Annotated in this window: 52 protein-coding genes, 10 tRNA genes and 1 other RNA gene (1 of these 63 running past the window's edge); 51 read left to right on the forward strand and 12 right to left on the reverse strand. The window is 45.2% G+C overall.

Annotated features, from left to right (window positions below):
• Positions 1–103: 103 nt before the first annotated feature.
• The 3 genes from AB4517_RS06795 to mscS all read left to right on the forward strand — a co-directional run bounded on the left by AB4517_RS06795 (position 104) and on the right by mscS (position 3,743).
• A complete protein-coding gene (locus AB4517_RS06795; protein WP_017059064.1) occupies positions 104–1,267 on the forward strand; it encodes a phosphoglycerate kinase in 1,164 nt (387 codons plus the stop codon).
• A 155-nt stretch (positions 1,268–1,422) separates the two neighbouring features.
• Positions 1,423–2,499, forward strand: coding sequence for a class II fructose-bisphosphate aldolase (gene fbaA / locus AB4517_RS06800; protein WP_010435694.1), 1,077 nt, complete (start codon positions 1,423–1,425; stop codon positions 2,497–2,499).
• 377 nt (positions 2,500–2,876) lie between these two features.
• Complete coding sequence (gene mscS, locus AB4517_RS06805) at positions 2,877–3,743, forward strand: small-conductance mechanosensitive channel MscS (RefSeq protein ID WP_065675463.1); 867 nt, start codon at positions 2,877–2,879, stop codon at positions 3,741–3,743.
• A gap of 95 nt (positions 3,744–3,838) precedes the next feature.
• Here mscS and AB4517_RS06810 read toward each other — a convergent pair whose 3' ends face one another.
• Positions 3,839–4,468 (reverse strand): LysE/ArgO family amino acid transporter, encoded by a 630-nt coding sequence (locus AB4517_RS06810; protein WP_372148105.1) that lies wholly within the window; start codon positions 4,466–4,468, stop codon positions 3,839–3,841.
• Between the two features lie 142 nt (positions 4,469–4,610).
• Here AB4517_RS06810 and AB4517_RS06815 point away from each other — a divergent pair, with 142 nt between their 5' ends.
• Together AB4517_RS06815 and AB4517_RS06820 are read left to right on the forward strand one after the other, a co-directional pair.
• A complete protein-coding gene (locus AB4517_RS06815; RefSeq protein ID WP_017068706.1) occupies positions 4,611–5,507 on the forward strand; it encodes a LysR family transcriptional regulator ArgP in 897 nt (298 codons plus the stop codon).
• Positions 5,508–5,618: 111 nt separating this feature from the next.
• Positions 5,619–6,332 carry an oxidative stress defense protein gene (locus tag AB4517_RS06820; protein WP_017059059.1) on the forward strand — a complete coding sequence of 238 codons (714 nt, stop codon included), beginning with the start codon at positions 5,619–5,621 and terminating at the stop codon, positions 6,330–6,332.
• Positions 6,333–6,444: 112 nt separating this feature from the next.
• Here AB4517_RS06820 and serA read toward each other — a convergent pair whose 3' ends face one another.
• The 5 genes from serA to zapA form a co-directional block, all read right to left on the reverse strand.
• On the reverse strand, positions 6,445–7,674 hold the full coding sequence (serA, locus tag AB4517_RS06825; protein WP_017059058.1) for a phosphoglycerate dehydrogenase: 1,230 nt from the start codon (positions 7,672–7,674) through the stop codon (positions 6,445–6,447).
• 261 nt (positions 7,675–7,935) lie between these two features.
• Positions 7,936–8,592: a ribose-5-phosphate isomerase RpiA gene (gene rpiA, locus AB4517_RS06830; protein WP_372148106.1), complete on the reverse strand. Its 657-nt coding sequence runs from the start codon at positions 8,590–8,592 to the stop codon at positions 7,936–7,938.
• 124 nt (positions 8,593–8,716) lie between these two features.
• On the reverse strand, positions 8,717–9,316 hold the full coding sequence (locus AB4517_RS06835; RefSeq protein WP_372148107.1) for a 5-formyltetrahydrofolate cyclo-ligase: 600 nt from the start codon (positions 9,314–9,316) through the stop codon (positions 8,717–8,719).
• A 6-nt stretch (positions 9,317–9,322) separates the two neighbouring features.
• A non-coding RNA gene (gene ssrS, locus AB4517_RS06840) (6S RNA) lies at positions 9,323–9,505 on the reverse strand.
• Positions 9,506–9,516: 11 nt separating this feature from the next.
• Positions 9,517–9,825 carry a cell division protein ZapA gene (gene zapA, locus AB4517_RS06845; protein ID WP_004735366.1) on the reverse strand — a complete coding sequence of 103 codons (309 nt, stop codon included), beginning with the start codon at positions 9,823–9,825 and terminating at the stop codon, positions 9,517–9,519.
• Positions 9,826–10,133: 308 nt separating this feature from the next.
• On the opposite strand from zapA, the gene AB4517_RS06850 reads away from it, so the two are divergent.
• Genes AB4517_RS06850 through AB4517_RS06860 form a run of 3 tightly spaced genes read left to right on the forward strand, consistent with a single transcriptional unit; the run spans position 10,134 to position 13,147 of the window.
• Positions 10,134–10,709, forward strand: a complete 576-nt coding sequence (locus AB4517_RS06850; protein WP_017070457.1) for a YecA family protein — start codon at positions 10,134–10,136, stop codon at positions 10,707–10,709.
• 24 nt (positions 10,710–10,733) lie between these two features.
• Positions 10,734–11,912, forward strand: a complete 1,179-nt coding sequence (gene ubiH / locus AB4517_RS06855) for a 2-octaprenyl-6-methoxyphenyl hydroxylase (protein WP_372148122.1) — start codon at positions 10,734–10,736, stop codon at positions 11,910–11,912.
• A gap of 11 nt (positions 11,913–11,923) precedes the next feature.
• Entirely contained in the window at positions 11,924–13,147 is a 1,224-nt protein-coding gene (locus tag AB4517_RS06860) for an FAD-dependent 2-octaprenylphenol hydroxylase (RefSeq protein WP_372148108.1), read from the forward strand.
• A 120-nt stretch (positions 13,148–13,267) separates the two neighbouring features.
• On the opposite strand, the gene AB4517_RS06865 is transcribed toward AB4517_RS06860, so the two are convergent.
• The 3 genes from AB4517_RS06865 to ygfZ form a co-directional block, all read right to left on the reverse strand.
• Positions 13,268–13,474, reverse strand: a complete 207-nt coding sequence (locus AB4517_RS06865) for a DUF1107 domain-containing protein (RefSeq protein ID WP_010435728.1) — start codon at positions 13,472–13,474, stop codon at positions 13,268–13,270.
• A 557-nt stretch (positions 13,475–14,031) separates the two neighbouring features.
• Positions 14,032–14,493, reverse strand: a complete 462-nt coding sequence (locus AB4517_RS06870) for an aminoacyl-tRNA deacylase (RefSeq protein WP_372148109.1) — start codon at positions 14,491–14,493, stop codon at positions 14,032–14,034.
• A 4-nt stretch (positions 14,494–14,497) separates the two neighbouring features.
• Positions 14,498–15,469, reverse strand: coding sequence for a tRNA-modifying protein YgfZ (ygfZ, locus tag AB4517_RS06875; RefSeq protein WP_017059051.1), 972 nt, complete (start codon positions 15,467–15,469; stop codon positions 14,498–14,500).
• Between the two features lie 167 nt (positions 15,470–15,636).
• Between ygfZ and AB4517_RS06880 the strand changes: the two genes are divergently transcribed.
• Both AB4517_RS06880 and AB4517_RS06885 read left to right on the forward strand, forming a co-directional pair.
• Positions 15,637–15,897: a succinate dehydrogenase assembly factor 2 gene (locus AB4517_RS06880; RefSeq protein ID WP_004735374.1), complete on the forward strand. Its 261-nt coding sequence runs from the start codon at positions 15,637–15,639 to the stop codon at positions 15,895–15,897.
• Positions 15,845–16,264 (forward strand): protein YgfX, encoded by a 420-nt coding sequence (locus AB4517_RS06885; RefSeq protein WP_324295273.1) that lies wholly within the window; start codon positions 15,845–15,847, stop codon positions 16,262–16,264. Before AB4517_RS06880 ends, AB4517_RS06885 begins: the two co-directional genes overlap by 53 nt.
• A 135-nt stretch (positions 16,265–16,399) precedes the next feature.
• Here the strand turns inward: AB4517_RS06885 and nadB are convergent, their stop codons facing one another.
• The gene (gene nadB, locus AB4517_RS06890; protein WP_017059049.1) at positions 16,400–18,016 is read right to left on the reverse strand and encodes an L-aspartate oxidase; all 1,617 of its coding nucleotides are present in this window, start codon (positions 18,014–18,016) and stop codon (positions 16,400–16,402) included.
• Between the two features lie 389 nt (positions 18,017–18,405).
• On the opposite strand from nadB, the gene rpoE reads away from it, so the two are divergent.
• From rpoE to acpS, 11 genes are all read left to right on the forward strand, one after another.
• Positions 18,406–18,984, forward strand: coding sequence for an RNA polymerase sigma factor RpoE (rpoE, locus tag AB4517_RS06895; RefSeq protein ID WP_017068700.1), 579 nt, complete (start codon positions 18,406–18,408; stop codon positions 18,982–18,984).
• 26 nt (positions 18,985–19,010) lie between these two features.
• Positions 19,011–19,634: a sigma-E factor negative regulatory protein gene (locus tag AB4517_RS06900; RefSeq protein WP_017063205.1), complete on the forward strand. Its 624-nt coding sequence runs from the start codon at positions 19,011–19,013 to the stop codon at positions 19,632–19,634.
• A complete protein-coding gene (rseB, locus tag AB4517_RS06905; RefSeq protein ID WP_017059047.1) occupies positions 19,631–20,593 on the forward strand; it encodes a sigma-E factor regulatory protein RseB in 963 nt (320 codons plus the stop codon). Before AB4517_RS06900 ends, rseB begins: the two co-directional genes overlap by 4 nt.
• Positions 20,590–21,060, forward strand: coding sequence for a SoxR reducing system RseC family protein (locus tag AB4517_RS06910; RefSeq protein ID WP_017059046.1), 471 nt, complete (start codon positions 20,590–20,592; stop codon positions 21,058–21,060). The genes rseB and AB4517_RS06910 overlap by 4 nt, the downstream gene beginning before the upstream one ends.
• A gap of 137 nt (positions 21,061–21,197) precedes the next feature.
• On the forward strand, positions 21,198–22,991 hold the full coding sequence (gene lepA / locus AB4517_RS06915; protein ID WP_017059045.1) for a translation elongation factor 4: 1,794 nt from the start codon (positions 21,198–21,200) through the stop codon (positions 22,989–22,991).
• Positions 22,992–23,236: 245 nt separating this feature from the next.
• A complete protein-coding gene (gene lepB, locus AB4517_RS06920; RefSeq protein ID WP_017066013.1) occupies positions 23,237–24,133 on the forward strand; it encodes a signal peptidase I in 897 nt (298 codons plus the stop codon).
• Positions 24,134–24,159: 26 nt separating this feature from the next.
• Complete coding sequence (rnc, locus tag AB4517_RS06925; RefSeq protein WP_017066012.1) at positions 24,160–24,837, forward strand: ribonuclease III; 678 nt, start codon at positions 24,160–24,162, stop codon at positions 24,835–24,837.
• Positions 24,830–25,801: a GTPase Era gene (era, locus tag AB4517_RS06930; RefSeq protein WP_372148110.1), complete on the forward strand. Its 972-nt coding sequence runs from the start codon at positions 24,830–24,832 to the stop codon at positions 25,799–25,801. Before rnc ends, era begins: the two co-directional genes overlap by 8 nt.
• Positions 25,802–25,903: 102 nt before the next feature.
• Positions 25,904–26,632 carry a DNA repair protein RecO gene (recO, locus tag AB4517_RS06935; protein ID WP_372148111.1) on the forward strand — a complete coding sequence of 243 codons (729 nt, stop codon included), beginning with the start codon at positions 25,904–25,906 and terminating at the stop codon, positions 26,630–26,632.
• Positions 26,629–27,366 (forward strand): pyridoxine 5'-phosphate synthase, encoded by a 738-nt coding sequence (gene pdxJ / locus AB4517_RS06940; protein ID WP_017059040.1) that lies wholly within the window; start codon positions 26,629–26,631, stop codon positions 27,364–27,366. The genes recO and pdxJ overlap by 4 nt, the downstream gene beginning before the upstream one ends.
• A gap of 69 nt (positions 27,367–27,435) precedes the next feature.
• Complete coding sequence (gene acpS, locus AB4517_RS06945) at positions 27,436–27,816, forward strand: holo-ACP synthase (RefSeq protein ID WP_017059039.1); 381 nt, start codon at positions 27,436–27,438, stop codon at positions 27,814–27,816.
• 125 nt (positions 27,817–27,941) lie between these two features.
• Here the strand turns inward: acpS and barA are convergent, their stop codons facing one another.
• On the reverse strand, positions 27,942–30,755 hold the full coding sequence (barA, locus tag AB4517_RS06950) for a two-component sensor histidine kinase BarA (protein WP_372148112.1): 2,814 nt from the start codon (positions 30,753–30,755) through the stop codon (positions 27,942–27,944).
• A 165-nt stretch (positions 30,756–30,920) separates the two neighbouring features.
• Between barA and rlmD the strand changes: the two genes are divergently transcribed.
• The 13 genes from rlmD (at position 30,921) to rpoS (ending at position 45,190) form a co-directional block, all read left to right on the forward strand.
• Entirely contained in the window at positions 30,921–32,240 is a 1,320-nt protein-coding gene (gene rlmD / locus AB4517_RS06955) for a 23S rRNA (uracil(1939)-C(5))-methyltransferase RlmD (protein ID WP_017059037.1), read from the forward strand.
• Positions 32,241–32,375: 135 nt separating this feature from the next.
• The gene (gene relA, locus AB4517_RS06960) at positions 32,376–34,598 is read left to right on the forward strand and encodes a GTP diphosphokinase (RefSeq protein ID WP_017063212.1); all 2,223 of its coding nucleotides are present in this window, start codon (positions 32,376–32,378) and stop codon (positions 34,596–34,598) included.
• A 208-nt stretch (positions 34,599–34,806) separates the two neighbouring features.
• Positions 34,807–35,604, forward strand: coding sequence for a nucleoside triphosphate pyrophosphohydrolase (gene mazG / locus AB4517_RS06965; protein WP_372148113.1), 798 nt, complete (start codon positions 34,807–34,809; stop codon positions 35,602–35,604).
• 150 nt (positions 35,605–35,754) lie between these two features.
• Positions 35,755–37,395, forward strand: coding sequence for a CTP synthase (locus tag AB4517_RS06970; protein ID WP_017063214.1), 1,641 nt, complete (start codon positions 35,755–35,757; stop codon positions 37,393–37,395).
• Between the two features lie 81 nt (positions 37,396–37,476).
• Positions 37,477–38,775 (forward strand): phosphopyruvate hydratase, encoded by a 1,299-nt coding sequence (gene eno, locus AB4517_RS06975; protein WP_017059033.1) that lies wholly within the window; start codon positions 37,477–37,479, stop codon positions 38,773–38,775.
• 401 nt (positions 38,776–39,176) lie between these two features.
• The gene (ftsB, locus tag AB4517_RS06980) at positions 39,177–39,458 is read left to right on the forward strand and encodes a cell division protein FtsB (RefSeq protein WP_010435786.1); all 282 of its coding nucleotides are present in this window, start codon (positions 39,177–39,179) and stop codon (positions 39,456–39,458) included.
• Complete coding sequence (gene ispD, locus AB4517_RS06985; protein WP_017059032.1) at positions 39,458–40,159, forward strand: 2-C-methyl-D-erythritol 4-phosphate cytidylyltransferase; 702 nt, start codon at positions 39,458–39,460, stop codon at positions 40,157–40,159. Before ftsB ends, ispD begins: the two co-directional genes overlap by 1 nt.
• A 2-nt stretch (positions 40,160–40,161) precedes the next feature.
• The gene (gene ispF, locus AB4517_RS06990; protein ID WP_017067356.1) at positions 40,162–40,641 is read left to right on the forward strand and encodes a 2-C-methyl-D-erythritol 2,4-cyclodiphosphate synthase; all 480 of its coding nucleotides are present in this window, start codon (positions 40,162–40,164) and stop codon (positions 40,639–40,641) included.
• Positions 40,642–40,663: 22 nt separating this feature from the next.
• Positions 40,664–41,710, forward strand: coding sequence for a tRNA pseudouridine(13) synthase TruD (gene truD, locus AB4517_RS06995; RefSeq protein WP_017059031.1), 1,047 nt, complete (start codon positions 40,664–40,666; stop codon positions 41,708–41,710).
• A gap of 81 nt (positions 41,711–41,791) precedes the next feature.
• Entirely contained in the window at positions 41,792–42,535 is a 744-nt protein-coding gene (gene surE, locus AB4517_RS07000; protein ID WP_017059030.1) for a 5'/3'-nucleotidase SurE, read from the forward strand.
• The gene (locus AB4517_RS07005; protein ID WP_017059029.1) at positions 42,536–43,162 is read left to right on the forward strand and encodes a protein-L-isoaspartate(D-aspartate) O-methyltransferase; all 627 of its coding nucleotides are present in this window, start codon (positions 42,536–42,538) and stop codon (positions 43,160–43,162) included. It begins immediately after the preceding gene.
• 34 nt (positions 43,163–43,196) lie between these two features.
• On the forward strand, positions 43,197–44,111 hold the full coding sequence (nlpD, locus tag AB4517_RS07010) for a murein hydrolase activator NlpD (RefSeq protein WP_372148114.1): 915 nt from the start codon (positions 43,197–43,199) through the stop codon (positions 44,109–44,111).
• Positions 44,112–44,209: 98 nt separating this feature from the next.
• Positions 44,210–45,190: an RNA polymerase sigma factor RpoS gene (gene rpoS, locus AB4517_RS07015; RefSeq protein ID WP_372148115.1), complete on the forward strand. Its 981-nt coding sequence runs from the start codon at positions 44,210–44,212 to the stop codon at positions 45,188–45,190.
• Positions 45,191–45,330: 140 nt separating this feature from the next.
• Here the strand turns inward: rpoS and mutS are convergent, their stop codons facing one another.
• Positions 45,331–47,892, reverse strand: coding sequence for a DNA mismatch repair protein MutS (gene mutS / locus AB4517_RS07020; protein WP_017059026.1), 2,562 nt, complete (start codon positions 47,890–47,892; stop codon positions 45,331–45,333).
• Positions 47,893–48,016: 124 nt separating this feature from the next.
• Here mutS and pncC point away from each other — a divergent pair, with 124 nt between their 5' ends.
• The 17 genes from pncC to oadA all read left to right on the forward strand — a co-directional run.
• A complete protein-coding gene (gene pncC, locus AB4517_RS07025) occupies positions 48,017–48,511 on the forward strand; it encodes a nicotinamide-nucleotide amidase (protein WP_029235458.1) in 495 nt (164 codons plus the stop codon).
• Between the two features lie 139 nt (positions 48,512–48,650).
• Positions 48,651–49,691 carry a recombinase RecA gene (gene recA / locus AB4517_RS07030; RefSeq protein WP_372148116.1) on the forward strand — a complete coding sequence of 347 codons (1,041 nt, stop codon included), beginning with the start codon at positions 48,651–48,653 and terminating at the stop codon, positions 49,689–49,691.
• A gap of 332 nt (positions 49,692–50,023) precedes the next feature.
• A complete protein-coding gene (gene alaS / locus AB4517_RS07035) occupies positions 50,024–52,606 on the forward strand; it encodes an alanine--tRNA ligase (protein ID WP_017063223.1) in 2,583 nt (860 codons plus the stop codon).
• 220 nt (positions 52,607–52,826) lie between these two features.
• A complete protein-coding gene (locus AB4517_RS07040) occupies positions 52,827–54,008 on the forward strand; it encodes an aspartate kinase (protein ID WP_017063224.1) in 1,182 nt (393 codons plus the stop codon).
• 92 nt (positions 54,009–54,100) lie between these two features.
• Entirely contained in the window at positions 54,101–54,298 is a 198-nt protein-coding gene (gene csrA / locus AB4517_RS07045; RefSeq protein WP_004415691.1) for a carbon storage regulator CsrA, read from the forward strand.
• A gap of 474 nt (positions 54,299–54,772) precedes the next feature.
• A tRNA-Ser gene (locus tag AB4517_RS07050) sits at positions 54,773–54,865 on the forward strand.
• Positions 54,866–54,908: 43 nt separating this feature from the next.
• Positions 54,909–54,985: transfer RNA gene (locus tag AB4517_RS07055), tRNA-Arg, on the forward strand.
• 44 nt (positions 54,986–55,029) lie between these two features.
• Positions 55,030–55,122, forward strand: a tRNA-Ser gene (locus AB4517_RS07060).
• A gap of 89 nt (positions 55,123–55,211) precedes the next feature.
• Positions 55,212–55,288, forward strand: a tRNA-Arg gene (locus AB4517_RS07065).
• A 67-nt stretch (positions 55,289–55,355) separates the two neighbouring features.
• Positions 55,356–55,432: transfer RNA gene (locus tag AB4517_RS07070), tRNA-Arg, on the forward strand.
• A gap of 80 nt (positions 55,433–55,512) precedes the next feature.
• Positions 55,513–55,589, forward strand: a tRNA-Arg gene (locus AB4517_RS07075).
• Positions 55,590–55,671: 82 nt separating this feature from the next.
• A tRNA-Arg gene (locus tag AB4517_RS07080) sits at positions 55,672–55,748 on the forward strand.
• A gap of 58 nt (positions 55,749–55,806) precedes the next feature.
• A tRNA-Arg gene (locus AB4517_RS07085) sits at positions 55,807–55,883 on the forward strand.
• A 57-nt stretch (positions 55,884–55,940) separates the two neighbouring features.
• Positions 55,941–56,017 (forward strand) — tRNA-Arg (locus AB4517_RS07090).
• Positions 56,018–56,098: 81 nt separating this feature from the next.
• A tRNA-Arg gene (locus AB4517_RS07095) sits at positions 56,099–56,175 on the forward strand.
• Positions 56,176–56,550: 375 nt separating this feature from the next.
• Positions 56,551–56,808 carry an oxaloacetate decarboxylase subunit gamma gene (locus tag AB4517_RS07100; RefSeq protein ID WP_004741884.1) on the forward strand — a complete coding sequence of 86 codons (258 nt, stop codon included), beginning with the start codon at positions 56,551–56,553 and terminating at the stop codon, positions 56,806–56,808.
• 31 nt (positions 56,809–56,839) lie between these two features.
• Positions 56,840–57,671, forward strand: partial view of a sodium-extruding oxaloacetate decarboxylase subunit alpha gene (oadA, locus tag AB4517_RS07105; RefSeq protein ID WP_017059560.1) — the beginning only. 944 nt of this gene lie beyond the right edge of the window; 832 of the gene's 1,776 nt are visible here — the first part of the coding sequence; it begins with the start codon at positions 56,840–56,842; its stop codon lies beyond the right edge, outside the window.

Here is a 57,671-nt window from a genome sequence, read left to right on the forward strand (position 1 = left end):
TATTATTACTAGTGAAAGAATTACCAGTTGAATAATTTATAGGCTTAGCAGGGTTGCTGAGTTTCCAAAACTTTATATTTATTTAAATTTGAGAGGACAAATCATGTCTGTGATCAAGATGACTGACCTGGAACTTGCAGGTAAACGCGTATTTATCCGTGCTGACCTAAACGTACCAGTAAAAGACGGTAAAGTAACTTCAGATGCACGTATCCTTGCATCTCTACCAACTATCAAACTTTGCCTAGAAGCTGGCGCAAAGGTAATGGTTACTTCTCACCTTGGTCGTCCTACTGAAGGCGAATACAACGAAGAGTTCTCTCTAGCTCCTGTAGTTAACTACCTAAACGACGCACTAGACTGCGAAGTTAAACTAGCTAAAGATTACGTAAACGGCCTAGAGCTAAACGCTGGTGAACTTGTTGTTCTTGAAAACGTTCGTTTCAACAAAGGCGAGAAGAAGAACGAAGAAGCACTTTCTAAGCAATACGCTGCACTATGTGACATCTTTGTAATGGATGCATTCGGTACAGCTCACCGTGCTCAAGCTTCTACACACGGCGTTGGTACTTACGCTCCTGTAGCATGTGCTGGCCCTCTTCTAGCTGCTGAGCTTGAAGCGCTTGGTAAAGCAATGGACAACCCAGCTCGCCCACTAGTGGCTATCGTTGGTGGTTCTAAAGTTTCTACTAAACTAACCGTTCTAGAATCTCTTTCTAAAATTGCTGACCAGCTTGTTGTTGGTGGTGGTATCGCGAACACATTCATCGCTGCTGAAGGCCACAACGTAGGTAAGTCTCTATACGAAGCTGACCTAGTTGAAACGGCTCAAAAGCTAATGAAAGAGTGTGCTATCCCAGTAGCAACTGACGTTGCATGTGCTAAAGCATTCGACGAAAACGCAGAAGCTGAAATCAAGCACGTTTCTGAAGTTCAAGACGACGACATGATCTTCGACCTTGGTCCAGATTCAACTGCGGCACTAGCTGAAATCATCGGCAACGCGAAAACAATCCTTTGGAACGGCCCTGTAGGCGTATTCGAATTCAAGAACTTCGAAGCGGGTACAGCTGGTATCTCTAAAGCAATCGCTGAGTCTGCAGGTTTCTCTGTAGCAGGTGGTGGTGACACGCTAGCAGCTATCGATAAGTTCGGTATCAAAGCTGACGTTTCTTACATCTCTACTGGCGGTGGCGCTTTCCTTGAATTCGTTGAAGGTAAAGTACTTCCTGCAGTAGCAATGCTTGAAGAGCGTGCTAAAGCATAATTGATTTAGAAAGGCGAGATGTGAATCTCGCCTTTTAACGTTTGCTGCATATCACACTTTTTTGCTAGAATGGCATAAGTTGTGAGCAAACGATTGCAAGTTTTTAAACTTAAGTTTTTTAATCTTAAAACGATAGAATAAATAGGACTATTTCCATGTCTAAGATCTTCGATTTTGTAAAACCTGGTGTGATTTCTGGCGATGACGTACAGAAAGTATTTGAAGTAGCAAAAGAAAACAAATTTGCTCTTCCTGCTGTAAACGTTGTTGGTACTGACTCTGTAAACGCAGTACTAGAAGCAGCTGCTAAAGTTAAAGCTCCAGTAGTTGTTCAGTTCTCTAACGGCGGCGCTGCATTCTTCGCAGGTAAAGGCGTTAAACTTGAAGGTCAAGGCGCACAAGTTCTTGGCGCTGTAGCTGGTGCAAAATACGTACACGCTGTAGCTGAAGCTTACGGTGTTCCAGTTATCCTGCACACTGACCACGCTGCTAAGAAACTTCTTCCATGGATCGACGGTCTACTAGACGCTGGTGAAGAGTTCTTCGCACAAACTGGTAAGCCTCTATTCTCTTCTCACATGCTAGACCTTTCTGAAGAGTCTCTAGAAGAGAACATCGAAACATGTGCTAAGTACCTAGAGCGCATGGCTAAAATGAACATGACAATCGAGATCGAACTTGGTTGTACTGGTGGTGAAGAAGACGGCGTTGATAACTCTGATATGGACGCATCTGAGCTTTACACTTCTCCAGAAGACGTAGCATACGCTTACGAGAAACTAATGGCTGTTAGCCCACGTTTCACTATCGCTGCATCTTTCGGTAACGTACACGGTGTTTACCAAGCTGGTAACGTTGTACTTACTCCAACTATCCTACGTGACTCTCAAGCATACTGTGCAGAGAAGTTCGGTATCGCACCTAACGCTCTAAACTTCGTATTCCACGGTGGTTCTGGTTCTTCTGAAGCAGAAATCCAAGAGTCTATCGGCTACGGTGTTATCAAAATGAACATCGATACTGATACACAGTGGGCAACTTGGGACGGTATCCGTCAGTACTCTGCTGACAACTTCGATTTCCTACAAGGTCAAATCGGCAACCCAACTGGCGAAGCTGCTCCAAACAAGAAGTACTACGATCCACGCGTATGGCTACGTGCTGGTCAAGCTTCAATGGTTGCTCGTCTAGAGAAAGCATTTGCTGACCTTAACGCTGTAGACGTACTATAATTCTTTGAATTAAGTACTCTTTAAGTTTTAAAAACCCGCTCATTGAGCGGGTTTTTTTATATCTGATAAAAACTTGTACTAAATATGTGAAAAACCTAGCGTGCGGTGAATAAATTTCGTAGTCTTTTAGTTATCGGTATTTGTGTTTATCGGTAAGTTTTAATAATTCAAAAGCTTACATAAATATGACTTTGCAATCTGTCAAAGATAGGATATCGTGCCGAAAAACTGAACTTGGTTCAGTTTATAAAAAGGACTTGGCTTTAATTTACTTTTAACACAATGACTTAACGGTAATTACACTGTTTATTATATTGCAGAGTAAATGAGGCTTAAGGCAGTTTAGCCCATAGCATATTATATAGAGGATGCACATTATGGCTGATAGTTCGACAGCGATTGAGACTCCACTTGTGGATGGTTTGTCTCAAGCAGAGCAGTGGTTAACAAATAATTCAGATTTATTTATCCAATATGGCGTAAATATCATTTCAGCACTGATAATTCTATTTATTGGTAACCTTATTGTTAAAGCAGTAGCGAATAGCGTGTCTAAGGTTCTTCAGAAGAAGAAAATGGACCGAGCCGTTGTGGAGTTCGTCCATGGTTTAGTTCGTTACTTGTTGTTTGTGATTGTTTTAATTGCTGCACTTGGTCGTCTAGGCGTTCAAACTGCATCTGTGGTTGCTGTTATTGGTGCGGCTGGTTTAGCGGTAGGCTTAGCGTTACAAGGCTCACTATCTAACTTTGCAGCTGGTGTACTTATCGTTGCATTCCGTCCATTCAAGTCTGGTGACTACGTGGAAATTGGTGGTGTAGCAGGTTCGGTTGATTCAATTCAAATCTTCCAAACAGTTCTAACAACGCCAGACAACAAGATGGTTGTAGTACCTAACGGTAGCGTTATTGGCAGCCCAATTACTAACTACTCTCGTCATGATACGCGTCGTATTGATCTAATGATTGGGGTTTCTTACAACGCTGATCTTCAAAAGACAAAAGCGCTACTGACTAAGATTTGTGAATCTGATGAGCGTGTACTGAAAGAGCCTGGTGTTCAAGTTGGTGTTCACACACTAGCAGACTCTTCAGTAAACTTTGTTGTTCGCCCATGGGTTAGCACTGCAGAGTACTGGAATGTTTACTTCGACCTGATGCAAGCAATCAAAGAAGGCTTGGATAATGAAGGTATCGAAATCCCATTCCCGCAAATGGATGTACACATGAATAAAGTAGAAGCTTAATTTCTAGTTAGTTTTTATAACTATAAGCTTTTATAAGGAAAGGCGGATAACTTAGGTTATCCGCCTTTTTTGTTGGTTTTCTAAGAAAAACAGATTTACCAGTATTGTTCAATAAGTCCATTGGTAAGCACAGCTGCTATGGCGAACATCATGGTTGCTACCACGATATCGATGCCTTTCTTAACCTTAGGTTTAGATAGCGTCGGGCCTAGTTTTGCAGCGCCTAATGACAAAGAATAGAACCAGACGAACGAAGCCAATATAGTCCCCATAGCAAATGCAATTCTGTCGTTGCCTTCAAATTGCCCACCAATGGATCCAAGAATTACCACGGTATCCAAATAGAGATGTGGGTTTAATACTGTTACTGCCAATGCCCCTAAAATAACGGTGCGCTTGCCACGCGCTAATATCTCACCTTTCGACTCATCACTGGTGCGCACTTTGAATGCACTGCGTAGTGAGAGCAAACCATACACAGTCAGAAAAGCGATGCCACCTAGTGTCACTGAGGTAAGCAGTAATTCATTTTGCGACAAGATCGCTCCGCCGCCAAAAATGCCTAATGAGATAAACAGAGTATCGAGCAGGCTACAAATCGTTGCTGTCGTTAAATGATGATTGCGTTTTATCCCTTGATTTAGGACGTACGCATTCTGAGCGCCAATAGGGATAATCATACTTGCCCCTAGACCAATACCTTGTAATAAAACCCAAAAACTCATTTTAACCTCCACTTATTTAACGATATTTACGTGCTATATGGCGAAGATACTCTGACCCTTTAAATAAGTATAATTAATGATTTTAATCTATTATTAGAGTTGCTAATGTGGTGATGAGTTAGCTTAAAAAGGAAGCAAATTGATGCGCGGATTGGATTATAAATGGATTGAAGCACTGGATGCTGTAGTAAAACAACGTAGTTTCGAAAGGGCTGCTGAGCAGTTATATATCTCCCAGTCGGCGGTATCTCAACGCATCAAACAGCTGGAAAAGTGGTTGGCTCAGCCAGCCTTGGTGAGAGAAAGCCCGCCTAGACCAACGCCTGCGGGTAAAAAACTACTGGGCTTATATCGCCGTGTTCGTTTGTTAGAGCACGAGCTTGTGCCTGAGTTGATGAATGAAGAGGGTAATCAACCACTATCGATATCCATAGCCACCAACGCTGATAGTTTGGCGACATGGTTGCTACCAGCTTTGTCGGATGTGATTAAGTCTCGCCAAGTCGAGTTGAACCTCGCGATTCATGGTGAGTCGAGAACCATTGAAAAGATTAAAAGTGGCGAGGTGGCCGGTGCAATCAGTTTGGAGTCTCAAGCGATTCCTGGCTGCAGTGCTGACTATCTCGGTAGGATGGATTATGTGTGCGTGGCTAGCCCTGACTTTCATCAGCGTTACTTTGCAGAGGGCGTAAACTACGCCACCTTAAGCAAAGCACCTGCGGTTTCCTATGATCAATACGATGATCTGCATAAGAAGTTTCTGCATGATCATTTTAACGTCCCGAGAGACAGTGTGATCAATCATACAGTCGGCAGTTCAGAAGCATTTGTGCGCTTGGCATTATCGGGTGTAGCCTATTGCTTGATCCCCCGATTACAGATTATCGATGAGCTCGAGTCTGGTGCTCTGATTGATATTACCCCTGGCTTTCTGCTCTCTTATCGCATCTATTGGCACCATTGGCAGCTTGAGAGCGGAGTATTAAAAGAGGTATCCCAAGCAATATTGAGTTTTGCTCACAATCACTTACCTCAGTAAACTGTTGGTTTTTTCAGCGTCAAAGTTCTGTTAGAAGTGTGTGCTCTGGATTGGCTAAACGATAAATTGCTCTATGATGAAAGGACATTTGTTTAGCATAGGTCATACCTAATGAAGCTTGTACCAAAGATGTTAGCAACGTCTCTTACTCTTACTGCGGCGTTGAGTGCTGTGAGTTTTCCATCATTGGCTGACTCTCCATCCTTTCCTCATATTTCAACGACAGGCTATGGTGAAGTGATCGCTACACCTGATATGGCGACATTCTCTGTGAGAGTCGTGGAATCGACGATGACTGCTGAACAGGCTAAAAATACCGTTGATAAAGTCGTGACAGGCTTTCTAAACAAGCTGCATCAAGCTGGTGTTGATGAGGCGAGTGTACACAGCTCTAACCTGTATTTATCTCCTCAATATCATTACCCGAAAGATGGCAAACCGGAACTGGTTGGCTACCGCGCCTCACGTAATGTGACCGTTCAAGTGACTGAGCTAGCTAATCTTAATGAGTACATGGATATTGCGATTGGAGAAGGCATTAATCAGATCGACAACATCCAACTGCAAGTTCGCGACCAAGCTAAGTATCAAGAGCAAGCGCGCTTAGAAGCCATTAAAGATGCGACATCAAAAGCTAAATCATTGGCGAGTGGTTTTGAGCGCGAGTTAGGTGATGTATGGCGCGTGGATTACAACGCTCAATCTTCTCAGCCAGTACTCATGCGTTCAATGGCGATGGATGCAAGAACAGAATCGAACTCTTATGAAGACTCAACGATCACCATTCGTGATCGCGTGAATGTGATCTACCAGATCGAAGAGTAATGACAGTGCTATAGAAGGTTTTGGATCATGACGACCTAATTACCTACGATAGGCCAAATGCTAAAAAGGCTCTCATGATGAGAGCCTTTTTTATGCATTTTGAGTGCGATGATTAGTGAAGAAGACGAGCACGGATTGTGCCTTCGATCTCTTTCAGTTTAAGCAGTGCTTCTTCAGAGCGATCGGCTTCTACATCGATAACGACATAACCCATATCAGCCGCAGTCTGTAGGTATTGACCCGCGATGTTGATCCCTTCCTCAGCGAAGATGGTGTTGATCTGAGTTAGGATGCCTGGGCGGTTTTCGTGAATGTGTAATAAACGAGACGTTCCAGTATGCAGTGGTAGTGATACCTCAGGGAAGTTAACACTTGATAGCGTAGAGCCGTTATCAGAGTATTTCGCTAGCTTACCAGCAACTTCAACACCAATGTTCTCTTGTGCTTCTTGAGTTGAACCACCCACGTGAGGCGTTAGGATCACGTTATCGAACTGCATTAATGGAGACTCAAACGGGTCTGCATTGGTTTTTGGTTCTGTTGGGAAAACATCAATAGCCGCACCTGCAAGGTGTCCAGACTCCAGAGCGCCACACAGAGCAGGAATATCGACTACCGTGCCACGAGCTGCGTTGATAAAGATAGAACCAGGCTTCATGCGCTCGAACTCTTCTTTACCCATCATGTCTTTTGTTTCGTTGGTTTCAGGTACATGCAAAGAGATTACGTCACACTTGTTCAGTAATTCCGTCATGGTATGAACTTGCGTTGCGTTACCCAGAGACAGTTTGTTTTCAATGTCGTAGAAGTAAACACGCATGCCAAGGTTTTCAGCAATAATACCCAGTTGAGTACCGATGTGACCGTAGCCAATAATACCTAAACGCTTACCACGGGCTTCGTAAGAGTTGTCGGCACTCTTTTTCCAGATGCCACGGTGTGCAAGCGCGTTCTTTTCTGGAATGCCACGTAGTAGCAATAGAACCTGACCTAGAACGAGTTCGGCAACACTTCGAGTGTTGGAGAACGGTGCATTGAAAACAGGGATACCGCGCTTTGCTGCTGCTTGAAGGTTGACTTGGTTAGTACCAATACAGAAACAACCGACAGCAACCAGCTTTTCAGCCGCATCAATAACTTCTTGGGAGATGTTGGTGCGAGAACGGATACCAATGAAGTGAGCATCTTTAACTGCTTCAAGAAGTTCATCTTCAGGTAGTGAGCCTTTGTGGTACTCAATGTTTGTGTAACCAGCGGCTTGCAGTACTTCTACAGAAGAAGGGTGAAGACCTTCTAGAAGTAGAATTTTTATTTTTTCTTTTTCCAGTGAAACTTTGGCCATTGTTCTCGTCCTTAAAATGGAAAGGTTGGGCAAATGCGGCGCACGTGCTACAAAATGGCTGAAAGGGGAACAAATTCACCACTTTGTTAGGAGACAAACGTTTTCCCTGTGCGTCTTCTGAACAATAAAGTAACAAAAAAAAAATGTTTTGGGTAAGAAAATTACGGAATAAGACATAATTTTACAGCAATAAAGCAAAAAAAACGGCGCCCTAGGGCACCGTCTGTAATGAAGTAACAGAAAAACTCAATCTTCTATTATTTATTCTTCGATTTTTGCACCTTCAGGCGTGCCAGTGATAACTATATCAGCACCACGGTGAGCGAACAGACCAACCGTTACCACACCAGCGATACCATTGATGATATCTTCTAGCTGTTTTGGGTTTTCGATCGCCATGCCGTACACATCTAGGATCACGTTGCCGTTATCGGTTGTGCAGCCTTCGCGGTAAACTGGGTCACCACCAAGTTTTACTAATTCACGAGCAACGTATGAGCGTGCCATTGGGATAACTTCAACAGGCAGTGGGAATTTACCCAACACATCAACTGCTTTGGTACCATCAACGATACAAATAAACTTATCAGAGATAGCTGCTACGATTTTTTCACGAGTCAAAGCAGCGCCGCCGCCTTTGATCATATCGCGAGAACCGTTAATCTCGTCAGCGCCATCAACATAGATGTCTAGCTTGAATACGTCGTTGCATTCGAATACTTTGATTTCTAGCGCTTCTAGTTTTTCAGTAGAGGCTACAGAGCTTGAAACCGCACCCTTGATTTTGTCTTTCATTGTGCCAAGTGCGTCGATGAAGTGATTTACTGTTGAGCCAGTACCTACACCTACAATGCTGCCTTCTTCAACATATTGAAGTGCTGCCCAGCCCGCTGCTTTTTTCATTTCATCTTGAGTCATGCCATTCTCCTGAATAAGGTCTTGCGCTTTGAATTAATCGTTTGCGTAATGATGAAGTTAACGTTTAGATATTGGGGTAACTTTTGGATATCGAGGTTAACGTTTGCGGCGCGATTATAGCGCTTTAATGGTTGTTTTCCCATTGCCAAGTTTTACTCGGAGTCACGATTTTAGGTAACGGAATGTCCCATTCTTCAATCGGTAGCGTATCAACATGTTGGCAATCATGAGCCAAACCAATAGGAGCTGCACCTTCGCCCGTCTCGAACCACTTTGCCAAGGTGCGATCGTAATATCCGCCGCCCATACCTAAACGATGGCCATGGGAGTCAAAGCCGACAAGGGGCGTAAGAATAAGGTCGAGTTGCTGACAAGGTTTAACCAGCATTTGATTGAGCTGAGGTTCGACAATACCGTACTTATTCAAGACCGTCGGTGTGGTTGGCGAGTAGTGTAAAAACAGCAGATGTCCGGCCGAGAAGGGGTGCAATACTGGTAAATAAGTTTGCTTACCTTGCGCCCATAACCATTCAATTAAAGGCTGGGTATCGAGTTCGCCATCAATCGAAATATAGAGGGCTATATGTTGAGCCGACTGAATATCATCAAGCTGAGCACACTGCTTAACTAAGTCTATCCCGGATTGAGTTTGTTGTTCGCTAGATAGGGAGTTACGTTTGATGCGGATCTGTTTGCGAAATTCGCTGCGTGTGAGCGTCTTCATAAGAAGGGATACCCCAAAGTGCCGTTGAGAATAGATGGCCCTTGAACCAGCGAGTTCAAGGCGGATCAGCAATGATTACCGTAGGCTTCTCGGCGGACCGAGCATGCTCAATAGCACTCAAGTACTAACCCTTAGGGATTGCTTATCGGCTCGGGGACGTGAATCCTCTGACAAACACTCCAGGGTAAATTTTGTGTACGCTATTGCTGTCCGTGCTTAACTTTACTGAGGACATCTGAAAGTGATGTCGTGAGCTGTTCCATTCGCTCGGTCAGTGCGTTTTGTTCATCATTTGCTTCAAACTTCTTGGTTTGTAATTCGTAGCAAATATTCAGAGCTGCGATAGTCAGCAGCTTCACTTCATTGGTTACCTTAGTACGTTCAGCCATCTCTTTCAATCGATTATCAAGATCGGCCGCCGCTGCAATCAATGACTCTTCTTGCCCTGGTGGACAATTCACTCGAGTCAGTTTTCCTAATATTTCAACGTCTACCGCTTGATTACTCATGATGGATGAACTCTTTAACGCGCTATTTTAAGGCTGTTGCCCTTCGCCATTTTTTGAGAAAGAAAAAGTGCAAGTACCGATGAGGAAGCAATCTCCTCTGAGGGAGAAACTATAGGTAAACCGCTATTAAGATTCAAGCTTTTCAGAGTGACTGTTTGTAAATGAGAGCTTGAGCACACAGTAATTCAGCAAATTGAACAATTGGTAGTCAGTCATCCTTCAATTGCTGGGGATCGATGCTTACCAGAATTGGGGTGAAGTGGTACGATTATACTATCGATATAAAGAATAACTGAGCGAGCTATCTGATGAGCGAAACTACTTTACCTGACTACCTAACGGTTGCGACTGAACTTCAATCGGCAAGTCTAGCCGTAACCCCTGCTGAGATGCACGGTTTATTAACGGGTATGTTAAGCGGAGGCTTAAGCCTTGCAGATAAAAGCTGGCAACCACTGATCTTCGATTACACCAATGAAGGCATGGGTTGGCCAGATCGCGCATTAACGCTAGCGGAAGCGACACTGAAAGTAACGACCAGTGAAATCACAGGTTCGGGTATGGAATTGTCTATGTTGCTGCCTGACGAAGACGCAAGCGCAAGCCTATTTGACTTGGCTGATGGTGTGTCTGATTGGATTAACCATTTCATTTCTGGTCTAGGCTTGGTTGGCGCTCAATTGAACAAAGCGTCTGACAGTACAAAAGAAGCATTAGCTGATCTAGAAGAGATGGCCAAGCTAGGCATTGACGAAGAAGATGATCTGGAAGAGCAAGCGCAGCTTCTAGAGCACGTTATTGAGCACGTAAAAGCGTGTGCACTAACGATTCATGCTGAATTTGGTGCTCGCCCATCTGAAGATGCGGCGCCTACCATTCATTAATTCGTTGGCCGGTTTGAGGTTATGATGGCTCAGTATGATGTTGTAATTGCTGGTGGCGCAATGGCAGGGGCAACCTTAGCCCTTGCTTTGAATCACCTAAGCCAAGGTTCACTGTCGATTGCGGTAGTGGAGCCTTATCAGGTTGATCATCAAGCTCACCCTGGGTTTGATTCTCGTTCGATTGCTTTGTCCTATGGCACGGTGCAGATCCTGGATTCTTTGCGCTTATGGCAATCTATCGCTCCGGTCGCGACCCCGATTAAAGATATCCATGTTTCGGATCGCGGGCATGCCGGAATGACAGACATCTACAGTGAAGAGCTTGCTGTAGATGCGCTTGGCCACGTGGTCGAGTTAGCAGATGTGGGTCGAATCTATCAGCAGAAACTTGAATCAGAAGCGGCAATTACCATGCTTTGTCCTGAGTCTGTTAGTAAAGTTGAACGTGAAGAAGCGTTGACGACGATTGAACTGACAAGTGGGCAAACAGTAACCACTAAGTTACTGGTTGCTGCTGACGGTGCAATCTCAACCTGTTGCCAACAGCTCAATATCTCATTGAGTGAGCACGACTTTGAGCAAGTCGCTGTGATTGCCAATATTGTGGCGAGTGAACCTCACCAAGGTCGCGCATTTGAGCGTTTTACCCATCATGGGCCAGTTGCTCTATTACCGATGAGTGACAACCGTTTATCGCTGGTTTGGTGTTTAACACCAGAGCAAGCACAAAAAGTGATGACGCTAAACGACAATGAATTTCTTGAGCAATTGCAGAATGACTTTGGCTGGCGACTTGGCCGATTAGAGAAGGTCGGCAAGCGCGCGAGTTACCCTCTGATTCTTCGTCACCGACAGCAAAATATCTCTCATCGATTTGCCATTGTTGGTAATGCTGCTCAAACGCTTCACCCAATTGCGGGGCAAGGCTTTAACCTAGGCATCCGAGATGTGGCTTCCTTGGCAGAAGAGTTGTGTACCCAGTTAGATGATGTAGGTCGTTACCGTGGTCTTGTTAACTTTAGAAAGCGTAGAGAACAAGACCGAGACGCAACGATCACGTTGACTTCAAGCCTAGTTCACCTGTTCTCAAACGATTATATGACCGCTCGCATTGGGCGTAATCTTGGGTTAGCCGTAATAGATAACCTTCCACCACTTAAAGGTCCACTTTTGCGTCATACGCTTGGCCTAGTAGAAAGATAAGGTAATAAATAATGATGCAAAGTGTTGATATCGCGATTGTTGGTGGTGGCATGGTTGGCCTAGCGCTTGCTGCTGCCCTAAAAGACAGTGACCTAAGAATCGCTGTCATTGAAGGCAGAGCGCCTAGTGAAGGGCTGAGTGAGCTGCCTGATGTGCGTGTATCCGCGTTGAGTCGTTCTAGTGAAGTGATTCTTCGTAACCTAGGTGCATGGCAAGGTATCGAACAAAGACGCGCTGCACCGTATCAAGCGATGGAAGTGTGGGAACAAGACAGTTTCGCTCGTATTGAGTTTGACTCGACACGCTTGGCTCAGCCTAATCTTGGTCATATCGTTGAAAACCGTGTGATTCAATTAGCGCTGCTTGATCAGGTTAAGAAACAAGACAACGTCAGCCTGTATATGCCCGCAACGTGTAAAACGATGGCGATTGGTGAAAGTGAAGCTTGGTTAACATTGGACAATGGTCAAGCACTGACAGCTAAGTTAGTTGTTGGAGCTGACGGCGCAAACTCTTGGGTTCGTAAGCAGCAAGATATCCCATTAACACATTGGGATTACGGACACAGTGCGATTGTCGCGAACATCAAAACCACAGAGCCGCACCACAGCGTTGCTCGTCAAATCTTCACGCCTCAAGGCCCATTGGCATTCCTACCAATGCAACCAAGCAACATGAGCTCGATTGTTTGGTCTACGGAACCAAATCGTGCCGAGAACCTAGTATCAATGTCGGATGCTGAATTCAACAAGCAGTTAACAGCTGAGTTCGATGCAAAGCTGGGCTTATGTGAAGTGGTTGGTGACCGTTTTGCCTTCCCACTGCGCATGCGTTATGCGCGTGACTTTGCGGTAGAGCGTGTGGCTTTGGTTGGTGATGCTGCTCATACCATTCACCCATTAGCAGGGCAGGGCGTGAACCTTGGCCTATTAGACGCAGCAAGCCTAGCGCAAGAGCTATTAACGTTATGGGGTGCTGGTGAGGATATTGGTACCAAGCGCAATCTTCGTGGTTATGAGCGCTGGAGAAAAGCAGAGGCGGCGAAAATGATTGCTTCAATGCAGGGCTTTAAAGATCTGTTTGAAGGCGATAATCCAGCCAAGAAGTTGATTCGTGGCATCGGTATGAAGCTAGCGGGTCAACTGCCTGGCGCGAAAGATGAAATCATGAAGCGGGCACTTGGCTTATCAGGTAATCTTCCTGATTTAGCCAAACGTCCCGTATCGCAACGATAGTCGCGCACGACGAGTCATTGTTGATAGCAAATAGAAGATTTTAGTCATTGCATCACAAACACGAAAAAAGGGTTGGCATAATGCCAACCCTTTTTGTTTTTAATTCTTTAGGTAATCAGATCATGCGTATGCGCAGCGCAGTTTCATAATTTCACTATTTATCTCTTTCACAGTTTGAAAGTGACGTTTTTCTGCTCGATCTGGCAGCACTAGTTTACCGTTATCAAACTCAAATTTTCCTACGCCGTAAATGTAGATTCGTCCTTTGAAAAGTCGACTTACATGTTTAGCAATCATACCCGGTGTATAGCGCTTAAACAGTCTCATTCTAAATTATCCTTATATTTACCTAGCCTGCATATTATAGAAAAACTCCGAGATAATAATTGTGATAAGCATGGAGTTATATGCAGTAGCGTTGACGTTAATTAGATATTTGTGCTGTTCTAAGCACTTTCTTCAGTAAATATCTATTTTTACGTGAGCTCCTCCCCAAAATAATACTGAGTAGTGAACTGCCGTGAACTTTTCTGTTCAGTATTAAGCAGTGATAATGTTACAAGTATAAGAATAGGCGGGATTTTTTTGTTTGTGTAATCAAATTGTAAATTTCGGACAAAAAAAAGCCCGTCTAAAACGGGCGAATAGTCACAGATGCATTACACAAAAGTGGATACTGATGTTACTCAGTGGATTCACTTGCACTGATTTGCTTAATAGCTAGTCAGTAAATTTACAATAACGCAAATTTAACTTTGTGACTACTTATGCTTTTATTTTGAGTAACTATTTATTAATGGTGTGTTCTTCTTATGACGAGGTTCACACTAAAAATGTACTCAATGAAATATTAAAATGAAGTTTGCGAAGCATGATCTAAATGATCATCGACTGATGTCCGCGACGGTCGGTGCACATAGCGCCATAAGATCATTGAGATCCAGCGCAACGCCAGCCATTCGGTCGCCGGAGCTAATGGTTACGGTCGAGTTGTTTTGAATGGAAGGATCAAAAATGATCGGCATGTGTCTCTTGAGAGCGAGCGGACCAACACAACCCACTTTAAAACCGGTGATCGCTTCAACATCAGCGAGCGACACGCAGGTCATTCGACGGCAATTCAGTACCGAGCGTACTTTCTTGGGGGCGACAGAGCGATCGCCAGCAGTACAGGCTAACGCATACTGGTTGCCCATATCCTTGAGCAGGATGCACTTCACCATTTGAGAGGCGTCGATGCCTCGCTCTTGTGCAGTTTCTTCAATGCTGGTGGTTGGCTTGCTTTGCATCAGCAGGCGATAATTCACCTGCTGTTGATCCAGCCATTGTGTAATCTGCGTTTCCACGTGGTTACTCGTCGTCAAGGCTGTACGGCAGTGGCAGGATATTCCATGTTTGATCAGGCTGCGCGGTCAGTCGCAGCTGAACATCGTCATCAAGGTTGTTTGGCAGTACCATCAAACCAATCGCTCGGTTATCAGCAAATTGATAGACGTTTAATAGTCGGCCTGCGCCACGCCAGTTCTCACCCACACTACGTTCCAGTTCAATAGGGTTTTCTAACGACAGCACGTCCGCAGTTGTGCCCGACACAATGCGCATCTCACGCTTGTTCATGCCACGGTACTTAGCACGAGCAACCGTTTCTTGACCTGTGTAACAGCCTTTTGAAAAGCTGATACCGCCAATCGCTTGCAGGTTAAGCGCTTGAGGGATGTGCTCGTTTTGCTCTGCTTTCGATAGGTTAGGCTGAGCATCAAGAATTTCATGATATTGCCAAAGTGTTTCTGATACTTTCTCCGCAGCGCTGTTTGATACCAAGGCTTCAGCGGCTTCTTCTGTCACAAGTAGAGCCCAGCGATTGTCTGAGACTTTAACCGCTGTGCCACCAGAGATAGCACGCACGTTACCTTGGCCTTCTGAAATTGAATCAATATATTGATCCGCAGACGCGCCCATCACACCGATAACAACATCTGTCGTTTGCTCGATATCAACCTTAGAGAACACCGCGTACTTCTTGATTTCAACGAGCTCGACTTCAATCGCAGATTTAGGCTGCATGAGTGCGTAACCGCCATTGTGATGGAACAGGCGGAAGATGCTCCATACCTTTCCTTTTGCATCACAGTGCGCGCCTAACGTGGATTCATCATTAGGAAGAGTGACGACATCGCACGTTACTTGACCCTGTAGGTACGACTTTTTGTCATCGCCTATCATGGTGATTGCGCTCCAGTCTGACACGTGTGTCATCATCAGTTCTGGAAGCGATTCATTTTGCGTATGAGCGAGTGGCTGAAATGTGTTTTTCCAATCCATTTTATCTTTCCTAAGAATTTTATTTGGCTCTATGTTAATCCGGTTCTGTTTCTTTGTCAGCCTAGGTTTTTTTGTGAGCTTAGATAGGGACTGTGACTCACATAGTAGTTGCAGGGCGTATGACTTGTTACACTCCGAGAAAGAAAAATTATAGGTGAGGATAGCCAATGTACACTGCAGAGCAGAAAGCACGAATTAAATGGGGTTGCCGTCGCGGCATGTTAGAACTTGATGTAGTCATCATGCCATTTTTCGAAGAGTGTTTTGATTCATTGCAAGAGCAGGAACAGCGCGAGTTTGTTTCTCTATTAGAGTGTGATGATCCAGATTTGTTTACTTGGGTAATGGGCCACGGACGCAGTGAAAACCTAGGCCATGCATCAATGGTTGATAAAATTGTCGCACACAACCTCAGCAAGGTTCGTTAAGCTTCAGCTTAACCCTTCGTATTCCGCATTATTTGCAAAAGGCACTATTTTTGGGTGCCTTTTGTTTTTCATCGTCCTGTCTTCTATTCCACTTGCCGCCAGCCTTTATTGCTTAGCTTTAATGATCCGCTTGTTCAGAAACAATCATGTGATTCTAAATAGTGTCTATGGGCGTTTTGATTACAGAGAGGATGGTGATATTCGACTCAATGACCGAACTTACCGACTCAAGTCCGTTGATAAGATCTGGGCGCAGTTCTTCGTTAAATTGCAGTTTGAATGTGGGCACTCGGTACTGCTTTGGCGGGACAGCTGTTGCGAGCGAGAATATCGCCATTTTCTGGCGAACTTACAACGAGCGCGCTAGAGAAGCCAAACTATTCGATGAAAGAAAGTATTAGATAAAAGAAAGCGTTAGACAAAAGAAAAGGGAGCACTCGGCTCCCTTTCGTTTAATCATTTTCCGCTGACGGCTAATTCGCTAAGCACGTTTAACCAATTATTATGATTGGCGTTTCTCTGGCGTCAGAATCGTTGGGCCACTGTCTTCTGCAAGTTCAGGGTAATCCAACGTGTAGTGGAGGCCGCGGCTCTCTTTACGTTGCATTGCACAACGAACCATTAGTTCTGCCACTTGTAGCAAGTTACGCAGTTCTAATAGGTTATTCGAAACCTTGAAGTAGCTGTAGTACTCATGAGTTTCTTGTTGCAGCATCTGAATGCGACGCAATGCTCGCTCTAGTCGTTTATCCGTTCGAACAATGCCCATGTAATCCCACATGAATAGGCGCAGTTCGTGCCAGTTGTGTTGAATGATAACTTCTTCATCACTGTTGGTGACCTGGCTTTCATCCCATGCTGGCAGTTCAGCGCACAGTTGAGATTGGTCGATGTTCTCAACGATATCTTTTGCTGCTGCCCATGCGTAAACCACACACTCAAGCAGTGAGTTAGAAGCCATTCGGTTTGCACCGTGTAAGCCGGTGTAGCTCACTTCGCCAATCGCATACAAGTTCGTTAGGTCGGTTTGACCCTGCTTATTCACCATGACACCACCACACGTGTAGTGAGCGGCTGGTACGATAGGGATCGGCTCTTTGGTCATGTCGATGCCCAAGTCCATCAAGCGAGTATGGATCATCGGGAAGTGCGCTGTGATGAATTCTTCAGGCTTGTGGCTGATATCAACATACATACAGTCGGCACCTAAGCGCTTCATTTCGAAGTCAATTGCACGAGCAACCACATCACGTGGCGCCAGTTCACCGCGCTCATCGAAGTCCTTCATAAAGCGAGAACCATCTGGACGACGCAAGTAAGCACCTTCACCACGCAGTGCTTCCGTTAGTAGGAAGTTACGCGCTTCTGGGTGGAATAAACAAGTTGGGTGGAACTGGTTGAACTCAAGGTTTGCCACACGACAACCCGCACGCCAAGCGATAGCAATACCATCACCTGAAGAAACATCTGGGTTAGAGGTGTATTGGTAAACCTTTGAAGCGCCGCCTGTTGCTAATACAACAAACTTAGCGCGCACGGTTTCAACATGTTCTTGGTTACGGTTCCAAATGTAGGCACCGATCACCTTGTCTTTTGAACCACCAATCTTATCTTCCGTGATCAAATCCAGCGCATTGTGGCGCTCGAAGATCTCGATATTTGGGTGGTTGTTGACGTTATCTTGTAGTGAGGTTTGCATCGCCATGCCAGTTGCATCGGCAGCGTGCAGAATTCTGCGGTGACTGTGGCCACCCTCACGAGTGAGGTGATATTTTGGTTGGCCTTCTGTGCTGTTCTCATCTTTATCAAATGGAACACCACCATCAATCAGCCATTGCACACACTCTTTCGCATTTTCAGCAATGAATTGAACTGTATCTTCTTCGCATAACCCAGCCCCAGCGATTTGAGTATCCTCTACATGAGACTCAATACTGTCCGACTCATCGAACACCGCGGCGATACCACCTTGTGCGTAATACGTCGATCCTTCGCTGCGTGGTCCTTTGCTTAATACAATTACTTTTGCATGTTCTGCTACGCGTAAGGCTAATGACAAGCCTGCCGCACCACTTCCTACCACTAATACATCACACTGATGTTCACGGTTTGCGTTCATAAAACTTATTAAATCCCGGGCTATAGTCGAGTTGTCCACTCTCAATTGACTTTGTCTTGTTTTAGGAGTTTGGCTAAGACTGTTATAATCTCTCCAGAGTCATCCTTAAACGCTATGCAAAATCAATATATAGACAGCTATCTAGAAATATTTAATTGCTCAATACCATTGCTTTTGCTCAAGTTTCCCCAAATTGATAGGGATAGCTATTTTTATTACATCACATTGTGAAACAATAATGGCAAATAATTTTAAGAAAGTTGGAACTTTCGGTATTTGGCTTAGTCACAATAGTGCTCTTGTAGACGGTGGTGTCAATACTACATTTCGCATAATTAGTACCCATATCTGTGAAGGTGAGGGTTATAACAATAGGAGTACCCGCTCGAATGAACGAGCAGCTAACCGATCAAGTGTTGATTGAGCGAGTTCAGAGTGGAGATAAGCAGGCATTTAACTTACTAGTGGTTAAGTATCAAAACAAAGTTTGTAATCTTATCTCTCGATACGTGAATAATTCCGGTGATGTACCTGATGTAGCACAAGAAGCTTTTATTAAAGCTTACCGCGCGATACCTAACTTTCGTGGCGAGAGTGCCTTCTATACATGGTTATACCGAATTGCCGTGAACACCGCTAAAAATCATATCGTTGCCCAAAGCCGTAGGCCGCCAGTAACCGATGTAGATGCAGAAGATGCAGAATATTACGAAACAGGCAGCGCGTTAAAAGAAATATCGAACCCTGAGAACTTAACGCTGTCTAAAGAATTGAAACAAGTTGTTTTTGGAGCGATTGAAGCGCTACCAGAAGACTTAAAAACTGCAATGACGTTGCGAGAGCTCGAAGGTTTGAGCTACGAAGAGATTGCAGAAGTAATGGATTGCCCTGTAGGAACCGTACGTTCGCGTATTTTCCGAGCTCGTGAAGCGGTGGAAAAGAAAATCAAACCTCTTTTGCAACGCTAGAACTTGTAATAATTATGGTGAAAATAATGGCTGATAAAGAAAAGCTTTCGGCACTCATGGATGGTGAAACGATCGATAAAGCTCTCATTGTAGATCTAGAATCTGATCAAGAAAGCATGGATACTTGGCAGAGTTACCATTTAATTGGTGATGTTATGCGTGGGGATTCGCCAGAAACTCCAGAGTGGAACATTGCTAATAGTGTAGCGGCAGCGCTTGAGAACGAGCCTGCACATGGTTCAATGTCGAACCTGCACCAAGTGAATGTTGAACCTACTGTTGCTCCAATTGAAGAGCAACCTAAACCTCAGCAAGCGAAGCGTCAGCTTCCGGCGTGGTTACAACAGTTTGGACAAGTTGCCGTGGCAGCGTGTGTTTCATTAGCCGTTGTATTAGGTGTTCAACAATATGGTGGTAGCGACCCTGCAGCACCAGAGCAGTTGCCTGTACTCCAGACGATTCCATTTGCCGGTTCTGCGGAACCAGTAAGTTTAACGCGTGACTCTGTTGAGAAACCAGCATCTGAAGCTAACTTGCAAGAGCAGCGCAAACGCGTTCATGCATTGTTAGAAGATTATGAGCTGCAGCTAAGATTAAACAGTGATGCATCGCCAATGCAAGATGCACATCTAGAATCGGACATTGAATGAAGAAAATCCTGGTCAGTGCACTGACACTGTTCAGCTTGATGTCTCCAACAGCCTTTGCAGAGGAAACCACTGCAAAGGCCTTGTTGCATCAAATGAACGAGGCCAGTCAGCATCTAAATTACGAACTCTCCTACATTTTGATAAAGAAGAGCAGTATTGAGCCTCTTGTTTATCGCCATGCGGTTAACGACGACCAACAACTTGCACACCTTGTTTATCTAAGCGGCCCTGTTCGTGAAGTCATTCGACGTGGCAACGAAGTTAGCTACATCGAGCCGGGTACAGAGCCATTTACGATTCAGTCAGGCAGCATGGTTGCGCCTGTTATTCCGATGATTAATCGAGATATCGAATCTCTGAATCAGTACTACGACTTTGTGAAAGTTGGTCGCTCTCGTGAAGCAGGTAGCACCACTCAAGTGCTGCGTGTCGTGCCGAAAGATGGCCTTCGCTACTCTTACGTGGTTTGGGTAGACGAAAAAACGAATCTTCCTTTGCGTGCCGACCTTTTGGATCGTGATGGCGAAGTGCTTGAACAGTACCGCACTATCTCTTACGTGGTGAACGATAAGATTGCTGAGGCTATGGGTGGCTTGAGCCAAGCTCAATTGCCGAAAGTTTTATCATTACCGGAAGGCTTAGTGAGTGAAACTAACTGGCAAGCGTCGTGGATTCCTGAAGGGTTTAAATCAAAAGAGCTTAGCCGCTATCAAATGGCTGCGACCGATAAAATGGTTGAAAGTCAGCTTTTCAGTGATGGACTGTTTAACTTTTCGGTTTATATCGCGGAAAAAGATGAGCATTCATTGAAAGGGCAGCTGGTGCGTCAAGGGCGTAGAACCTTGCACAGCTTAGTGATTGGCGATAAAGAGATCTCTGTGGTTGGTGACATTCCGCCGGCAACTGCAAAACGTATTGCTCAGTCAGTTACATTTAATAAATCGGTACAAGCGCAATGATGACCGCGCTGGCGACCGTTAGCTCGGTTGAACAAAAAGGTAAGCAATACTTTGTTCAATTGAGCTGCGAACAACAAACCAGTTGTAGCAGCTGTTCTTCTCAAAAAAACTGCGGTACGGGTATTGTGACCAAGGCTGTTGGCAATAAATCTTTGTTTTGGCAGCTTAAAACCAAAAGCTTAGTCAAAGCTGGACAAATCGTAGAAATTGGCTTTCCAGAAAAAAGCCTACTTCAGTCGGCGGCGATTGTTTATCTCATCCCACTTTTCATGTTGATGATTGGTGCTGGTTTTGGGCAACTCTTGTTACAACCCTTACTCCAGGGGGGCGAGGGCATTGTTATCTTAAGTGCAGCACTGTTTACTGCTGGTGGGATTGCCTTAGCGAAGCGGTTAGCCAAACCCATGGAAGACAAATCCAAGCAAGAAGTCGTCTTGATTCGAATCCTAGGTGAGTCTCTCGTCTAATTTATGATGCTTCTTGCCCTTAAATTGGGTAGAATCTGCCAACTTGATTGAAATGCCGCCACCAATGCTGACTGTAGATTGGACGCGTCGCGGCTTTCTTATTATCCCTATTCAAAGAGTTTAGTCACACCAAGCCTATGAAGCACATTCGTAATTTTTCGATTATCGCCCACATCGACCACGGTAAGTCGACCCTTTCTGACCGCTTAATCCAAGTTTGTGGAGGATTAAGTGAACGTGAGATGGCAGCTCAAGTCCTCGATTCTATGGATATAGAACGCGAGCGTGGTATTACAATTAAAGCGCAGAGTGTGACTTTAGATTACAAAGCTAAAGATGGTGAAACTTACCAACTTAACTTTATCGACACTCCTGGACACGTAGACTTCTCTTACGAAGTATCTCGTTCTCTAGCGGCTTGTGAAGGCGCACTACTTGTAGTGGATGCTGGCCAAGGTGTTGAAGCACAAACTCTAGCAAACTGTTACACAGCAATCGAAATGGAACTGGAAGTAGTGCCAATCTTGAACAAGATTGACCTACCAGCTGCTGAACCAGAACGTGTTGCTGAAGAAATCGAAGAGATCGTTGGCATCGATGCGATGGAAGCGACTCGCTGTTCTGCGAAAACAGGTTTGGGTGTTGATGATGTTCTAGAAAACATCGTGACGGCAATCCCGCCACCGGAAGGTGATCCTGAAGCGCCTCTACAAGCGTTGATCATTGACTCTTGGTTCGATAACTACCTTGGCGTAGTTTCTTTGGTTCGTATCAAAAACGGTAAGCTGAAGAAGAACGATAAGATCAAAGTAATGTCGACAGACCAAGTATGGGGTGTTGACCGTCTAGGTATCTTCACGCCTAAGCAAATCGATACTACAGAGCTAAATACTGGCGAAGTAGGTTGGGTTGTTTGTGGTATTAAAGACATCCTAGGTGCACCAGTTGGTGATACGTTGACGCTTGCAAAGGGCGGCAGCACTGAACGTCTACCTGGTTTCCAAAAAGTGAAGCCTCAGGTATACGCTGGTCTATTCCCTGTATCATCTGATGACTACGAAAACTTCCGTGACGCGTTAGGCAAATTAAGCCTGAACGATGCATCACTGTTCTTTGAACCAGAAAGTTCAGCAGCACTTGGTTTTGGTTTCCGTTGTGGCTTCTTAGGAATGCTTCACATGGAGATTATCCAAGAGCGTCTAGAGCGTGAATACGACCTAGACCTAATCACAACTGCTCCAACAGTAGTGTATGAAGTTGTAAAAACAGATAAAACGGTTCTTTACGTTGATAGCCCGGCTAAACTGCCAGCGGTTAATGACCTAGAAGAAATTCGTGAGCCAATTGCACGCTGTAATATTCTGGTACCTTCGGATTACCTAGGTAACGTAATCACACTGTGTGTTGAGAAGCGTGGCGTACAAGTAGACATGGTCTACCACGGTAACCAAGTTGCTGTGACGTACGATCTTCCTATGGCAGAAGTAGTTCTAGACTTCTTCGACCGTCTGAAGTCAACGTCTCGCGGCTATGCATCATTGGATTACAACTTCCAACGTTACGAGCCATCAAACATGGTACGTGTAGACGTACTGCTGAATGGCGAAACAGTTGATGCACTAGCTATCATTACGCACAAAGATATTGCTCAGTCTCGTGGTCGTCTACTGGTAGAGAAGATGAAAGAATTCATCCCTCGTCAGATGTTCGATATCGCGATTCAAGCAGCGATTGGTAACCACATCATTGCTCGTTCTACAGTGAAACAACTGCGTAAGAACGTAATCGCAAAATGTTACGGTGGTGATATCAGTCGTAAGAAGAAACTTCTTAAGAAACAAAAAGAAGGTAAGAAGCGTATGAAGCAGATCGGTAACGTTGAACTGCCTCAAGAAGCTTTCCTTGCAATCCTTCATGTTGGCAAAGACTAGGTATCAATCGCACTAACTATCTGCTGAACATTACTGGTTAAAATCGTTTATTTCTTTGTTGCAAAGATTGCAATTAGGCCCACTAGTCACTGCACTTTGCGCCTCGAACTAAACGATTTTTCCTGCGTAATCTCCCCAGCATTTAGTCAGCATGATTGATACAAATTAGAAATATTAAGCAGAGTGAAAGGGTTATACTCTTTCACTTTCGTTATTTTTAAAGAAATGAAATTTAAGGGATATCAATGGCTAATACATTTTCGCTTATCTTAGTGATCGTAACTCTAGTGACCGGCATTGTATGGGCGTTGGAAAAGTTTGTGTGGGCGAAGAAGCGCCAGCAAAAGCTTGCTGACGTTGAAGCACAATCGAATGGCCTAGACGCTGAAACTAGCGCAAAAGTTACGGCTCAACCTTGGTGGGTTGAGAACAGTGTGTCCATTTTCCCGGTAATTGCATTTGTTTTGATCTTGCGTTCATTCATCTATGAACCGTTTCAAATCCCTTCTGGCTCGATGATGCCAACCCTTTTGGTTGGTGATTTCATCTTGGTAGAGAAGTACGCGTACGGTCTAAAAGACCCAGTATGGCGCACTCAATTGGTAGAAACAGGCAAGCCAGAACGCGGTGACTCAATCGTATTTAAGTACCCACCTCAGCCAAACATCGACTACATTAAGCGTGTTGTTGGTATGCCAGGTGACACGATTCGCTACAGCAGTCGTAAAGAGATCTGCATTCAGGCGAAGGGTACAAGTAGCTGTGAACCAGTGAAACTAAGTAATGTTGAAGAGAGCCAATTTATTCAAGATGGTGTGCCTCTGATTCAGCTGAACGAACAGCTTGGAGACGTAGAACACCAGATTTTAGTTAACCCATTGCGCCGCGATCGTGTGCAAGCATATCAGCCTCGCAATGGTGTTAACGAATGGGTCGTTCCAGAAGGCCAGTACTTTGTGATGGGTGATAACCGTGACAACAGTGCCGATAGCCGTTACTGGGGCTTTGTCCCTGAAGCAAACCTTGTTGGTAAGGCCGTTGCTATTTGGATCAGCTTCGAATTCGAACGCGGTTCAGACAGTGTACTTCCAACATGGATTCCTACTGGTGTGCGTTTTAATCGCATCGGTGGGATTCATTAATCGATCACATAACACATCGAGAGAGCATGAATTCTCCAATTGATAAACTAGAGAGAAAGATTGGCTATCAGTTTAATGATGCCGATCTTATCCACTTGGCGCTGACTCACCGCAGCGCCGCAGGTAAACATAACGAACGTCTTGAGTTTCTGGGCGATTCAATTTTAAGTTTTGTTATCGCTGATGATCTTTACCACCGTTTTCCTAAGGTAAACGAAGGTGATATGAGCCGCATGCGCGCAACATTAGTACGTGGTCATACATTGGCAGAACTAGGTCGTGAATTCGAACTAGGAGATTACTTAAAATTAGGTCCAGGTGAGTTGAAGAGTGGCGGTTTCCGTCGTGATTCTATTCTAGCGGATGCGGTTGAAGCGGTCATAGGCGCTGTCTATTTAGATAGTGATACCGAGACGGTTCGCGGCATTATTTTAAGCTGGTACCAATCTCGCCTAGATGCTATTCAGCCTGGAGTATCTCAAAAAGATCCGAAAACTCGCCTACAAGAGTTTTTGCAAGGTCGAAGAAATCCTCTACCTGTCTACACAGTGACTAATATTAAAGGTGAAGCACACAACCAAGAGTTTACGGTTGAGTGTGAAGTGGCAGGTGTGGATAAACCTGTTATCGGTAAAGGCACTAGCCGCCGCAAGGCAGAACAAGCGGCTGCTGAAACAGCATTAGAGCAACTAAGCAATGTCTGATAACAACCAAGATTTCGATATCGATGCATTCTTTTCATCTGATAGCAAAAAAACAGGCCTACCGGAAAACCAACACTGTGGCTTCATCGCTATTGTCGGTCGCCCAAATGTAGGTAAGTCGACGCTTCTGAACCATATTCTGGGTCAGAAGATTTCTATTACATCACGTAAACCACAGACGACACGTCACCGTATTATGGGCGTTGAAACTGAGGGTGATTACCAAGCGATCTTTGTTGATACTCCTGGACTTCATATTGAAGAAAAGCGTGCCATCAACCGCTTGATGAACCGTGCGGCGAACAGCTCATTGAGTGATGTAAACCTAGTATTCTTCCTTGTCGATGGTACTCACTGGACTGACGACGATGAGATGGTTCTGAACAAACTGAAGAAGACTGACTTCCCAGTTGTACTTTGCATCAACAAAGTAGATAACGTTCAAGACCGTACTAACGTGATGCAGCACATGATGGAAGTCTCTAAGAAGATGGACTTCATTGATGTAGTGCCAATCTCAGCGAAGCAAGGTAAAAATATTGATGTACTGCGTAAGCACGTACGTGAACATTTACCTAAAGCGACACACCACTTCCCTGAAGAATACGTGACTGATCGCTCGCAACGTTTTATGGCCTCTGAAATTATCCGTGAAAAGCTGATGCGCTTTACGGGTGACGAGCTACCTTACTCGGTAACGGTTGAAATCGAACGTTTCGATTACAACTCAGATAACGATGGCTTCCACATCAATGCACTGATTCTTGTTGAGCGTACAGGCCAGAAGAAAATGGTGATTGGTAAAGCGGGCGAGAAGATCAAAACGATTGGTCGTGAAGCGCGTATCGATATGGAAGAGCTATTCGGCCGTAAGGTTTACCTAGAGACTTGGGTCAAGGTTAAATCTGGCTGGGCTGATGATGAGCGTGCACTTCGCTCGTTAGGCTACATCGACGATCTATAATATATTGAACGTCACTTTCTGAGATTAAGAAAGTTGAACTGAAGATAAATCCAAGAGAGAGTGCGAACTCTCTCTTTTTGTATCTGTAATAAGGGTAAGTGATTGAGCGAAGGGTTACAGCGATGCTTTGTGTTGCACCGTCGACCATACAGTGAGTCGAGCCTGATCTTGGACGTCTTCAGCGAAGAGTTCGGTCGGGTGACGTTGATGTCTAAAGGCGCTCGCAGCAAGCGTTCCAATTTGAAAGGTGCATTACAACCTTTTACGCCGCTATTGCTTAAGTGGTCTGGTAATGGTTCGATGAAAACCTTACGCCAAGCTGAACCCATCAGCTTGGGGCTCCCTCTCGCCGGTATTAATCTGTATTCAGGCATGTACGTGAACGAGCTTATCGGTCGGGTATTGATGGCGGAAGTACCGATGCCTGCACTTTTTCACGACTATCTTCATGCTTTAACAGAGCTGGCGCATAATGATAATCCTGAGCCAGCACTGCGTCGCTTTGAGCTGGCTCTATTATCTGCTTTGGGTTACGGCGTCGACTTTTTACACTGCGCGGGCACTGGCGAAGCGATTGATCCGAGCATGACTTATCGCTATCGAGAGCAGAAAGGTTTCATCGCTTCAGTACGTCGAGATAACCTGACTTTTATGGGCGATGAACTTATTGCAATCAGCGAACGTAGGTTTATCACTAAAGAGCAGTTAAAAGCGGCAAAACGCTTTACACGCATAGCCTTAAAGCCGTATCTTGGCGGCAAACCATTAAAAAGTAGAGAGCTATTTATGCCAACAATAGCCCTCTCCAGAGCACGGAGTATTGGAAAATGAGCTCAATCCTTTTAGGCGTTAATATCGACCATATTGCAACACTACGTAATGCACGTGGTACTAAATACCCAGATCCAGTACACGCAGCTGAAATCGCTGAACGTGCTGGTGCAGATGGCATTACTATTCACCTGCGTGAAGACCGTCGTCACATCGTTGATCGCGATGTGCGTATTCTGGCTGAAACACTTCAAACTCGCATGAACTTGGAGATGGCCGTAACGGACGAGATGGTTCAAATTGCACTCGATACTAATCCTGAGTTTGTTTGTCTGGTTCCTGAAAAACGTGAAGAGCTAACCACTGAAGGTGGCTTGGACGTAGTTGGTCAACTAGAGAAGATCAAAGCGGCGACACAAAAACTGTCTGCAGCAGGTATCAAGGTATCTCTGTTTATCGATGCTGACCGTGAGCAAATCGATGCTGCAAAAGCGTGTGGCGCACCGTTCATTGAACTGCACACGGGTCACTATGCTGATGCTAAGACAGAAGAAGATCAACAAGACGAGCTTAAGAAGATCGCAGCAGGCGCAAGCTATGCAGATGACTTAGGTATCACAGTCAATGCGGGTCATGGTCTGACTTACCACAACGTAGCACCGATTGCGGCACTTCCAGAGATCTACGAGCTGAACATCGGTCACTCGATCATGGGACGTGCAGTGTTTGATGGCTTAAACAAAGCCGTTGCAGACATGAAAGCAATCATGGAAACAGCACGTAACAACGCTTAGTTCGGCAAGTCGTCGGCACTAAGCGATGTACAGTTAATCATTAGACAGAAGTTAAGTAGTAGAGGAAACATGGCAGTTGTTGGATTAGGTACAGATATCGCAGAAATCGAACGTGTCGAGAAGGCGCTGTCGCGAAGTGGCGACGCTTTTGCTCAGCGTATTTTGACGGATTCTGAGTTTGAAGTATTCCAACAGTTGAAGCAAAAAGGCCGTTACCTTGCAAAACGTTTTGCTGCTAAAGAAGCTGCATCTAAGGCGTTAGGTACGGGGATTGCGCTGGGTGTTACCTTCCACGACTTTGAGATTTCAAACGATGAGCATGGTAAGCCAGTATTGAGCTTACACAAGAAAGCGCGTGAAATCGCAGAGGCGAATGGCACAACATCGATTCATCTGACTATCTCGGATGAGCGTCACTACGCTGTGGCAACGGTGTTACTCGAATCGTAAACAGATTATCGCGACTTTATACCTAGTGCTCTTGGCTCTAGACAGAAAAAAGCAGAGCTCATGAGCTCTGCTTTTTTATTGGCGGGTAAACCCTCTAAAGAATACTAGTGAGTAACAAGTACCCGCTAGGCCTTCGCCTGTTTCAAGTAGTGAATCGCGGTTGCTTGAACCTTATCTAATTCATCCTGAAGCTCGAAAAGCTCAGGTTCAATGTCTTCAACAGAAGTACCTGAACGCAGCTCTTTCTCTATTGTCGCACATACCGATTTTAGCCTTGGTACGCCGCTGTACGAGCTGCTGCCATGCATCTTGTGAATGATGTGTATCAGCTCTTCAACTGGATAGTCACTGTCTTCTATCGCTTTGTCTGCTGCCTCATACACCTCTGGAATAAAGTCGACGAGCATTTGCAGCATATCGCGTGCGAGGTCTTCTTTATTGGCGGCTTGTTTCATCGCAGCTTGCCAATCAATGATGATGTTTGTGTGCACGCTGGCTTCAGTTTCTGACACCGGACCGTTGTCGACTTCAGCAGAGACCGCTGGGTGGTCTGGATCTATTTTTTCGATGAGCTCAACCTCAGAGGTCGAGCTCCAATGAATCAGAACCTGCTGTAAAACATGCTCTTCAATAGGTTTGGTTAGGTAGTCATCCATGCCCGCTTCAAGCAGTCGATCTCGTTCGCCAATCATTGCATGCGCGGTTACGGCTATCACAGGTGTGTTCGCATTGTTCGCCAGTTTTTTGATGTTCTGGCAAGCGGTCACACCGTCCATCTGTGGCATTTGAATATCCATGAAGATGATATCAAATGGCGTCTCTGTCGCTTTTTCTATAGCCTGCTGACCACTGGTACAACTGATGACGGTTTCTACACGCTCTTTAAGCAGCGCGGTAATCAACTTAAGGTTGGCTGGGTTATCGTCTACTGCCATCACAGTAAGCGGTAACTTCTCTTCAGAATGCGTTTCAATCGCTGGTGCAATCAAGGTAGGTGCCTGATTCGATACCAGAGTTTGCAGCAACTTCTTACGAGAAAGAGGCTTAGTGATGCACTGAACATCGACCTCTTTCATTAGTTGCTCACCCAACGCTAGCTCGGTACTTGGTGTACCAATAATCACGTTTTGAGCAATCTTCTTCGCACCGATCGCCCAACCACTCACAGTATCAAATTGATACTCTTGGTTGGCGGCTAGGTTAAGCAGAACGTAGTCATACGAGGTCGTCTCATCTGGCATCACCGAACGATACGTTACCACTAAGCCTTCTTGGGTTAGGATTTGCTGAGTAATCGATGCCGCTTGCATGTTTGGCTCGATAAGCAGCAGTTGTTTGTCTTGCAGACACTGCGTCTCAATCAGCTCTGTCATCGGCATATCAGTCGTTGATAGTCTCAAGGTGAACCAGAAGGTAGAGCCTTGGTGAAGACGACTGGTTAGGCTGATCTCTCCGCCCATTTGGCTGACCAGTTTTTGGGTGATAACCAGACCTAAGCCTGTACCGCCGTAACGACGAGAGATACTTGCATCGGCTTGGCTGAAAGCTTGGAAAAGCTGAGCTTGTTGACGCTCAGAAATACCAATACCCGTATCGCGAACCATGAATTGCAGCTCGATGTTGTCTTCACTTTGTGAGCGAAGCTCAACGCTGATATCAATGTTGCCGCGTTCGGTAAACTTGATTGAGTTACCAACAAGGTTGGTTAGGATCTGCTGAATACGCAGTGGATCGCCCACCACACCTGGCGGTACTTTAGGGTCGATCTTCAGTGTCAGTTCTAGGCCTTTCTCATGAGCGTTGGTTGCTTGAAGGTTTACTACCTCTTCAAGGCTGGCTTGGAATTCAAATGGGATGTTCTCTAGGGCTAATTTACCGGCTTCAAGTTTCGAGAAGTCCAAGATATCGTTGATGATGCTAAGCAGGTTGTTTGCCGAGCGTTCAATGGTTTGCAGGTAATCGGTTTGACTGTTCGATAGGTGAGTCTTGAGCATTTGACGAGTAAAGCCAATCACACCGTTCAGCGGCGTTCTCAATTCGTGAGACATATTCGCTAAGAACTCAGACTTAACACGAGCCGCTTCTTGAGCGCGTTTCTTCGCGATGTCTAACTCAACGTTTTGAATCTCTAGCTGTTCAAGAGTTTCACGCAAATCTGATGTGGCCTGGTCGATACTGTGCTGCATCTCGACGTGATACTCTGATAGCGATACCGCCATCGCATTGATACCGTTTTTCAGCGAGTCTAGCTCACCATGCATCTTACCTTCGATACGCACATCTAGGTGGCCTCGACGAATTCGGTCGACCATGTTTTTCATGTGTGTGATCGGTTGAGTGACATCGTGCATTAAGCGGAACGCAAACACGCCCGATAAACCAAGCCCGAGAATCAACACTAAGAATGCAGAGAACACTTCTTGATATTGCTGTAATCGAAGTGATGAAAGATCTAATTCAATCGCAATGTAGCCGATCGCTTGATTAGCTTGAGACTGACCGTTGGCTGAATTGATGTACTGGCCTTCGGCGATGATAGGTGTCCGCAGAATCAGCGTATTATCGAGAAGGTTCGATGAGCTTAAATGCGGGATCGGTTTATCTTTGGGGTAGGTCAGGCTTTCAAAATCGGGGTGGAAGTTTGAGGTTACAAACAACTCATGACGCTCATCAAACACCGCGATACTGCGCACTAGCTTAGAATTCTTTCGATGCGCATAGCTAATAAGCTGACGAACAGACTCTCGACTTTCGAGCTTCATGCCTGATTCACTCGTAATCGCAAGTGGCTCAATGATGCTAGTACCAGTGTTAACCACTTGACCTTCAAGGTCTTGATAGCGGTTAAATGAGAAAAATGCACTCAATAGCAACCCAATAATCAGGGTTGGAGCTAGAGTTAAGGTAATTACACGGGCTCTTAAGCCATATCTGGTCATGTTCTTTAATTACATCGAGGTCTGGATATGGGAAAATAACGCACACAATGGCGGTTAAGTGAACGGTAAGCTTAATCAAAGCCGTGACGTTCGACAATGATTCCAAGACATAATAGTGAGTCCTGGATACCAATTACTTATTAAAAGATACATTAGGCACAAGCAATGGCACGTTTTTTCCAACCAAAAAAGAAAACTCAACTCGAGACCAAGCATCAATCGGTTTTGGTTGAACGAATGGATCACAATGGCGCTGGCATCGCTTATCAAAAGAATAAACCGGTTTTCATTGATGGCGCATTGCCCGGTGAGCAGGTGGTTATTCAACTTACTGAGAGCAAAAGTAAGTTTTCGCGAGCTAAACTCATCAAGTTATTGAAGCCGAGCGAGCAGCGTTTAAAGCCGTTTTGTAAGCACTTTAATCAGTGTGGTGGCTGTCACCTTCAACACCTAGGTTACTCTTCTCAGGTTGAGCATAAATCGCAATCTCTGACGCACCTGATGAGCCAATACCAAACGGCGAACACTGAAGTTGCACAACCTATTGTCGGTGATGAAACCGGTTATCGACGTCGCGCACGTATCAGCCTATTTGTTGATAAGAAGACACAACAGCTTCAATTCGGTTTCCGTAAGAAGCAGAGTAAGCAGATTGAAAACATCACCGACTGTGCCGTGCTTGATCCTCGCCTTAATGTGTTGCTGCCAAAACTGAAAAATTTACTGAACACTTTCAACAGCCTTACGTCTTTAGGACACGTTGAATTGGTGTTGGGCGATACTGGCCCTGTTATGGTTCTACGTCACCTTAAGCCTTTGGTTGAAAAAGATGAGCAAGCGCTGATTGCGTTAGCAAAAGAAGAAGGCGCTACGCTGTACTCGATGCCTGAAACCGATAAGTTGGTCCGTCTGGTTGGTGATGCGCCTAGCTACAGCGAAACTGGCGTGACGTTACCGTTTGAGCCAAACCACTTTATCCAAGTAAACCAGAAAGTGAATCAGCAGATGGTGGCTCAAGCGATTGAGTGGCTAGAACCTCAAGCGGATGAGCGAGTGCTCGACCTGTTTTGCGGCTTAGGGAATTTCAGTTTGCCTATCGCGCAACAATCGGCGTTTGTGGTTGGCGTAGAAGGCGTTGATGAAATGGTTCAGCAAGCCACATCTAATGCAGCGTTAAACCAGTTAAGCAATACGGAATTTTACCAAGCTAACCTTGAAGAAGACTTATCTTCACAGCCTTGGGCAAAAGAGAAATTTGATAAAATCTTACTTGACCCAGCTCGTGCTGGAGCGAGTGGTGTTGTTGATCAAATTTCAGCGTTAGGAGCGAAGCGTGTGGTTTATGTTTCGTGTAATCCTGCTACTCTAGCTAGAGATTCAGAGAGCTTAGAAAAGCAAGGCTACCAATTAGCCAAACTTGGTATGTTGGATATGTTCCCACACACTAGCCATTTAGAATCGATGGCTCTCTTTATCAAGGCTTAAAGGCCCGTAAATAAGGCTTAAAAATGAATGACAAAGGCGCAGGGACACCTGCGCTGATATCAATATGGTCGAACTAACTTGGAACCAGTTAGTCATATTGAATTGGGTATAAAACAGAATAACTAGGAAGGCACGATGGTTGCGGTACGAAGCGCACATTTAAACCCAAGCGAACAGTTTGAGCTAGAAAGTTGGATTGCGTCATTAAAGCAAGACGCAAAAACCTCGAATAAACTGAACAAAGTTTATCGTCACTGTGAAGAGCTATTAAAAGATCACGAGCAAGCATCACTCTTGCTATGGCGTGGACGCGAGATGATTGAAATCTTGGTCACGCTGTCGATGGATCGTGCAACATTAGTCGCAGCACAACTCTTCCCAGTGGTATCAAGTGGCGTTTTTGAACGCGAAGCCTTCGAAGAAAGCTACGGCAAAGAAATCGTTAAGCTGATTGACGGCGTTGAAGAAATGGCGGCCTTGGGCCAGCTAAACGTGACCCTTGAAGGCAGTGCTGCCTCGGGTCAAGTTGATAACGTTCGCCGTATGCTACTGGCGATGGTCGATGATTTCCGCTGCGTAGTCATCAAACTCGCTGAACGAATCTGTAACCTTATCGAGGTAAAAAAAGCGCCTGATGCTGTGCGTCGCGCGGCCGCAAAAGAGTGTTCTAACATCTATGCCCCACTGGCAAACCGTTTAGGTATCGGCCAACTTAAGTGGGAAATCGAAGATTACGCATTCCGCTACCAACAACCAGATACCTACAAGCAGATTGCAAAACAGCTGTCTGAGCGTCGTATCGTTCGTGAACAATACATCACAGATTTCGTTGATGATTTAACCGCAGAAATGCAGCGTTCAAACATCAATGCTGAAGTGAGTGGCCGACCAAAACACATCTACAGTATCTGGCGCAAAATGCAGAAGAAAGGCTTAGCCTTCGATGAGCTTTTTGATGTACGAGCAGTACGTATTATCGCTGACCAGCTGCAAGACTGTTACGCCGGCCTTGGGGTGGTACACACTAAATACAAGCACCTCCCGAGCGAATTTGATGACTATGTGGCGAACCCTAAGCCAAATGGTTACCAGTCGATTCATACCGTAGTACTTGGCCCTGAAGGCAAGACCATTGAGATTCAGATCCGTACTAAGCAAATGCACGAAGACTCTGAGCTTGGTGTGGCGGCGCACTGGAAGTACAAAGAAGGAGCTTCAAGCGGCCGTAGTGGCTACGATGAGAAAATCACTTGGTTGCGTAAACTTATCGACTGGCAAGAAGAGATGTCGGACTCTGGCGAGATGCTGGATGAGGTACGTAGCCAAGTCTTCGATGACCGTGTATACGCATTTACTCCACGTGGTGACGTGGTCGACTTACCAATGGGCGCAACCCCGTTGGATTTCGCCTACCACATCCACTCGATGGTCGGACACCGCTGTATCGGTGCCAAAGTAGCGGGGCGTATCGTACCGTTCACTCATAAACTATCGATGGGCGATCAAGTTGAGATCATCACGCAGAAAGAGCCGAACCCATCTCGTGACTGGTTAAATCCAACCACAGGTTTTGTTCATTCTGGTCGAGCTCGAGCGAAAATCAACGCTTGGTTCCGCGCACAAAGCCGTGAGAAAAACCTAGAAGCGGGTCGTGATATCCTGGAAGTTGAGCTAGCGAAAGTAGGCGCAACCCTAAAAGATGCTGATCAATACGCGCTAAAACGCTTTAACGTGAATACGCCAGACGAACTCTATGCAGGTATTGGTAGTGGCGACTTGCGTATTAACCAAGTGGTTAATCACATCAATGCGCTAGTGAATAAGCCAACGGCGGAAGAAGAAGACAAGAAAGCGCTAGAGAAACTGCTTGAGTCGGAAAACAAGCCGGCACAACAGAGTCGTCCGAAGAAAGATGCGGTAGTGGTTGAGGGCGTTGATAACCTAATGACGCACCTAGCGCGTTGCTGTCAGCCAATCCCAGGTGATGTGATTAAAGGTTACATCACTCAAGGTCGTGGTATCTCAGTGCACCGCGCTGACTGTGAACAGCTAGGCGAGCTAAGCGTGCATGCGCCAGAACGTATCATTGATACCGTTTGGGGTAATGGCTTTGTCGGCTCATACATCCTAACGCTGCGTGTTGAAGCGCTAGAACGTAATGGCTTGTTGAAAGACATCACCTCACTGTTCTCGAACGAGAAGATCAGTGTGACCACGATGAAGAGCCGCATCGACTACAAGCGTCAGCTATCGGTAATGGATTTCGATTTGGAAGTGACCAATATTGAGATTCTGAGCCGAGTGACAAGTCGAGTAGAACAGATCAAAGATGTAATGAGCGTTAAGAGACTTGGATGATCCTTTTGTGTCATTTATGTCATTCCCTACAGTGAGGGACGAACGTGATAGGGAATCTCGCCAAGCGGTTTGAGATCCCCAACTCGCTCATACTTCACTCTTGGAGATGGCGAAAAATAGAAAGGTGAGTGGTTTTGGCTGCTCACCTTTTTTAGTTTTAAGAAAAGAATTAGATTAAAACAATCAAACAGAATAATAGGAAAGCACCATGAGCCACCCGATTGAACAACTAGAACAAATTATGACTAAGCTGCGCGATCCAGAAGGTGGCTGTCCTTGGGATTTAAAACAAAATTTTGAAACAATTGTCCCGCATACTATCGAAGAGACGTACGAAGTGGTGGATGCGATTGACAACAAAGATTGGCCGAACCTACAAGAAGAGTTGGGTGACTTGTTGTTTCAGGTGATCTTCTATAGCCAGTTAGCGAAAGAACAGGGGTTGTTTGAGTTCTCTGATGTGGTTGATGGCATTAACGAAAAGCTAACACGCCGTCACCCGCATGTGTTCTCTGATACTGAGTTTGCCAGTGATGAAGAAATCAATGCCAATTGGGAAGCGGAAAAAGCCAAAGAGAAAGCACAGGCAGGCAAAACTCAAGAAAGTATTCTAGACTCAATACCAAACTCTCTACCTGCACTTTCGCGTGCTACAAAAATTCAAAAGCAGGTCGCGAAATATGGCTTTGATTGGGACTCAATTGGCCCAGTCGCCAATAAGGTATTAGAGGAAGTGGACGAGGTGATAGAAGAAGCACTTCAAGTGACGCCAAACGAAGAATTGGTTGAAGAAGAGCTGGGGGATTTACTGTTCGCGACCGTTAACTTGGTACGACATTTAGGTAAAAACCCAGAATCGGCACTCAATAAAGCCAATCTCAAGTTTTCGCGTCGCTTTAAAGGGGTGGAACAAAAAGTTCGTCAGCAAGGTAAAAATTTGACCGATTTTTCACTACAACAGCTTGATTCCATGTGGGGTGAAGTCAAAGTGGCGGAGAAAAGATAACCAAAGCTTTTATCATGAATTGATTTGAAGCAAAAAATAAAAAATAGCAGTGTGATAGATTTCACGTTGTGGCGATAAGGGGCTTCTGGTATATTTTCATCCCGTCCAGAAGTAGTCCATTTCCCTCATTCAACCAATTTCAGGTTAAACATGACGACAAATTACATTTTTGTTACTGGCGGGGTTGTATCCTCTCTAGGTAAAGGTATTGCTGCAGCATCTCTTGCGGCTATTTTAGAAGCTCGTGGTCTTAAAGTGACTATGATGAAGCTTGACCCTTACATCAACGTTGATCCAGGCACTATGAGCCCGACTCAGCACGGTGAAGTGTTCGTTACGGAAGATGGCGCTGAAACAGACCTTGACCTTGGTCACTATGAGCGATTCATTCGCACCAAGATGACTAAGCGTAACAACTTCACTGCAGGTCGTGTTTACTCAGACGTACTCGCTAAAGAGCGTCGCGGTGATTACCTAGGTGCAACTATTCAGGTTATCCCACACATCACTAACTCTATCAAAGAGCGTGTAATTTCTGGCGCAGCTGGCCACGATATTGCGATCGTTGAAGTTGGTGGTACGGTTGGTGATATCGAATCTCTACCATTCATGGAAGCGATTCGTCAGCTAGCAGTAGAACTAGGCCGTGAACGCGCAATGTTCATGCACCTTACTCTAGTGCCATACCTAGCAGCTGCGGGCGAAGTGAAAACTAAGCCAACGCAACACTCTGTAAAAGAGCTACTGTCTATTGGTATTCAGCCAGACATCCTAGTTTGTCGTTCAGACCGCAACATTCCTTCGAACGAGCGTAAGAAAATTGCTCTGTTCTGTAATGTGCAAGAAAATGCAGTTATTTCTATGCGCGATGTTGACTCTATCTACAAGATCCCTCAGCTTATTAAAGCTCAAGGTACTGATGAACTTGTATGTAAGCGTTTCGGCATCACAGCTCCAGAAGCAGACCTGTCTGAATGGGAACAAGTAATTTACGAAGAAGCTAACCCAACGGGTGAAGTGACGATTGGTATGGTTGGTAAGTACATTGAACTACCAGACGCATACAAATCAGTAAATGAAGCGCTAAAACACGCGGGCTTGAAAAATCGCCTAAGCGTTAATATTAAATACGTAGATTCACAAGACGTTGAGTCTCGTGGCGTAGAGGTTTTAGAAGGCCTAGATGCAATCCTAGTTCCTGGTGGTTTTGGTGATCGTGGTGTTGAAGGTAAGATTCTTGCTGCTCAATACGCTCGTGAAAACAAAGTACCGTACTTAGGTATCTGTCTAGGTATGCAAGTAGCGCTTATCGAGTACGCTCGTAACGTTGCGAAAATGGAAGGGGCACACTCTTCTGAATTCTGTACTGAAACTAAGTACCCAGTTGTTGGTCTTATCACTGAGTGGACTGATGGCGAAGGTAAAGTTGAAGAGCGTACAGAAACATCTGACCTTGGCGGCACAATGCGTCTTGGTTCACAGCTTTGTCACCTAGCGAAAGGGACGAAAGCTTACGAATTATACGGTAGCGCGACGATCCATGAACGTCACCGTCACCGTTACGAAGTGAACAACAATCTTCGTCCACAAATCGAAAAAGCGGGCCTAAAAGTATCGGGTCTATCTGCGGACAAGAAACTGGTTGAAGTTATTGAGAACCCGAACCACCCATGGTTCGTTGCTGCTCAATTCCACCCAGAGTTCACTTCAACACCTCGCGATGGTCACCCATTGTTTGCAGGTTTCGTTAAAGCGGCTGGTGAGTTCCAGCGCGGCGAGTTAGAGAAGTAAAAAGGAATACAGGTAGCTGCGTAAGTTGTGCTGCTACCTTTAAATTTGACATTTATATATTCAACGAGAAGGAAACATTCAATGTCTAAGATCGTTAAAGTTCTAGGTCGTGAAATCATCGATTCACGTGGTAACCCAACTGTAGAAGCTGAAGTACACCTAGAAGGCGGTTTCGTAGGTATGGCTGCTGCTCCATCTGGCGCATCTACTGGTTCTCGCGAAGCTCTTGAGCTACGTGACGGCGACAAATCACGTTTCCTAGGTAAAGGTGTTCTTAAAGCTATTGAAGCTGTAAACGGCCCAATCGCTGAAGCTCTAGTTGGTACTGACGCTAAAGCACAAGCTGACGTTGACCAAATCATGCTTGACCTAGACGGTACTGATAACAAGTCTAAGTTCGGCGCGAACGCTATCCTAGCTGTATCTCTAGCTAACGCAAAAGCTGCTGCTGCTGCGAAAGGCATGCCTCTATACGAGCACATCGCTGAGCTAAACGGTACTGCTGGTCAGTTCTCTATGCCTCTACCAATGATGAACATCATCAACGGTGGTGAGCACGCAGATAACAACGTTGACATCCAAGAGTTCATGATCCAACCAGTTGGCGCTAAAACTCTTAAAGAAGGTCTACGTATCGGCGCTGAAGTATTCCACAACCTAGCTAAAGTTCTTAAGTCTAAAGGCTACAGCACTGCAGTTGGTGATGAAGGTGGTTTCGCTCCTAACCTTAAGTCTAACGCTGAAGCTCTAGAAGTTATCGCAGAAGCTGTTGCAGCTGCTGGTTACGAACTAGGTAAAGACGTTACTCTTGCTATGGACTGTGCAGCATCTGAGTTCTTCGACAAAGAAGCTGGCATCTACAACATGAAGGGCGAAGGTAAAACTTTCACTTCTGAAGAGTTCAACCACTACCTAGCTGAGCTAGCGAACAACTTCCCAATCGTTTCTATCGAAGACGGTCTTGACGAGTCAGATTGGGATGGCTTCAAGCACCAAACTGAACTTCTAGGCGACAAGCTTCAAATCGTTGGTGACGATCTGTTCGTTACAAACACTAAGATTCTTGCTGAAGGTATCGAGAAAGGCGTAGCTAACTCTATCCTTATCAAGTTCAACCAAATCGGTTCTCTAACAGAGACTCTAGCTGCTATCAAGATGGCTAAAGACGCTGGCTACACTGCAGTAATCTCTCACCGTTCTGGCGAAACTGAAGATGCAACTATCGCTGATCTAGCGGTAGGTACAGCTGCAGGTCAAATCAAAACTGGTTCTATGAGCCGTTCTGACCGTGTTGCTAAGTACAACCAACTTATCCGTATCGAAGAAGCTCTAGGTTCTAAAGCTCCTTACAACGGTCTTAAAGAAGTTAAAGGTCAATAATTCGTCCTATTTGGCACTGTAGCTGCGTTAACTGCAGAAGATTCACTAAATCACATAGGAAACTATGCTCCATAGCTGAATCTTCTTTGTTGCCTTGCTACAGCACCAACTAGTTAGAATTATGCACTAATACTTTTGAATGCCTCGCTTATGCGGGGCATTTTTTTGTCTGTAGAAAACTGAATGAAAGAAGCTCTAGGCTCTAAAGCTCCTCCTTGTCACATATAAAGTTCGTCATTCCCTAGACTGACGAAGGAAGGAGTAGGGAATCTCATTGTTTTCCTGACAATGACTCCCCGACTTATTGATTCCCTGACACCACATATCTCGCACCAATAAGCTCATTATGGTATATATGTGCCTTATTCTAGTTCCTTCTTTTTCAACCGGCGAAAGGTGTTATGCGAATTTTTGCTTTAGTACTGCTCATAGTGTTTGGCTGGCTACAACACACACTGTGGCTCGGTAAAAATGGTATCTCTGATTACTACGGTGTGAACAACGAAATCCAAGTTCAACAGCAAGTAAATGAAAAGCTGCATATTCGAAATGCAGAAATGTTTGCTGAAATTGACGATCTACGCCAAGGCTTAGACGCGATAGAAGAACGCGCACGTCATGAACTTGGAATGGTCAAAGAAGGTGAAACGTTTTATCGCATCATTGGTGAGGAATCCCATTAATGTCGACTCAACTTCAAAGCGTGATTGCCGTTGTACCTGCGGCGGGCGTCGGTAGCCGAATGAAGGCAGACCGCCCTAAGCAATATCTCAAGATTCACGACAAAACAATTTTAGAGCACACCATTGAGAAATTACTGTCTCACCCACAAGTCGCTCAAATTGTCGTTGCGATCAGCGATGATGACCCATACTACCCTGATCTAGCACTCAACCTGAACCCGCAAGTGATCAGAGTGTCAGGCGGAAGCGAGCGAGCGGACTCTGTACTCTCTGCGCTAAACTATATCGCTGAGCAGCAGCTTAGTGATTGGGTAATGGTTCACGATGCGGCAAGGCCGTGTGTTCAGCTAAGTGATATCGACAAGCTAATTTCCGGCGCGATGAGCCATGATGTGGGCGCTATTTTAGCGGCTCCAGTTCGTGACACGATGAAGCGCGGTGCCCAAGGGCAGATCGAGCATACCGTTGAGCGTGCCGATTTATGGCATGCACTTACGCCGCAAATGTTCAGAGCAAAGCCTCTGTGGAAGGCATTAAGTGAGGCGTTGCAACAAGGCGCTTCAATTACTGATGAAGCCTCAGCCTTTGAATGGAAAGGTTTATCGCCCGCTTTAGTGGCAGGGCGTTCAGATAATTTTAAGATTACTCAGCCTGAAGATTTAGCGCTTGCTGAGTTCTATTTAAGTCAGAATAAGGAATAATGATGATTCGTATTGGCCATGGCTTTGATGTACATAAGTTTGGTGGTGAAGGCCCGGTAATTATTGGTGGCGTGAGCGTCCCTTATGAACAAGGTCTTATTGCACACTCAGACGGTGATGTTGCCCTTCATGCGTTGTGTGACGCTCTATTGGGTGCGATTGCTGCGGGTGATATTGGTCGTCATTTCCCTGATACCGATGACGAATGGAAAGGTGCGGATAGCCGTGAGCTACTGAAAGATGTTTACCGTCGAGTAAAAGAACAAGGTTACGTGATTGGTAATGCCGATATTACTATCATGGCGCAAGCTCCAAAGATGGCGCCTCATATAGACTCTATGTGCCAAGCTATTGCTCAAGACCTAGAAACCAGCATTAGCAATGTGAATGTAAAAGCGACGACCACTGAGCGTTTAGGTTTTACAGGTCGCAAAGAGGGCATCGCATGTGAAGCGGTGGTCCTAATTACTAAAAGTGCGTAAGCACCAACACGAAAAGAACAGCATGTCAGATATTTTATCTTCATTGGCTTATCTAAACGGTAAACCAACTGCGAAAGCAAAACTAAAAGCAAAAGCCGAACACTTTGTCGTTAATGAAGACTTGGGTTTTGAGTTTGCTGGTGAAGGCGAGCACCTAATGGTTCGTATTCGTAAAACTGGTGAAAACACGAGCTTCGTAGCAAACGAGCTGGCTAAAGCTTGCGGTGTTAAGTCGAAAGACGTGAGCTGGGCGGGTTTGAAAGACCGCCACGCTGTGACAGAGCAGTGGTTGAGCGTTCACCTACCGAAAGGTGAGCCTGACTTTTCAGGGTTCTTAGCACAATACCCAAGCATTGAAATCTTAGCGACAGCGCGACACAACAAAAAGTTACGTCCAGGCGATTTAGTTGGCAACCAATTTGAGTTGACCTTGTCTGAAGTAACGGATTGCGATGATGTGGTCAAGCGTTTGGAAAAAGTCGCTCAAGTGGGCGTGCCAAACTACTTTGGTGCTCAGCGTTTTGGCAATGAAGGTAACAACCTATCTGAAGCTCGTCGTTGGGGCCGCGATAACGTTCGTACTCGTAACCAGAATAAGCGCAGCTTGTACCTTTCTGCTGCTCGTTCGTGGATTTACAACCTGATCCTTTCAGACCGTATTGAGCAAGATGCGTTTGCATCAGCATTGGTTGGCGATATCGTGGTGAAAGACGGTGCTCAACTGGCAGTAACAGCAGACAACATTGAAGCTGTAAACCAAGACATTGCGAACGGTTCTGCTTTGATAACTGTTGCTTTGGCTGGCGATAATGCCTTACCAACGATTGATGAGTCTCAAGCTCTAGAACAGAAACACCTTGATGCTGAACCGGATCTAATGGCTCTGATTCGTGGTAACCGTATGCGTCATGATCGCCGTGAAGCGTCACTGAAACCAACAGACTTAACTTGGGAAGTGAACGAAGATAATGTCACGCTTAAGTTCTCTCTTGATGCGGGTTGTTTCGCAACAGCGATCGTTCGCGAATTGGTTGAAGAAGTACACGTAGAGAGAACCTACGAGCAATAACGATTTTGCTTGGAGCTGAGTCACTTGATATTGGAATTTAAGTGACTTGGCTTAGCATGGGAACAAAAGAAAGGATACAAGATGAAGATTTTACTCAGCAATGATGATGGTGTGCACGCTCAAGGTATTCATGAGCTGGCAAATGAGCTACGTGATCTTGCTGACGTTATCATTGTTGCCCCTGACCGTAATCGCTCGGGTGCGTCAAATTCATTAACTTTAGAACAGCCTCTGCGTGTTCAAGAGATTACTGAAAATACCTATTCGGTACAAGGAACACCGACCGACTGTGTGCATTTTGCGTTAAACGAACTGCTAAAGAATGACATGCCTGATCTGGTATTAACGGGCATTAATCACGGTGCTAACCTGGGTGATGACGTGCTTTATTCCGGCACGGTGGCTGCAGCAATGGAAGGGCATTTTCTAGGCGTTCAATCGGTAGCGTTTTCTCTGGTGGGAAAAAAACATTTTAAGACAGCGGCAGCGATTGCTCGTCGTATTGTCGAACAACATTTAGCAAACCCAATCCCGACCAACCGCTTGTTGAACGTAAACGTTCCTGATTTAGCCTTAGAACAATTGTCTGGTACTCAGGTGACGCGCTTAGGTGCTCGTCATCACGCTGAAGATATGATCAAGCAAAAAGACCCGCGTGGTCACGATATCTATTGGCTTGGCCCTCCGGGTAAAGAGCAAGATGCCGGTGAAGGTACCGATTTTTACGCGATTGAGCATGGCTTTGTGTCGGTAACACCGTTGCAGGTTGATCTGACGGCGCATGAGTCGTTGGGTGCGATGGCAACATGGTTAGGGGAGAAGTAAGTGAGTAATCCGCAAGCTGAGCGTTTAATTACTTTCCTGATTGAAAATGGTATTCAGGATCAAAAGGTTCTTGATGCGATTTACCAACTGCCGAGAGAGAGCTTTTTATCACAGGCGATGTATCACCAAGCCTATGATAATAATGCGCTGCCTATCGGTCAGGGTCAGACAATCTCACAGCCATACATTGTTGCTAAAATGACAGAGCTACTTGAATTACAACAAGATAGCCGTGTCTTGGAGATCGGAACGGGTTCTGGTTACCAAACTGCGGTATTGGCTCAACTTGTTGATCATGTGTATTCGGTTGAAAGAATAAAGTCGCTACAATGGGATGCCAAGCGTAGGTTGAAGCAACTCGATTTCTACAATATCTCAACTAAGCACGGTGATGGTTGGCAAGGTTGGTCTTCAAAAGCCCCTTTTGATGCGATTATTGTCACCGCCGCTGCAGAGTCGATTCCTCAAGCGCTTCTGCAACAGCTGAAAGATGGCGGTCGTTTACTGATTCCTGTCGGTGATGACGAACAGCAACTATTGAAGATCGTTCGACACGGCGATGAGTTTTTATCGAGTGTTATCGAGATGGTGAGATTTGTACCTCTTGTTCCTGGTGAGCTAGCTTAATAAAAGACTAATGGTGTAGGTGGATAGAGAGTCGATGCGTTCGAAGTTGTTAAAAGGAAGTACTTTACTGCTTAGCTGTGCCCTTGTTGGGTGTGCAGCGAATTCGCCTGCGCCCGTTTCAAACCTAAACAAGAATTACTCATCGATTGATCGTGGTAGTTATCGTGGCAGTTACTATGAAGTTAAAAAAGGCGATACCCTTTACTTCATTGCTTATGTCACCAATAAAGACGTTAAAGACCTCATCGGTTATAACAAGTTGTCTGCTCCTTACACTATCCACCCAGGGCAGAAGCTTAAGTTATGGCGTCCTAGCTACAACGCGCCAGCGTATGGTAAGTCAACGGTAGCGGCAGCAGCAGTTGCTGCGCCTGTCGCCGCATCCACAACGTCATCTACGGCAAGTAAACCGAAAACCACACCACAAAAGAGCAAAAACTCTAAACCGGCTCCAGCTCAAACTACCACCAAAGTGGTGAAAAAAGATCCACCAAAGAAGGTTGAACAATCCAAATCAAAGGAGTATGTTGGTTCTAAAGGTAAACAGAATGTTACACCGCCCACCAAACCAACAAGTGATAAAGTATCCAAATGGTTATGGCCAACTAAAGGGAGAGTAATCGAGAATTTCTCTGTAGGCGAACAAGGAAATAAAGGCATAGACATAGCAGGACAGCGAGGTCAGCCAATAGTATCTACTGCAGGGGGAACGGTTGTTTATTCGGGTAATGCACTACGAGGCTACGGCAATCTAGTGATTGTGAAGCACAATGATAATTACTTAAGTGCATACGCGCATAACGACCGACTATTAGTATCTGAAGGGCAAAGTGTGAAACCAGGGCAGAAGATTGCAACAATGGGAAGCTCTGGAGCCAGCAGTGTTAGGTTGCACTTTGAGATTCGTTACCAAGGTAAATCCGTTAATCCAAAACGATATTTACCTTAAATACAATATGCAAAAATTACGTATTGTATGGAGTGACATAGTCATTTAGCGACATATGAAGTTGTAATGTCATGCTAATTTCGCCAGGGGGAGGCGTTATGAGTATAAGCAATGCAGTAACCAAAGAAGAGTTCGATTTTGACCAAGCAACCACGGAACCGGAAGCTCTTGGAAAAGCAAAACGAACAGTCACTAAGAAAACCGAAGCAAAAGAAGAAGTTGAAGTTACGTCTAAAAGTTTAGATGCCACTCAACTCTACTTAGGCGAAATCGGTTTCTCACCACTACTAACCGCTGAAGAAGAAGTGCTATACGCACGTCGAGCTCTACGCGGTGATGAAGCAGCACGTAAACGCATGATCGAAAGTAACCTGCGTTTAGTGGTAAAAATTTCACGTCGTTATAGCAACCGCGGCCTTGCACTTCTCGATCTAATCGAAGAAGGCAACCTAGGTTTAATTCGCGCCGTAGAGAAGTTTGATCCAGAGCGTGGCTTCCGCTTCTCAACTTACGCGACATGGTGGATTCGTCAAACCATTGAACGTGCGTTAATGAATCAGACTCGCACTATCCGTTTGCCAATCCATGTTGTGAAAGAGCTGAATATCTATCTGCGTACCGCAAGAGAGCTATCACAAAAACTTGATCATGAACCAACGGCGGAAGAAATTGCTTCTAAGCTAGACAAGCCAGTTGGTGATGTGAGTAAGATGCTTCGTCTAAACGAAAGAGTGAGCTCTGTAGATACGCCAATTGGTGGTGACGGTGAGAAAGCACTGTTGGATATTATTCCAGACATCAACAATTCAGACCCTGAGGTTTCAACTCAAGATAGCGATATCAAGAACTCGTTGATTTTCTGGCTTGATGAACTGAATCCTAAGCAGAAAGAAGTGCTTGCACGTCGCTTTGGACTACTGGGTTACGAACCGTCAACACTAGAAGAAGTAGGCCGTGAAATTAGCCTGACTCGTGAACGTGTTCGTCAAATCCAAGTTGAAGGTCTTCGCCGTCTGCGTGAGATTCTTATCAAGCAAGGTCTGAATATGGAAAACCTGTTCAACGTAGAAAACGACTAATTGAACGGATGATGCTTCTCTAAATAGAAGACAAATAAAAACGCTGACTTTAAGTCAGCGTTTTTTTGTTTGTGGCTTTGGTATTTCATGCCGTCTAATGAAAATAGCAGTACGGCCATAACAAGCTATTTGGTAAGAAACTAAAGCAGCTTCTTCAAGCGGTAAAGTTCTTCTAATGCTTGGCGAGGAGTTAGATCATCAGGATCAACATTCGCTAGCGCTTGCTCTACTTCACTCGGTTCTGGGATCAGGCTCAGTTGGTTTGCGATATCGACACCGCTTGGCTTCGATGTTGGCGACTCCATACTTAACGCTTCTAACTGAGTCAGCTTCGCACGAGCATTCTTGATCACTGCTTTCGGTACGCCAGCTAAACCTGCAACCGCTAGACCATAAGATTTACTTGCAGCACCTTCTTGAACTGCGTGCATAAAGGCAATGCTATCACCATGTTCAACCGCATCTAAGTGTACGTTTGCTAAAGTTGGAAGTTGGTTAGGTAGTTCAGTTAGCTCAAAGTAGTGCGTTGCAAACAGTGTCATCGCATTGATTTGATTGGCTAGCCACTCTGCACTTGCCCAAGCCAGAGACAGGCCATCGTAAGTACTGGTACCACGACCGATTTCATCCATTAGCACAAGGCTGTTTGGTGTTGCATTGTGCAGGATATTTGCGGTTTCTGTCATCTCAACCATGAAGGTTGAACGGCCAGAAGCCAAATCATCGGATGCGCCAATACGCGTAAAGATACGGTCGATAGAGCCGATGGTTGCGCTTTCTGCAGGAACATAACAACCGATATGAGCCATCAATGCGATGAGTGCCGTTTGGCGCATGTAGGTCGATTTACCACCCATGTTGGGACCCGTGATGATCAGCATCTTACGTTGATCATTCAGGTCGATAGGGTTAGCAATGAAAGGTTCGTCCATCACTTGTTCAACAACAGGGTGACGACCGGCCTGAATTTGTACGCCAGCAGACTCTGTCATGGTTGGACGACAGTAATCAAGGGTATCTGCACGCTCAGCCAAGTTCTGTAGAACATCAAGCTGAGATACTGAAGAGGCGATATTTTGTAGGCGCTCTAGATACGGCAGTAGTAAGTCAAACAACTCTTCCCACAGCTGTTTCTCGATAGCGAGTGCTTTCGACTTAGAGTTAAGTACTTTGTCTTCGTGCTCTTTTAGCTCAGGAATGATGTAACGCTCAGCATTTTTCAGCGTTTGACGACGAACATAGTGTGGCGGCACAAGATGGCTTTGCCCACGGCTTACTTGAATGAAGAAACCATGTACGTTGTTGTAGCCAACTTTTAGCGTGTCGATGCCATGACGTTCACGCTCTTCTTGCTCAAGCTTATCAAGAAATTCAGTTGCGCCTGCTGCAAGGTCGCGCCATTCGTCTAACTCGGCATTGTAGCCTTCTGCAATCACACCACCGTCACGGATAACCACCGGTGGGTTCTCTTTGATTGCACGTTCAAGCAGCTCAGAAACCTCATCCACAGGAGAAGCATATTGAGCAAGTTGAGTTAGGTATGGGTGCTTCAGTTGCGTCAGTGTTTCAGCAAGCTCTGGCAAATATTCCATTGCTTGGCGAAGACGCGCCATATCGCGAGGGCGAGCAGAGCGAAGTGCTAATCGAGCGAGAATACGTTCGATATCACCAATCTGTTTTAAGGTTGGCTGTAGTTCTGTGAATAGAGCCAAATCTTTCATTTCACCAATTGCATCTAAGCGCTGATCGAGTGCAGATATATTGCGCATTGGTTGATGTAACCAACGCTTAAGCATACGGCTACCCATTGCTGTCGCAGTGTGATCAAGTACTTCGGCAAGGGTGTTATCAGTACCACCCCCAAGATTTTGCGTGATCTCCAAATTACGACGAGTTGCAGCATCAAGGATCACCGAGTGATCTTGTTTATCCATCGTGAGTGAACGGATATGAGGGAGGGCAGTACGTTGGGTATCTTTCACGTATTGGATCAAACAACCAGCCGCACATAGACCCAGTTTCGCGCTTTCTACGCCAAAGCCAACCAGATCGCGAGTACCAAACTGCTTATTCAATTGCTGCTTAGCGGTGTCTAATTCAAATTCCCATACAGGGCGGCGGCGGTTGCCATTACGGCTTGCCATTAAATCGACGGGTTCGAAATCTTCAGGGAACAGCAGCTCACGCGGAGAGGTTCTTTGTAGCTCAGCGGCCATCGCTTCTTCTGTTTCTGGCTCGCAAAGTTGGAATCGGCCAGAGGTAATATCAAGTGTCGCATAACCGAATTTACCGTTGTGGTGATAAATGGCTGCAATTAGGTTATCAACGCGTTCAGAAAGCAAGGCTTCGTCGGTTACGGTACCCGGTGTCACGATACGCACTACTGCGCGCTCAACAGGGCCTTTTGAAAGTGCTGGATTACCAATCTGTTCACAAATTGCTACGGACTCACCAAGTTGCACTAACTTTGCAAGGTATCCTTCAACCGCATGGTATGGAACACCTGCCATCGGAATCGGTTCACCATTTGATGAGCCACGCTTAGTCAGTGAAATATCGAGGAGTTGAGAGGCTTTTTTAGCGTCATCGTAGAAAAGCTCGTAGAAATCGCCCATGCGGTAGAACAGCAGAATTTCTGGGTTTTCTGCTTTCAGTTTTAGATACTGCTGCATCATGGGAGTATGTTTTTGATCGGCTTTCACAGTTAACTTCTTTCGTTTATTTCTATTGCGGCTTAGGATACGTGAAAGCGTTTCGTGCGAAAAGCGGCTGATGCGAAAAGATGCGAATCCAAATGATATGACAGTAAATAAAGGGAAGCAGATGATGCAGATGACTCAAGACCTTAGTGAGCAGCTTGGACATTTACTCGCTAAACACAAACACGTGTTAGTGACGGCTGAATCTTGCACTGGCGGAGGTGTCGCGAGTGCAGTCACCGATATTGCGGGCAGCTCTGGATGGTTTGATCGCGCTTTTGTTACGTACAGCAATGAAGCCAAACAAGAGATGATCGGTGTACAGCTTAAAACATTAATGGAGTTCGGCGCCGTGAGTGAGCCTGTCGTAATAGAAATGGCGAGCGGGGCATTGCAACATTCAAACGGGACGATCTCTGTATCAATCAGTGGCATCGCTGGCCCAGGTGGCGCGACCGAAGATAAGCCTGTTGGTACAGTATGCTTCGCGTGGAAAGCGCTAAATGGCTGGGATAAAGTAGAAACGCATGTATTTACAGGCGACAGATCACAAGTACGCCAACAAGCCACGCACCATGCCCTGCAAGTTATTTATGATTACCTATCAATGGAAGGTAAGTAACATTTGTACAAATTATTTTCATACAGGTATAGACACTGTATGAATCAACAGTATAATGAAAGCCAATTAGTCACCCCTATGTGGGTTAGAAATAGATTCTAGATCGCTTGTTGAGACAACCGATTATGTGGAGATAGAAATGGACGAGAATAAACAAAAAGCGTTAGCCGCAGCCCTTGGTCAGATTGAAAAGCAATTTGGTAAAGGTTCTATCATGCGTCTTGGTGATAACCGCACAATGGACGTAGAAACTATTTCTACAGGTTCTCTATCTCTAGATATCGCACTAGGTGCTGGTGGCCTACCGATGGGACGTATCGTAGAAGTTTACGGTCCAGAATCATCAGGTAAAACAACGCTAACGCTTGAGCTTATTGCTGCAGCACAGAAAGTGGGAAAGACGTGTGCATTCGTTGATGCGGAGCACGCACTTGACCCTATCTACGCTCAAAAGCTTGGTGTTGATATCGATGCACTTCTTGTTTCTCAACCAGATACTGGTGAGCAAGCGCTGGAAATCTGTGATGCACTGGCTCGTTCAGGTGCAATCGACGTTCTTGTTATTGACTCAGTAGCAGCCCTAACACCAAAAGCAGAAATCGAAGGCGAAATGGGCGACAGCCACATGGGTCTTCAGGCTCGTATGCTTTCTCAAGCAATGCGTAAGCTGACGGGTAACCTTAAGCAGTCTAACTGTATGGCTATCTTCATTAACCAAATTCGTATGAAAATTGGTGTGATGTTCGGTAACCCAGAAACAACAACAGGTGGTAACGCACTTAAGTTCTACGCATCTGTTCGTCTTGATATTCGCCGTACTGGTGCGATTAAAGATGGTGATGAAGTTGTTGGTAACGAAACTCGTATCAAGGTCGTTAAGAACAAGATTGCTGCACCATTCAAACAAGCTGAGACTCAAATCCTTTACGGTAAAGGCTTCAACCGCGAAGGTGAGCTTATCGACTTAGGTGTTAAGAATAAGCTAGTAGAAAAAGCAGGCGCTTGGTACAGCTACAAAGGCGATAAGATCGGCCAAGGTAAAGCTAACGCTGGTAAATACCTACGTGAAAACCCAGTAGTTGCTCTAGAGATCGATACTAAACTTCGTGAGTTACTACTGACTCCTGCTGTTCTTGAAGAGAAAGACGTAGAGAAAGAAGAAGAAAACGAAGAGCTATAAGCTCACGTTTTATAGAGTGGATGTTTGAAAGAAGCATCCGCTTTGAAAGAATTTAAAGCCTCGCATATTTTATGCGGGGCTTTTTTATTGGATCTGCTCCGTCGAGCATGTCTTTGGTCAAATCTCTTTCGTTGACTGAGTTTCTTCGGTACTAGGTCGTCAATTTAGTTCTGCTTTTCCACGGCAAGATATAGTGGAATATTCTTCATTTTATCGAATTCCCACTAAAATCCTGCCCAAGGGTGTCTTTTCTACAAGAAAACTAGTCGAAGCCTTAACCATGATCTACAATACGGCAAAATTCTAACTCGACTATTTTCAGGAAGAGCTGCATGTACATGAGCACTGATGAGGTTCGCAACGCGTTCCTTAAGTTCTTTGAGAGCAAAGAACACCAAATCGTAGACAGTTCATCGTTAGTTCCACATAACGATCCAACCCTGCTATTTACTAACGCAGGTATGAACCAATTCAAAGATTGCTTCTTAGGCGCCGAAAAGCGTGCCTACACTCGAGCAACTACGGCTCAGCGTTGTGTACGTGCGGGTGGTAAACACAATGACCTTGAAAACGTAGGTTTCACGGCTCGTCACCACACGTTCTTCGAAATGCTAGGCAACTTCAGCTTTGGCGACTACTTCAAAGAAGAAGCGATTGGATTTGCTTGGGAATTCCTGACTGAAACTCTTCAACTGCCAAAAGACCGCCTGCTGGTAACGGTATACGAGACAGATGATGAAGCATTCGATATCTGGAACAAGAAAGTAGGTGTTCCTGCTGACCGTATCGTTCGCATTGGCGACAAAGAAGGCGGTAAACAGTTCGAGTCTGATAACTTCTGGACGATGGGTGACACAGGTCCTTGTGGTCCATGTACTGAAATCTTCTACGATCACGGTGAGCACATCTGGGGCGGCCGTCCTGGTACACCTGAAGAAGATGGTGACCGTTTCATCGAGATCTGGAACAACGTATTCATGCAGTTCAACCGTCACGCTGACGGCACAATGGAACCGCTACCTAAGCCTGCTGTAGATACAGGTATGGGTATTGAGCGTATTTCTGCAATCATGCAGGGCGTTCACTCTAACTACGAAATTGATGTATTCCAAAAGCTAATCAAAGCGACTGCGGAAGTTGTTGGTCATGACGATCTATCTAACCAATCGCTACGCGTTATTGCTGACCACATCCGTTCTTGTTCATTCCTAATTGCTGACGGTGTTATGCCTTCAAACGAAGGTCGTGGCTACGTTCTACGTCGTATTATTCGTCGTGCAGTTCGTCACGGTAACAAGCTTGGCGCACAAGGCGTGTTCTTCCACAAACTTGTGGGTGTGCTGGCTGAAGTGATGGGCTCTGCGGCAGATGAACTTAAGAAACAGCAAGAGCTTGTTGAAAAAGTACTTCGCATTGAGGAAGAGAACTTTGGTCGTACTCTAGAGCGCGGCATGGTTATTCTTAATGACGCACTAGATGCACTTGAAGGCAAAGAGCTTGACGGCGAAACAGTTTTCAAACTTTACGATACATACGGCTTCCCAGCTGACCTTACTAACGATGTAGCTCGCGAACGCGATTTTACTATCGATGAAGAAGGCTTTGAGAAGGCGATGGAAGCACAGCGTAAGCGTGCACGTGAAGCAGGCCAATTCGGCACGGATTACAACGCGACAATCAAAGTAGACACCAACACTGAGTTCTGTGGTTACACAGCAACTGAAGGTGCTGGTGAAATCTCTGCGCTATTCGTTGACGGCGAAGAGGTTGCTTCACTATCGGCTGGCGACAAAGCAATCATCATCCTTGAAGAGACACCATTCTACGCTGAGTCAGGCGGTCAATGTGGTGATGCTGGTACACTAAAAACAGCGTCGGGTCTTTTCAAAGTACAAGACACTCAGAAGCTAGGTAACGCATTTGCGCACCACGGTGAGCTAGTTGAAGGTGTATTTGCTAAGGGCGATAAAGTAGAAGCAACGGTTGACGCTGAGCGTCGAGCTGCTATCTCACTAAACCACTCTGCCACTCACTTACTTCACTCTGCATTGCGCGAAGTGCTAGGTGAGCACGTTGCTCAGAAAGGTTCTTTAGTTAAGCCAGACAACCTACGTTTTGACTTCTCTAACCTTGAAGCGGTAACACCAGCACAGATTAAAGAAGTAGAGCGTCTAGTTAACGCACAAGTTCGTAAGAACCATGTGATTGAAACGAACATCATGGACATCGAGTCAGCGAAAGAAAAAGGTGCAATGGCACTGTTTGGCGAGAAGTACGATGATGAAGTTCGCGTTCTATCTATGGGCGACTTCTCTACTGAACTTTGTGGTGGTATCCACGCTTCAAACACAGGTGATATCGGCCTATTCAAGATCACTTCTGAAGGTGGTATTGCTGCGGGTATTCGTCGTATTGAAGCGGTAACAGGTGAAGCTGCACTAGATGCAGTAGAAGCTCAAGCTAACGCTTACGAAGAGAAACTGGCTGAGTCAGCTAAGAAAGCGAAATCGCTAGAGAAAGAAATCCAACTGCTTAAAGAAAAGATGGCTGCTGCAGAAAGCGCAAACATCATGGGCAAAGTAGAAGACATCTCTGGTACTAAAGTTTTGGTTGCTGCAATTGAAGGCGCAGACAACAAGAACCTACGTACTATGGTTGATAACGCTAAAAACCAAGTAGGTAGCGGCATCATCCTGATCGCGAACGTAGCAGACGGTAAAGTTGGCTTGATTGCTGGTGTAACCAAAGACCTAATCGGCAAAGTAAAAGCGGGTGATCTCGTCAAGATGGTTGCTGAGCAAGTTGGCGGTAAAGGCGGCGGTCGTCCAGATATGGCTCAAGCGGGCGGTACAGACGTTGCAGCACTGCCAGAAGCGCTTAAATCTGTGCGTACTTGGCTAGAAGAGCGTCTTTAAGCTTAAGTAATTGATACAAAGATGCCCAATCAGTTGATTGGGCATCTTTTATTTTGCCTATTGGAAGTGTGTTTAAACAAGGTTTGATTGAGATTAACCAAGAAGTCTAATGGTGGCGTTAGACTCCTTGGTTAATTTTTTATTGCTTCGCCCTGACGCGGAGTATGTGTTTTTTTGTCATATATAGACATTGGTCTTGGGAAGGTGAGGACGGGTGAAAATGCCTCTTATCGTGCAGAAATTTGGTGGAACGTCGGTGGGTTCAATTGAACGAATCCATCATGTAGCAGAAAAAATCATTGAAGCGAAAAATGAAGGGAACCAGATCGTGGTTGTCGTTTCTGCTATGTCTGGTGAAACAAATCGGTTAGTTAATTTAGCCACGCAAGTTGATAGCGTACCAAACGCTAGAGAACTGGATGTGTTGTTAACGGCTGGCGAGCAAGTTTCCATGGCCTTGTTAGCAATGACGTTACACAAGTTAGGTTATGAAGCGACATCGATGACTGGCTATCAAGCCAAGATACACACGGATTCTAATCATAATAATGCGGCGATTGAGCGTATTGATACTGCTCCGATTCAAGCTCTGCTAGATGACAACCAGATTGTTATTGTTGCAGGCTTTCAAGGATTCAATGCGAAAGGTGATATCACGACATTAGGCCGCGGTGGTTCAGATACTACAGCGGTCGCGCTTGCAGGTGCCTTGCAGGCGAAAGAATGCCAGATCTATACTGATGTAGATGGTGTTTACTCTTGTGACCCTAGAGTCGTAAAACAATCTCAGAAATTAGATACTTTAGACTTTCCTTCTATGGAAGAGATGGCTCGCCGAGGCGCTAAGGTATTGCACCTTCCTTGTGTTCAGTATGCATGGCAGCACAACGTGTCATTGCGAGTGCTTTCAAGCTTTGAACAAGGCGAGGGCACATTGATCGCGGGTAATCAGTGTTTGAATGATATTGCTGGCATCGCCATCCAAAGAGATATGGTGCGTATCGAGTGTTTGAATGAAGATTTACCGTCTTTCATTTCACATTGCCAACTGTTGGGGATCGAAGTCTGTAGTGTGATCGAGGAAACAGAACGGGCAGCACTCATTATTAAACAAGACATAAGTGCCAAATTAAAACTAGTTTTTGCTGAGAAAATCCGTAATAGTGAACAGGTTAGTTTGTTAACTGTGGTAGGAAGCCGAACACAAGAAATTGTGGTCAGTTCACATGGATTGTTGTCTGAAGGCGAAATTGATGTACAGCATCACTTATTGCAGCAGCAGTCTTTAACTTTGGTGATATCACCAACGCAAGTCGATATGGCTGCTAACATATTACACAATGCATACATCGTAGCGCGTGAAACACAGGGTTATCCTAAAAAAGAAGTGCATTTTGGTTAAATAAACTCAATCGATAGTTTACGAAAATATAACTTTTGTTGGATAATGCTCTCGTAGCTAGATAAATTTAGAGATTACTCAAGGAGCAAAGAATGCTAATTTTGACTCGCCGCGTTGGCGAAACACTGATGATTGGTGATGAAGTAACAGTTACTGTACTAGGCGTTAAAGGTAACCAAGTACGTATCGGTGTTAACGCACCTAAAGAAGTATCTGTTCACCGTGAAGAGATCTACATGCGCATTCAAGCTGAAAAAGGTAATGGTAACGTTGCATCTGGCAACTACTAATACTTTTGCGTAGAGAAGAGGCTAGCATTGTTGCTAGCCTTTTTTGATCTTGGGGAACCGAAACACTGATTGGGACATAGATGGGTTGGATAACGGATCGGTCTCAAAGTGGTGAAGTGAATGCTTTGTGATGCTGCGAGATACAGACAAGGTTGAACAGAACTGTTGCTCTGTATTTTGTTTGGCAAAACTCAAGATTTATTCGCTTCCCCTATGGCGAAAATACGCATCCCGTAGTATTGTGCCATCAGCGGTAGCACTTGCTGCTGGAGAAATTAGATAATTGTTTTCGGCTGTTTATTATTGCCAATCTTTCACCTTAATTTTTAAGGGAAAAAGCGCGATTTGAATCTTATAAGTTCAATTTGCAAGCGCTTTGATTAAATAGCAAACGGTTGAGTGTTTTTGTCCAATTTTTTTCAATAAAGTGTTTGACATATTTTCGGTAAAACGTAATATGTGCCTCCGCAAGACGGTGAGGTGGCCGAGAGGCCGAAGGCGCTCCCCTGCTAAGGGAGTATGTGGTTTGTAGCTGCATCGAGGGTTCGAATCCCTCCCTCACCGCCATTTCTTGCGAGTCTAAAATTAGCAATTTAGACAATGTAAATGTGCGTCCTTAGCTCAGCTGGATAGAGTACCTGGCTACGAACCAGGCGGTCGGAGGTTCGAATCCTCCAGGACGCGCCATTCTCTCTTCTCTTACTTGTAAGTGATTTGAGAATAATGAATTAGGTGAGGTGGCCGAGTGGCCGAAGGCGCTCCCCTGCTAAGGGAGTATGTGGTTTGTAGCTGCATCGAGGGTTCGAATCCCTCCCTCACCGCCATTCATTACAGGCCGATGGCCTTTTTTTTTCTTCGTAGCAAGAAGAATGTGATATATTTCACAACTTCATTCTTAATGAATGAACACCGTGCGTCCTTAGCTCAGCTGGATAGAGTACCTGGCTACGAACCAGGCGGTCGGAGGTTCGAATCCTCCAGGACGCGCCACTATTTAAGGGTTTATTTCTTTTAAGAATGAAAGTCCTTGTATTGACTAAGTTGATACTAAAACCGTGCGCTCTTAGCTCAGCTGGATAGAGTACCTGGCTACGAACCAGGCGGTCGGAGGTTCGAATCCTCCAGAGCGCGCCACTATTTAGGGTTTAGTTCTTATAAGAATGTGAATCCTGATATTGATAAATCGTTCGTCGAGAATTAATATCAAAAACCGTGCGTCCTTAGCTCAGCTGGATAGAGTACCTGGCTACGAACCAGGCGGTCGGAGGTTCGAATCCTCCAGGACGCGCCACTATTTAGGGCTTCTTTCTTATAAGAACAGAAATCCTTGTATTGAGTTGTTGTTGTTTACAACGAATTGATACTAAAACCGTGCGCTCTTAGCTCAGCTGGATAGAGTACCTGGCTACGAACCAGGCGGTCGGAGGTTCGAATCCTCCAGAGCGCGCCACTATTTAGGGTTTCTTTTATGAACCCCTGATATTGGGAATACCGATATCGAAAACTGCGCGTCCTTAGCTCAGCTGGATAGAGTACCTGGCTACGAACCAGGCGGTCGGAGGTTCGAATCCTCCAGGACGCGCCACTCTTTAGGGTTTCCTTGTGAACTCCTGATATTGGAAATACTGATATCGAAAACCGTGCGTCCTTAGCTCAGCTGGATAGAGTACCTGGCTACGAACCAGGCGGTCGGAGGTTCGAATCCTCCAGGACGCGCCACTATTTAGGGCTTTTTTCTTATAAGAATGAAATCCTTATATTGATCTCTTGTTAGTAACAATGAATTGATATTAAAACCGTGCGCTCTTAGCTCAGCTGGATAGAGTACCTGGCTACGAACCAGGCGGTCGGAGGTTCGAATCCTCCAGAGCGCGCCACATTATTAGAAAAAGCCTCGTTTATACGAGGCTTTTTTTATGTCTGCTGCAAATTTGTTGCGACAATGTTAAATTTGTTAGTTGTTTAACTTGTTGTATTTAAAGTAGTTCTTGATTGCTTCTTTGTTATTCCACCTTTCTCATATCAATTCCCAGAAAAGCCCCGTTTAAGTCACAGTTTAAATATCTAAAAATGACGTATTTGACAGATTTATGTGATCTGATAGGCGAATAATTAACCTTATGTGTGCGTTATCCGTAACAGAACCTTAAACAAAATTGACAAACTTTTACCAATCGAGATAATCCATGGGTCGGGATCACTATTCGCTGAAATCCTGTACGTATGTCAGGATGACGAAGAAAGGAAGCAACATGACTAATATTGGAAGCCTGCTAGGAGATGCGGCGACTCTAATGATAACGGGGATGTCCGTTGTCTTTATTTTCCTAACTATTCTAGTTTACCTCGTTCGGTTGATGTCAAAACTGGTACCAGAAGAAGTACCAGAGCCGATCGCAGCACCTAAAAAAATTCAAAAATCACAATCAAACCCTTCAGCTGTTAGTCCACAGGTAGTGGCAGCAATTTCGGCCGCGGTTCATCAATACCGTGCGTCTACTGCTAAGTAGCATTTAAAGGATTAAAAAGGAGTTTATGAGCATGTCTAAACCACTAGCTATCACAGATGTGGTACTTCGTGACGCGCACCAGTCACTATTTGCTACTCGTATGCGTATCGAAGATATGCTGCCAATTGCGGCAGAACTGGATAAAGTCGGTTACTGGTCTCTAGAGACTTGGGGCGGCGCGACATTTGATTCGTGTATCCGTTTTCTTGGAGAAGATCCATGGGAGCGTTTACGTGAACTTAAAAAAGCGATGCCAAACACACCAATGCAGATGCTACTGCGTGGTCAAAACCTGTTGGGTTACCGTCACTACGCGGATGATGTAGTAGAAAAATTTGTTGAACGTGCCCATAAAAACGGCATGGACGTATTCCGTATCTTTGATGCGATGAATGACGTACGTAACTTTGAAAAAGCAGTGAAAGCAACGATCGACGTTGGTGGCCACGCTCAAGGTACGTTGTCTTACACAACCAGTCCGGTTCACAACTCAGATACTTGGGTTGATTTGGCCAAACGCCTAGAGGACCTAGGTTGTCACTCACTATGTATCAAAGATATGTCAGGTTTATTAAAGCCGTATGAAGCAGAAGAGCTGATTACACGTATCAAAGCATCGTGTGACGTTCCTCTAGCACTGCATAGCCACGCGACAACTGGTCTATCGACTGCAACAGCGGTTAAAGCCGTTGAAGCGGGTATCGACATTCTAGATACCGCTATTTCTTCAATGAGCTGTACTTACGGTCATACGCCAACCGAAACGGTTGTTGCGATGTTAGAAGGTACAGAGCGCGACACGAATCTTAAACTAGACCAAATCGAACCCATCGCGGCTTACTTCCGTGATGTACGTAAAAAGT

It is taken from the genome of Vibrio sp. 10N.222.52.C3, from assembly GCF_041474195.1.
Classification (GTDB): domain Bacteria; phylum Pseudomonadota; class Gammaproteobacteria; order Enterobacterales; family Vibrionaceae; genus Vibrio; species Vibrio crassostreae_C.

What these genes read in the sequence shown, in the direction of transcription:
- AB4517_RS06795 (WP_017059064.1), top strand. Translation starts at nt 104, where the DNA reads ATGTCTGTGATCAAGATGACTGACCTGGAACTTGCAGGTAAACGCGTA.
- fbaA (WP_010435694.1), top strand. Translation starts at nt 1,423, where the DNA reads ATGTCTAAGATCTTCGATTTTGTAAAACCTGGTGTGATTTCTGGCGAT.
- mscS (WP_065675463.1), top strand. Translation starts at nt 2,877, where the DNA reads ATGGCTGATAGTTCGACAGCGATTGAGACTCCACTTGTGGATGGTTTG.
- AB4517_RS06810 (WP_372148105.1), bottom strand. Translation starts at nt 4,468, where the DNA reads ATGAGTTTTTGGGTTTTATTACAAGGTATTGGTCTAGGGGCAAGTATG.
- AB4517_RS06815 (WP_017068706.1), top strand. Translation starts at nt 4,611, where the DNA reads ATGCGCGGATTGGATTATAAATGGATTGAAGCACTGGATGCTGTAGTA.
- AB4517_RS06820 (WP_017059059.1), top strand. Translation starts at nt 5,619, where the DNA reads ATGAAGCTTGTACCAAAGATGTTAGCAACGTCTCTTACTCTTACTGCG.
- serA (WP_017059058.1), bottom strand. Translation starts at nt 7,674, where the DNA reads ATGGCCAAAGTTTCACTGGAAAAAGAAAAAATAAAAATTCTACTTCTA.
- rpiA (WP_372148106.1), bottom strand. Translation starts at nt 8,592, where the DNA reads ATGACTCAAGATGAAATGAAAAAAGCAGCGGGCTGGGCAGCACTTCAA.
- AB4517_RS06835 (WP_372148107.1), bottom strand. Translation starts at nt 9,316, where the DNA reads ATGAAGACGCTCACACGCAGCGAATTTCGCAAACAGATCCGCATCAAA.
- zapA (WP_004735366.1), bottom strand. Translation starts at nt 9,825, where the DNA reads ATGAGTAATCAAGCGGTAGACGTTGAAATATTAGGAAAACTGACTCGA.
- AB4517_RS06850 (WP_017070457.1), top strand. Translation starts at nt 10,134, where the DNA reads ATGAGCGAAACTACTTTACCTGACTACCTAACGGTTGCGACTGAACTT.
- ubiH (WP_372148122.1), top strand. Translation starts at nt 10,734, where the DNA reads ATGGCTCAGTATGATGTTGTAATTGCTGGTGGCGCAATGGCAGGGGCA.
- AB4517_RS06860 (WP_372148108.1), top strand. Translation starts at nt 11,924, where the DNA reads ATGATGCAAAGTGTTGATATCGCGATTGTTGGTGGTGGCATGGTTGGC.
- AB4517_RS06865 (WP_010435728.1), bottom strand. Translation starts at nt 13,474, where the DNA reads ATGAGACTGTTTAAGCGCTATACACCGGGTATGATTGCTAAACATGTA.
- ygfZ (WP_017059051.1), bottom strand. Translation starts at nt 15,469, where the DNA reads ATGGATTGGAAAAACACATTTCAGCCACTCGCTCATACGCAAAATGAA.
- AB4517_RS06880 (WP_004735374.1), top strand. Translation starts at nt 15,637, where the DNA reads ATGTACACTGCAGAGCAGAAAGCACGAATTAAATGGGGTTGCCGTCGC.
- AB4517_RS06885 (WP_324295273.1), top strand. Translation starts at nt 15,845, where the DNA reads ATGCATCAATGGTTGATAAAATTGTCGCACACAACCTCAGCAAGGTTC.
- nadB (WP_017059049.1), bottom strand. Translation starts at nt 18,016, where the DNA reads ATGAACGCAAACCGTGAACATCAGTGTGATGTATTAGTGGTAGGAAGT.
- rpoE (WP_017068700.1), top strand. Translation starts at nt 18,406, where the DNA reads ATGAACGAGCAGCTAACCGATCAAGTGTTGATTGAGCGAGTTCAGAGT.
- AB4517_RS06900 (WP_017063205.1), top strand. Translation starts at nt 19,011, where the DNA reads ATGGCTGATAAAGAAAAGCTTTCGGCACTCATGGATGGTGAAACGATC.
- rseB (WP_017059047.1), top strand. Translation starts at nt 19,631, where the DNA reads ATGAAGAAAATCCTGGTCAGTGCACTGACACTGTTCAGCTTGATGTCT.
- AB4517_RS06910 (WP_017059046.1), top strand. Translation starts at nt 20,590, where the DNA reads ATGATGACCGCGCTGGCGACCGTTAGCTCGGTTGAACAAAAAGGTAAG.
- lepA (WP_017059045.1), top strand. Translation starts at nt 21,198, where the DNA reads ATGAAGCACATTCGTAATTTTTCGATTATCGCCCACATCGACCACGGT.
- lepB (WP_017066013.1), top strand. Translation starts at nt 23,237, where the DNA reads ATGGCTAATACATTTTCGCTTATCTTAGTGATCGTAACTCTAGTGACC.
- rnc (WP_017066012.1), top strand. Translation starts at nt 24,160, where the DNA reads ATGAATTCTCCAATTGATAAACTAGAGAGAAAGATTGGCTATCAGTTT.
- era (WP_372148110.1), top strand. Translation starts at nt 24,830, where the DNA reads ATGTCTGATAACAACCAAGATTTCGATATCGATGCATTCTTTTCATCT.
- pdxJ (WP_017059040.1), top strand. Translation starts at nt 26,629, where the DNA reads ATGAGCTCAATCCTTTTAGGCGTTAATATCGACCATATTGCAACACTA.
- acpS (WP_017059039.1), top strand. Translation starts at nt 27,436, where the DNA reads ATGGCAGTTGTTGGATTAGGTACAGATATCGCAGAAATCGAACGTGTC.
- barA (WP_372148112.1), bottom strand. Translation starts at nt 30,755, where the DNA reads ATGACCAGATATGGCTTAAGAGCCCGTGTAATTACCTTAACTCTAGCT.
- rlmD (WP_017059037.1), top strand. Translation starts at nt 30,921, where the DNA reads ATGGCACGTTTTTTCCAACCAAAAAAGAAAACTCAACTCGAGACCAAG.
- relA (WP_017063212.1), top strand. Translation starts at nt 32,376, where the DNA reads ATGGTTGCGGTACGAAGCGCACATTTAAACCCAAGCGAACAGTTTGAG.
- mazG (WP_372148113.1), top strand. Translation starts at nt 34,807, where the DNA reads ATGAGCCACCCGATTGAACAACTAGAACAAATTATGACTAAGCTGCGC.
- AB4517_RS06970 (WP_017063214.1), top strand. Translation starts at nt 35,755, where the DNA reads ATGACGACAAATTACATTTTTGTTACTGGCGGGGTTGTATCCTCTCTA.
- eno (WP_017059033.1), top strand. Translation starts at nt 37,477, where the DNA reads ATGTCTAAGATCGTTAAAGTTCTAGGTCGTGAAATCATCGATTCACGT.
- ftsB (WP_010435786.1), top strand. Translation starts at nt 39,177, where the DNA reads ATGCGAATTTTTGCTTTAGTACTGCTCATAGTGTTTGGCTGGCTACAA.
- ispD (WP_017059032.1), top strand. Translation starts at nt 39,458, where the DNA reads ATGTCGACTCAACTTCAAAGCGTGATTGCCGTTGTACCTGCGGCGGGC.
- ispF (WP_017067356.1), top strand. Translation starts at nt 40,162, where the DNA reads ATGATTCGTATTGGCCATGGCTTTGATGTACATAAGTTTGGTGGTGAA.
- truD (WP_017059031.1), top strand. Translation starts at nt 40,664, where the DNA reads ATGTCAGATATTTTATCTTCATTGGCTTATCTAAACGGTAAACCAACT.
- surE (WP_017059030.1), top strand. Translation starts at nt 41,792, where the DNA reads ATGAAGATTTTACTCAGCAATGATGATGGTGTGCACGCTCAAGGTATT.
- nlpD (WP_372148114.1), top strand. Translation starts at nt 43,197, where the DNA reads ATGCGTTCGAAGTTGTTAAAAGGAAGTACTTTACTGCTTAGCTGTGCC.
- rpoS (WP_372148115.1), top strand. Translation starts at nt 44,210, where the DNA reads ATGAGTATAAGCAATGCAGTAACCAAAGAAGAGTTCGATTTTGACCAA.
- pncC (WP_029235458.1), top strand. Translation starts at nt 48,017, where the DNA reads ATGCAGATGACTCAAGACCTTAGTGAGCAGCTTGGACATTTACTCGCT.
- recA (WP_372148116.1), top strand. Translation starts at nt 48,651, where the DNA reads ATGGACGAGAATAAACAAAAAGCGTTAGCCGCAGCCCTTGGTCAGATT.
- alaS (WP_017063223.1), top strand. Translation starts at nt 50,024, where the DNA reads ATGTACATGAGCACTGATGAGGTTCGCAACGCGTTCCTTAAGTTCTTT.
- AB4517_RS07040 (WP_017063224.1), top strand. Translation starts at nt 52,827, where the DNA reads ATGCCTCTTATCGTGCAGAAATTTGGTGGAACGTCGGTGGGTTCAATT.
- csrA (WP_004415691.1), top strand. Translation starts at nt 54,101, where the DNA reads ATGCTAATTTTGACTCGCCGCGTTGGCGAAACACTGATGATTGGTGAT.
- AB4517_RS07100 (WP_004741884.1), top strand. Translation starts at nt 56,551, where the DNA reads ATGACTAATATTGGAAGCCTGCTAGGAGATGCGGCGACTCTAATGATA.